The following is a 57,671-nucleotide window of genomic DNA, read 5'->3' on the forward strand; positions in this document are numbered from 1 at the left end:
GATTAATTTCTATGAGACTTTTTTTGTTTATATCCACTTAAGATTCAAGATTCAAAATTCAAAGTTTAAAATTCAAAGTTTAAGGTTCAGAGTTTAAGGTTCAAAGTTCAAAGTTCAAAATTCAAAGTTTAAAGAGTTTATTTAAATAGAATATCCTGGGTTTTACCCATACTTTATTACGCATTACCAATTATTCATTATTCATTACCGATTGATTGCTTATTGCTCATACTATAATATGACTACTGGTTCTCGTGACGACATCTGCCCTAGCCTCGATAGTAACGGTTACCCCGCAGTAAGGATGGGGATGTGTGGGCATAAGTAAGGCACGTACCGGAACGAGGAGTAAAAGTGGATAGCGAGATCAAGCTTCTGAAAAATATTTAGAGTTTTTGTAAATATTAAAATGACCCGAAAATGTTATTTTGAAGGCTTATATTTGAAGTTTGTATGGTTTGTAAGAGCTTTGCGTTTATTATGTAAGCTTAATGCAATAAAAAACCTCCGGCAGAAGACCGGAGGCTGTAAGTTTTTTTAATTAGAATATCCTATCAATTCTTCTTTTTTTGAATTGTAAATTCTGTATTCTAAGTATTTAAAAGAGTCTCTTGGAACTACGATTACCCATTTTTTGTATTTCATAAACCATTTCATCTGGATGCTGTTGAATCCTTTGGTAAGGTAAGCTTCCACAAAGGGATGTACGTGCAGGTAAAGCTTTCCTTTTTCCTTTTGCATAATGGTTCTGAGGGTTTCTCCCATTCTTTCCACGATAACGATAGGAGCAACGATTTCTCCGTCTTTATTCGGGTTCTCTTCTTTGGTATCAATCTGTTTTTCCGGACGGTTTCTTTGTCTGGTAATCTGGATCAGTCCGAATTTGCTTGGAGGAAGTATTTTGTGCCGTGCTTTATCACGTTTCATTTCTTCCTTGAGATGTTCATAAAGATCTCTTCTGTGTTCGGGATTAGTCATATCGATGAAATCGATTACGATAATTCCACCCATATCTCGGAGACGTAGCTGTCTTGCAATTTCGGTAGCAGCCATTTTATTGACTCTCAACGCGTGTTCTTTGTTTACGGCTGCCCCGGTAGTAATGTTGTTTCCGGAGTTTACGTCTACCACATGCAGGGCTTCTGTGTGTTCAATGACAAGATAAGCGCCTTTTGAGCTTGGAATGTTCACATGTTTTCCAAAGCTTTGCTTGAGCTGTTTTTCCACATTATAATATTCCAGAAGAGGAATATGGGCGTCGTAGAAATGGACAATGTTTTTTCTTTCCGGAGCGATTACTTCCAGATAGTTTTTCATTTCACTAACCATTTGTTCGTCATCACAAGTGATGCTTACAAAATCCTGGTTGAAATTGTCCCTCAAAATAGCTGAAGCTTTATCATCTTCGCTTAAGACTCTGGACGGAACTTTGTTTTTCTGGATATTTTTAAAGGCGGTTTCCCATTTTTGGATCAGCTGATTCATGTCGTTGTGCAGATCGGCAACTTTTTTCCCTTCTGCTACAGTTCTGATGATCACGCCAAAACCTTCCGGCTTAATGCTTTCGATAAGGGTTCTCAGCCTTTCTTTTTCTTCGGAGCTTTTTACTTTTTTAGAAATTGACACTTTATTGTCGAAAGGGATAAGAACCAGAAAACGGCCTGTGAGCGAAATCTGGGTAGAAATTCGGGGGCCTTTTGTAGAAATAGGCTCTTTGGTAATCTGCAGCAAAACAACGTCATCTTTGGCTATTACTTTGTCTACAGTTCCATTTTTATCTATTTCGGGTTGTATCTCGAAATTTTTTAAGCTTGAAATGTTTTGTTTTTTGGAAACCGTATCCCTCAGAAATTTTCTGTATGTAAGATATTGGGGTCCCAGATCCTGGTAATGAAGGAAAGCATCCTTTTCGTAGCCGATATTTACAAAGGCTGCATTCAGGTTGGGGGCCAGCTTTTTTACTTTCCCGATAAACAAATCTCCAACTATAAAGTCACTTTTGTCCTCTTGCTCATGAAGTTCACATAGTCTTCCGTCTTCCAGCAGTGCAATCTTTGTAAGATCATCTTCATGCGAAACTATTAGTTCTTTCTTCATTTTATTGTAAGATAAAAATTATTAAGAAGGTAGAAAACAGATGTATATTTCATCGTATAAATTTATCCTTAAGTTAAGAATTAGTATTGAATGATCGATAATTTTTTTAACAAAATATAAAACCTTTTTCCAGTGGCCTCTTAATAGTTGCAAAAACAAAATATAGTCGGTGAACCTTTAAAAATTTAAAATCACCAACTATATTATATATTATAAATCTCAGGAAATGAGATTATTTTTTCTTATGTCTGTTTGCTCTTCTTCTCTTTTTTCTTTTGTGAGTTGCAACCTTGTGTCTTTTTCTTTTCTTTCCGCTTGGCATAATTATAATTTTTTAGTAACTAGTTAATATTCAGTTAATTTTCTATTTTACGGTAACTTTCGTTTTTACTTTCTCCACAAAAGATTTTGATGGCTTGAAAGCAGGAATGTTATGAGCAGGGATTTCAATTGCAGTGTTCTTGGAGATGTTTCTTCCCGTCTTTGCTGCCCTTGTTTTAATGATAAAAGATCCAAAACCTCTCAAATAAACATTATCTCCATTATACATAGAAGTTCTGATTTCTTGCATAAAAGCTTCTACAACTTTCTGTGTTTCATTCTTTTCGGTTCCCAACTTATTTGAGATGGTGTTTACCAATTCTGCCTTTGTCATTTCCTTATTTTAATTTTAAATTTTAGGTGTGCAAATTTAGTTAAAAAAATTGAATATTAGCAAATTAGTGGCAAAATATTTTTCGGTAAGCGATTGAAAACTGACTGTTTACTTACCGTTAAGTTATTATTAAATCACCATTACATACTGGAATTATAGTAGCCATTCTCTACACAGAAGCGGATAAGGTGGAGTTTTGTCTTCAGTCCCAGTTTTTCCGTGAGACGGTTGATATAGGTATCTATGGTTCTGGTACTGAGATTAAGTTTTTCGCCAATTTCCTTGTTGCTGAAGCCTTCATAGCAGAACTTCATAAGCTGGATTTCCGTAGGCGAAAGCTCTTCCTGGCTCTTTTTCTGTCTTTCCATATAATCCATTACGGCCAGCGGCTGCTGTTCCCATAAATGGGTGTATGCCTCATAATCGAAGCTATCGCCCGTTATTTTTCCTTTGATAATATCTTTAATGACACTGCTTTTTTTCTGGCAGTAATATAAGTTGGGAATTTTGGAAAGAATTTCCGCCATATCTTCCTGATAGGTTCCGGAATATGTAATGATAGGCGTTTCGGTATTGCTTTTTCGGATGTATTTTATGGCTTCAAGTCCGCTTAGCACGGGCATAAAAAGTTCCACAATAAATACATCCTCCTGTCTTCTGTAATTTCTGCTGATCAGCTCGTGACCATTGTTACAGTCATTTAGAAGAATATAGAAAGGATTTTCGGTAAGCATCTTGATCAGGATTTTTTTAAAATAAAAATCACTGTCTGCTATGGAAAACCGCACAGTATTGGTCAATAATTTGCTCACGTTAATATCGATTTGGTGAATGGTGATTTAATCAGATCACTAAATTAGGAAAATTAGCTGAAAGTGAAAATTAAAGTTAATTTAATTGAAAGAATAATATTATTTCATAAAAATTCGTAAATTTTGTGAATAAATTATTTTTTTATAATTTCACCAAACCAAACAAATCACAAACATATGTCTTCGAACCGGGAGAAAAAACTAAACAAAGCAGACGTCAGGATAGGCATTTGGAAATTTGTTCTATCATTTATCGTTTTATCAGGTGTTTCCTTCATCTGTTTATTTTTCTTTTTTAAAAGCTACGACATCCAAAGACAGGGAATCAGAAAAGAGGCCGATGATTATCGTTATCTCCTCACCAGAAGCGATCTTCTGAGAACCCATGTAGACAGCATCCTTTACCGTATGGATCAGCTCGATATCAATAAGGTGGAAAATGATATCTTCCTCAGAAATTCCATTATGGATGATGTAAGGAATGCCAAAGAAGTGATGGGTAAAGACAGCGCAGATAATTTTAAACATTATTCCATTCTCATGAAACAGATAGAGCCGATGCTAGCTCTGAAAAAGCAGATCATCGATGTTTCTTACAAAGAGCAGGTTGCATTGAGAAATCTCAGCGAATGTAAGGGGAAAATCGGGGTGATTAATAACGAGCTCAGGGTAGATCCTACCAGAAAGTTTTCAGGAATAAGACGAAGAAGATAAAAACATAACAGTATGCAAGGACAAATTACACTATCCAAAAAAGAAAGGCATTACCAGTTTTTATATCTGATTGTAATGCTTTTTGCCGCCCTTATTTTTCTTGGAATTATTTTTCTGAAAGGGTATGATTCTCCTTTTTCCGACGAAGACATCGTTTCTGTACAAAGTCTTGAAGAGAAAGCGAAATTCGATCAGAAGCAGAAACAGTCTTTCAAAGTCTTAGACAGCACTTTTTCCATGATCAATAGACTTACCGATGAAGCGCCGCAGCCTTTTGAGGAAAATAATATTGTTTATGGTATCAATGACGTAGTCAGCTTTTTTCAGAACGGAGAAAACATCAATGATATCAGAAAAGACGCTTATCCTCAGATTGCAAAGTTTTACAAAATGTATTTCAATGATAAAAAAGTTGTTTCCAGCAAAACTGAAAACATTAAAAGCTTTGAAAAACAGTTTGATGAATGCTCTATCGGTTTTAAAGAAAAGAAAAGTCAGCTCTTCCAGCGTGAAACCGCTTTAAAATCAAGATCACAGTAAATTCTCCATTACACCAAAAATAGTACACTAGCACAATACACATCACACAATCATTAACTATGAATTACTTTCAGAAAAACAAGAAGAACATTATTATCGGTGTTATTGCAACATTGCTGATTGCCGCATTGGTTGCATTATGGCTGCAGAAGAAAGTGATACACTCTTCCGACGATATTGTCGGGGTTGTATATCCGTCTACCCTGAAAGTGGGCGATACGCTTTCATTTGAAGATAAAACGCAGTTTGCCAAAACCAAAAGGTGGAATTTCGGAGACGGCACCAGCAGTGATAAAAGTAACGGAATTCACTTCTACAATAAGCCGGGATATTATCAGGTAACATTGATTATCGATAATAAATATTCTAAATCTTTTCCTATTATGGTTTCCTCCAGAAACGTTCCGAAGCCGAAAGATTCTGTAAAAACAATGACGCTTATTGATGCTCCATCGCAAGCCATGCAGTTTGAAAACGTACAATTCCGGGCCATTTCAGACGGCAGACAATTTACCTGGAAATTCGGTGAAACCGGAAATATTGATTCCAAAGACAAAATGGCTATCTATTCCTACAAAAAGCCGGGCGATTACGTAGTAACACTCTATACCGACGAAAGTGTGGAACCTGTTCTCCATCAGATCAAAATTTTGCCGGCATATGATGCGCTTGAAGAAGAAGTGAGTGTAGAAGACAGCTATGCTAAAATTGATAATGATTTTAAATATCATCTCCAGCAGATCGCCAACGGAAACAGTTTCAATATGCATTACAACTATCTCCTGAGAACTTATCTGTGTAACAACGAAAATACGGTTGTAAAAGTAAATGACAGCAAAGCCAATAACTTTTACATGTATTGCGCAGGACTTCAGTTCGATAAAAACAATGTCATCCAGACTGTAAAAGTAAATTTTGATGATGCACAGAACTGTGTTACCAAAGTAGAGATCAACCAAAGCAAATAACCACGTCCTTTCAGGACATCACACCAATCATAAAAGATAAAAAAGGATGAAAAATAAACTTCCTCTCGCAGCATATTACATCGGAATATCGGTATTGCTGACAGCCTGTCAGGTAAAACTACCGTCAAAACGAACACCGGAGCCGTCACAATACGGGCAGGTAGACAATTCTCCTGTAGTTAACGGTTTTCCTAACAAAGCAGTTCCGTGGATAGCTATTTCAGACCGTTCAAGAAATACCGCCTACCTTGATAAAAGCGACGAAAAGTCGTATAAAGAAGTTAAATTCCTGGAGCCGCTTATGGTTCTCAAGCACAGGGATGGTATGGTAAAAGTCGCGGAGTATATTCCGGATGCGTTAATGAAAAAAGTCTCATCCAAACAGGTGAAAACATATGGATGGATTCCGGAATCTGACCTCCTTTTATGGAGCAACTCGCTGAAGAGCGAAAAAACAGGTTTTCCGGTAAGGGTTGCAGTAGTTCCTAGCAACAGTGAGGTCATCAGGAACTCTGAACGCTATTATAAAAATGATTCCATCATGGTGTTTAATTCACCGAGTCTTATAGAGCAGGCGAATGTTAAAATTCCGAACGGGCAGATGGTGTATGTCTACAAACAGGCTGAAAACAATAAAAGATTTCTGGTAGGAAAAAAACCAAGTATTGATATCGACAGCATAGGTACCAGTCTTTACGGATGGGTAAGTTCAAACGTTATTTCGAGCTGGGGGGAACGTTCTGCCGTGAAAATGAAAAACACAACAGGAATTACGGAGACTACTTTAGGAATCCATGAAGGAGCTCCGGGAGGAAATGATGCTGAAAACCGAACTGCCGTTCTTCTCACCGATGTCAATAAAAGAACGCCTCTTGAAAATATTTTCCCGGTTACTCTGCCCTTGAATGAGCCCCCGATGCCGGACTCTAAAACCAAATATTTCACCAATATTCTGGATTACAGTAAAAATTACGTATTCAATGTGTTAGGAGAACCGATTTACTTTGATCGGTACCGTGAAATCACCGAGAAAAATAAAAAAATCAATATTGTATTCACTCTCGATATCAGTGCTCCCAATGCACCGTATGCACCGATTGTGAAATCTTTGCTGCAGGATTTACAGTTAAGATTCGAAAAGCCTTCGTATTTTAATCAGATAAGATATGGTGTGGTTTTATATAAAAATAATCCTTGCGGTGACAATGTGGCGGTTTCTCCTCTGAATACAGATTACAGTAAAATTACAACCTTCATCGATCAGAAAACAAATGAGATGAATTGTGCCAGCAACAGCGGATATCAGCCCGTAAACGAAGGATTGATGGCAGCAGGAAATCTTCTGTCGAATTTCCCTGATGAAACCAATATCGTAGTGACTGTAGGAACTTCAGCCAGTCAGGGCGGAAATATGTATGGCGTAATCAATTCGCTTACACAGGCCCAGGCAAGATTAATTATGTTCCAGACGAGTGCGCGATCTTCAGATACCTACAATGATTTTGTGCTCATGTCAGAAAATGTGGTAACGAATACAGCGAAAAATATTGCCGAACTGAAAAAGCAGAAGATCATCAATCAGAATGATGTTTTAACGAAAAATAACTTTAATCTGGTTGAGGGAGACGAAGGTTTCTTCTCTTTAGATTACCCTAAACAAAGCATGGCTCAGGGATTTGTGATCTTTCCAAAAAAAGGAGATATTGCCACTCCGGGATATCTTAAAAAATCTGTAGACAGTCTTATTGCTCAGGTTACCTTGGACAATACAACGTTGGATAAATCTTTAAATGATTACTTCCATTCATCGGTAGGAGCAGGAAGAACAGATGTGGATCTGAAGTATAAATACCTCTATCCGGGACTTACAAATCCTGTTCCTGCAGGTATTGCCGCACAGCTTATCAATTACGGAAATCCATTTCTCGTAAAAGGATACATTCCTAAAGAGCTTAAAGACTACAAGCCTGGACTTGAAAAAGGGATTCTTATTTCTGAAACCGAATATGATAATTTAAAATCATTCTACACCGAAGTGTATCAGAAAACCGGTGCGGAAAGAGCCGATTTCAGCCAGGCAAGAGCCATAAGAGAATACATAAAATTGCTTAAGAAATACAATCCTACCCTAAAATTCCTGGATAAAGGCGATCTATACAAACAGCCGATGTCTTATGCTGTAGGTATAGCTACAGGATTTGATAATTCAGAAGAAGAACTCATGTCAAAATACATGCTGAAGGGCTGGAAAAAATCTAAAATTGTTACCAGCGAAACCGCAAGGAACTATTTCCGCCACTACAAAGATCTTGCAGAAAGAATGCTTTCGCACAGAAACGATCCGGCAGTAAAGATCGAGCAGAACGGACAGACTTTCTATTGGCTCAATGAGTATTTTATGCCGACCATGCAGCCTACGGAACAACCCGAGTATACTAAACATTAATCATTTATAATATCAAAAAGCGGAATTAAATTCCGCTTTTTTTAATTTTTTAATGTAAATTTTTCTATCTTTGATCTTACCCAAATCAGAAATATTATGTCACAGCAATCATCTCCTCATGACGGCAAGCATTTCGTCATTCAGAAAGGTAAAGCCCAGTGCAATCAGGGTGATCAGTTTCCCCAGTATAAAGTAACTTCCCATCAGAAACATTTTTGGAATGACTCGGATGGCAATAATGATTTTCTGGCGGTTACGGAAGATGATCTTCAATTCAATCCTCCGGGTCCCAGCTTCGGAAAATGCAAACTGAAACCAAGCTCGGGAGGAAATCTTCCCTGTTCTTATGCTCCAGCCGGAAAATGGCAGAAAACCTATGATAAAGTAAAGATCATGGATAAAAAAATCGTGACGGAAGTATCGGAACTGCAATGTGTAATAGGAGGAAAAATTACGATTAAGGATCATGGCCAAAGAGGGCAGATGAGCAAAAAGAATGTAAAAAGTGCCGACAATAAAACGGTACAGCATATTAATCCGCTGGTGAAAATGCAGGACTATAAAGAAACGGTTCTTGAAAGTGAAATTGACGCTTATTAATTCTTTTAAAACACTTTCTATGTCTAAACAAGGAGTTTCAAAAATTTCCGGAAATTCAACACCGGCAATCGGCGAAAAAACCACCTATGTCGTAGCCGACTGGTATCCTGCGACACCCGCCGCAGAAAGAAATCCTGCAGCGGTTACTTGGGAACTTTTTAAAAAGCGTACCGACGGAAGTTTTACCACAACCAATATCAGAAAAAAAGGGGATGGAAGCTTCACATTCGGTGAAGTCGCTGCCAAAAATACATACCGCCTGGAAGCTTATCTTCATGAACCTGAAGGAAATGGCCCCACAACCCTTGAAATTACCCCGCAGCCGGCCGGAATTCCCAAAATCAATAAAGTGGATCTTCTATATGTAGATGATTCTCCGGGAACAGTATTCAGCTATACCGAAAAGCTGGTTGCCAAAGCTCAGTGTGTAAATCTTACAGGAAAAAAACTGGTATTTACACTTTGGGAAGATGATACGGCAGGAGACGGCCATAGTGCTAAAAATCAATTTATTGACAGCAGGGAAGGGATTGTTGACCGAACAGGAACGGCAACAGCCGAATTTATATTGACCAAAGCTTTAATGCAGAAAGCTTCCCAGGGAGAAAGAGATCCTAAGGAACTTGAATTCTACGTTACGGTAGAATATTACAAAGATAAAAAACATGCTACCGGAAACCGCGAAGTAAAAAATCCGGGTTATAAACCATCGGTACAGCAGCCAAGACCTGCTACGCCGACAAAGACTTCTGCACCTGCTGCCACAAAAACACCCCCTAAAGCATCCGGATCACCGGCAGCTCAAAAACCTCAGTCTAAAAAAGAAGAAAAAGGGGTTATGGATAAAGCCAGAGAATGGTGGGATGAACTTTGGGACTGGGCAGAATCGAAAGGAACGGTAAAACCTGATAAAAAACCTACACCACAAAAACCGGAAGGTAAAACAACGAGTGTGGTAGAAGGAAAAACACAGGCAATGAAAGGCTGTATCTGTAAAGAACTGTATAAAGATCTTATCTGGGGAAGCAAAGTAACCTGTGAATTCAGAAAAAAAGTAATAAAGATTTCTCAGAATCTGGGATTGCCGCAACAGAATTTTGAAGGCGCAAACTGGTTGATGGCTGTTATGGCACTGGAAACCGGAAGAAGTTTTGATCCTACCGTGGGAACGTTCAAATCAAATCAGGACGACAGCCGGAAAGGAGGGTATGTCGGACTTATCCAGTTCGGGCAGGTGGCTTCCATAGACCTTGGAATTAAACGGAGCGAACTCATTAAGATGACTGCTGAGAAACAGCTTGACTACGTAGAAAAACATTTTTTACAGAAAAGATTTCAGGGAAAGCTGAAAACAAAGACAGATCTCTATCTTGCGGTTAATTACCCCAAAGCATGCGGCCACGGAACAGAAAAAGACTACGTGGTTTATGACAGTACAAAAGCTGCATATGATGATAATCCCATGTTTAAAAGGGAGTCTCACGAATTTTGGATTGATAAAAAAGGAAAAAAACGATATTACGAAGGAAAAGAAGGGAAGTCGTATGTATGGGAATTCGAAGAGGCCATTAATGATTTTTACAACGACGGAAAAGCATTTAAAACTACTGATTTCACCTGTCAGGACGTTAAAGCGACAACGTCGTCTTCCACCAGTCTTATCACCTACCATATCTACAGTGACGGAAGAATTGAAAAGAGAATTCCGAGAATAGTAAAAGAAGAAAATAAGAAAAAGTACAAGTATATTTATCATGATAAAGAAGGCACCTTACATGAACTGGGAACCTACGACATCATCCCGACCCAGATGGTAAATGGTAAAAAAGGAGTGATGGTAAATCTTATTAATTTTGATAAGGTTACCAAAACTTACAGTAAGGGAAGCTATCAATATACTTTTAATGTAGATTCCCCGAGAAAATATGTGAATGAAAAAACGCTGGCAAGTCTTTTTGGTGCAATGCTTGAAGTAAGCTATAATGACATCAGCTGTAACGGTTTCAGTCATTCAGACGGTTCCTCACGACCAAGTGTAAGCCATATCAATGGCAATAACGGAGATTTTAAATATTTAAGGAAAGATAAAAAGCTGATGTTTGGCGATGGAACAAGTCTCGATATCAGTGCACATCCGGATATGCTGGATGATGTAAGACAGAATAAATGGAATGACGCGCTGTACAGATTCGGATGGAAAAGCATGTTGGGATGGAGTTACAAAAGAAACGGCAAAATAAACTATCTTCACCATTTGCCAAAGAATACCAAAAACCACCACCATCATCTGCATCTGCAGGGATACAGTCCAAATTTTAAAGAAATTAGAGAATGAAAATTTTAAAACTGATCACAATTCATCTTTTTGTTTTACTGTGTTTTTCTTGCACAAAGAATGCAAGCAAAAACGGAATTACGCAAAGCAACAGATTATCAACAGACAGTACATCTACAGAAATGACAAATAATTTACCCTACACTTCAGACCGTGTGCAGCCTTACTATAAACCCGATACAGATTCTACAGGCTATGTTGTAAATACTTCCTATAAAGGGTTGCAGTCCGATACATTTAACGAAAAAGACGCGTCAGTACCCATCAAAGAAAATGACTTTGAGATCACACCCGGTCCGAAAACGAAATATTATACCCTGGAAACATTTAAATTTTCTGACCAGAATACAGCAAAGCTCATTATTTACAATACTTTTGGGGAGAATGATTCTAAAATTCTCAATGTTCAGCTGAACAGCTATTTCAATAATGTTTTAACCGATAAGCTTTTATTAGACTGCCGGTTTACTTTCGAGACAGAATATTTCAGAACATTTTCTATCAACAAAGATAGATCCATCACTATAGTAAAGCACTCCGTAGACAAGCTGGAATACAATGAGGCAGGAGATATTGTGGGAGAAAAAAAACAGGGAGATTCCGCGAAAGTAAGTGTAGAATACAGCATTGATCCTACCGGGAAATTTATTAAAAAATAAGCAGAATATGAAGTCACTACTTTGCTTTTTCATATTATTCATCAATATGGTTTGTCAGCCTTCCGGAACCGGCAGGTTATCTGGGGAGAAAGACTGGATCGGAACTTATCACTTTTCTGCAAAAAACCGCGACGGCATGAAAACAAGTTTTGATATACAGATTATCAGACTCGATAATATTACGGTAAAATATATGAGCGATGAAGATCGGCCGGAAATTTATAAAAATATCAGGAGTAAATTTGTTACGAAAGACAAGATCAGTATTCCGTTCAGTCCGAAAGATAAAGATATGGGAATCATCTATGTAGAAAAGGTTGATAACGAATTTTATATCTCGGGAAGTCCCATCTACTTTATCAATCCCGGAAACGATGATCTTCCGTTAAAGAAAGTGAAATAATAAACTTTACAATACCATTTGGAGGTTGTGTTTTTCACAATCTCCATTTTGTTTCTCTGTTTTAATAAAACTTCTGAATCTTTTTCAATTTATTTAAAACAAAAAATATTGTCGGATTAAAATTTATGGTATTTTTGATCTAATCAATACGTCAAAAGTATACCTTATGATCACAAAAAAAATCATTGGAATTTGTTTACTGGCAGGGCTGTTTACCATTTCCTGTTCGAAAAATGAAACAAAGGACAAAACAATAAAAACAGACTCAATTTCCGTTTCTCAGCCTGCTGAAAAAACGGCGCTTCCTGTAGAGAAAAAAGAATCTTCAGGATTTGATGAACAAACAGAAAGTCCGGAAGAAAAGGACGTAAAAAAGACGATTTCCAAAACCTCTGTCGACGGCAAATTTGTTGCAACAACCTGTGAAGGCGGAAGATTTTCGATTGAATTTAAAAATACAGACGGGCAGTCTACATTCAAAATATTTGATAAAAATAAAGTTATTGCAGCAGGAAATGTATCTGCTGAAACCGATCAGAAAACAGGAGAAATAACCAACCTGGAAATCGGTGAAATCGGAGGGCTGTATCAGGGTGATAAAATCATTATCCAGAATTACGGCAATTCTATGAACGAATTTGATCATTTTACGCAATGCGGCGACAAATATCTTGAATTCACGAGGCAGAAATAATTCAGTAAAAATTGACGGGCTAACTATTTTGTAAACTGAATTTTTTACGCTAAATTAGGTAAAGCCAAAAACAGAATATATGACCGTTCATTTTATACTTTCCGGAGAAACGCTGGAAAGCATATCTGAAGAAATTAATCTCGAAAACCCAAAATACCTTAAAGAATTTCACAATAAGCATTGTGCAAAGGAAGATATTATACATCGCGACCTTATCCCCGGAAGAAAGCTGCTCGTTCCGCATATCAATATAATACGCGAATACAACAGCCGCAATGACGCACCTTTTAAACACCCCAAACTTAATCCCGATATTCCTTTCGTTCCGGAAAATTTCAGCAGAATATACACTGTCACAAATAAAGAAACCTACGAAAACAGTCTCGAAAACCATGAAAATACCCTGTCATATACCGTATCGGTAAAATGGATCAGAAGTGAAAATAACTATCATATTTTTCATTTGTTTAAAAACAATTTCTCTGAAGAACTCGGAAGCATGATGGCAGATCTCGCTTCAGAATCTATACGATCAATCAATCCTGTACAAGTAAAAACCGACCTTAAAGGTAATATTCTCAACGTAGGAATTACACAGCAGACAAAGGATAATTTCAGAAAAATAAAGGAACGCCTGCACGATCGTTTTCCGGATCAGTATGCAAAAATATATCTTGATGAATTTGAAATGACTGTTCTCAATGAAGAGCTTTTTAATATCAGAATGAGGGAAGATATTTTTGTTAAAAACTATTTTGCATCGGTAAGAAATCCCTTCAAAAATGGGAAAGCACTCCTTCATCAGCTCGTCGGCGAAGAAAGTATAAAAATTAACCTTCAGCAGAAAGTACAGAATTCCGGCTACGACACCGAAATGGTGATTCTCCAGACACTTGAAAAGCCGGAAGATGATTTCAGCTTTGCCGGTAAGTATACATTGCAAACCGATACAGGAATGGCCAAAGAGATCATTATTGACTATGCTATTTCTCAATTTGATGCTAAAAATTACAGTTCTTTTATCATGAAAGAGCTATCCTGAGGCCTGGCAGTGCAGTATTGCCAAAAATATATTAAATCATTTGTAGTAGAATTACTACATCAAGTCGTAGTATTACTACAAAATATCAGATAGTGGTGAAAAAACTTTTATAAGAAACAACATGCCCCTACCTTTGTTACACAATCACCGAATCACAAAATATTATTAACGATTAAAATTTACCATCATGGCAGCAAATTCAAGAGGAATTCTTAAATTCAATGGAGGAGAAGGTCAGAAACTGTTAAAGCTGAACTACAGCGTGTCAAGATCCACAGACGTATCGGGCAGAGTAGCTTCAGATCCTTCCAACGCAATCATCAAAGTAACCGTAGAAGCAACTGAAAAATCAGATATTCTTGAAAGTTTACTTAACGGAAAATACAAACCTACAACAGGTGAAATCACATTCAACAAATCTCACGAAGAAGGTACATTAATTACCTTAAACTGGGAAAACGGATACGTGATTCAGCACGAAGTAGACTTTGACGCCGTAGACGAAAACAGCATGCTGATAAGCTTCATCATCAGTGCAGAAACAATTGATTACGGAAACTCTAAGTATGAAGGACTTTGGCCTTCAAGCTAAAACTCAACGTAATTTAATATTCATAAGGTAAAGACCGTCATCACGAGACGGTCTTTTTTACCGTTAACACCAGCGGTTTATTATGTTTTAAATAATATTTGCCCAAGCTAGGGCACATATTTTTTCCTCTCAAAAAAAACTGATATATTAGTAAAAAGGTAAAAGATTCAGCAGGTTATGGATTAATTTTTGCTGCTGTTAGCAAAAACATAACCGATGAAAAATTACTGCACCACAACAAAATATTAATTGAGAAAAACAATGGGAGTACTAGTAACCAACGAGACCGTAAAACAGCTGTTTCATATTGCACAGTCTATCGCGAAAGAAAATTATAACGGAACCTATGGCGGGCCTCATATTCTGCAGGCGTTAATGCACAAAGATATCGGTATTTCCGATTTTCTGAAAAGCATTGATAAAGATCCGGGATATTTTTACGAATGGGCAGATGTACGGATCGAAGATTATCCCAAAACAACTCATCTTCCCGATGAGGTTAAAGAGGACGAATCGGTAGATACCATCGTGGAAGAAGCAGATGACATTCGTCTGAAACTTGGTTTGGACGAAATAACACCAATTTGCTTACTGACAGCTATTGTAAAACCGCAGGTGGCATTTTCACTTCAGCAGCTGAAATCGCTGCCATTGAGAGAACATGAAATTTTCAACCTCTACAGAAAAGATACATCCTATGAAAACTCCGGAAATCAGGAGTTCTCTTCTCTTTTTTCAAACGGATCAGATTATTCGGATCATTCTTTTCCTTCCATTAAAAATTATTGTGTAGACCGCACGGCACAGGCCAGAAAAGGAGAGCTTGAAAATATTATCGGAAGAGATAAAGAACTCAGAATGCTGGTAGAAATACTCTGCAGGAGAAGCAAACCGAACGTCATCATCATCGGAGAACCGGGCGTAGGTAAGACTGCTCTGGTCGAAGGTTTTGCCATTGAAATTACCAGGGGTAATGTTCCCGAAATGCTTAAAAACGGCACATTGCTTGAGCTGGATACCGGTGCTCTATTAGCCGGAACCTCTTACAAAGGCGAAATTGAAGATCGTTTGAAAAAAGTAATCAACGAATGCAAAAAAATAGAAAAAGCAATTCTTTTCATTGATGAAATCCATACCCTTCTTGACCCTAAAGGCAGCATCGGAAATGTAGCCAATTTACTGAAGCCTGAACTGGCTAGAGGCGAAATCACTGTAATCGGGGCGACTACCCAGGAAGAATACAGGAAAATTATAGAGCCGGAACAAGCGTTTAACAGACGATTTGAAGTACTCACCGTACATGAACCGGACGAGAAAACCTGCGTTAAAATGATCGACGTTCTTCTCGATGGCTACAAAAAACACCACGGAATAGAAGTTGAAAAGACAGCGCTTCCCGAATGTGTACGCCTTGCCAAAAGATATGCAAAAGGTAAAAAGTTACCCGATGCAGCGATTGATTTGTTAGACAGAACAATGGCAGCCATCAAAATGCTTGATGAACTTTCCGAAAAAGAACTCGAAAGCTGGAAAACAAAATATGACGAAATTCTCAAAGAAGAATATTTCGATGAAAAAGATAAAGCAGATGAACTGATCTGGACGTATAATTTACTGAGGGATAAAATAAGCCCGATTTTATGGGGATCGCTCAGTGAGCAACCGCAGATCGACAATTCCATGCCCGTGGATCAGATACAGAAAACCATTGAAGATTCCTATGCGGAACTCTTGCAGCATGCCGCGAAAAAGAGGGAAAAAGTTGACCGGCTTGAGCTTGCAGCAGTAATGGCTGCGAAAACAAACATTCCGATAGGGAAAATACAGGCACAGGAAAAAGAAAAGCTTCTCAATATGGAATCGTTGCTCATGAACAGGGTTGTAGGGCAGGATCATGCACTGAAAATCCTTTCTGATGCTATTGTGGAAAACCGAAGCGGACTAAACAAACCGGGACAGCCAATCGGTTCTTTCTTCCTTCTCGGACCTACAGGAACAGGAAAAACAGAGCTGGCAAAATCAATGGCAGAGCTGCTTTTTAATGATGAAAAAGCAATGGTACGTTTTGATATGTCGGAATTTAAAGAAGAACATTCTGCAGCGCTTCTGTATGGTGCGCCTCCGGGATACGTGGGATATGAAGAGGGCGGTATGCTCGTTAATAAAATCCGTCAGCAGCCTTACACCGTGGTTTTATTTGATGAAATAGAAAAAGCGCATCATTCGGTATTTGATGTTTTTTTACAGATCATGGATGAAGGAAAGGTACATGATAAATTAGGGAAAGAAGGAGATTTCAGCAATGCATTAATATTATTTACCTCAAATATCGGAAGCGAAGAAATTGTAAAGCAGTTTGAAGAAGGCAAAGTTCCGGAATCATCTTCTTTGATGCAGATTATGTCGAATTCAGGTCGTTTCAGACCGGAGTTTTTGGCAAGAATTACGGAGATTATTCCTTTTGCACCAATTACCGAATCTATTGCTGAAAGAATTTTCAATATTCAGTTGAAATCCCTTCACACATCATTGACGAGATTAGGAATTGCCCTTAAAATTTCAGATGAAGCCGTGAAAAACCTTGCACTGGGTGGGTTCAGCAGTAAATATGGAGCAAGGCAGATTTCAGGAGTCATCAGATCACAGCTCGCAAGGCCGATCTCCAAAATGATTGTTCGGGAAGAAGTAAAAGCGGGGCAGACGATTCACGTAGACTGGAATACAGAAGAGGAAAAATTAAGCTGGAAAGTAGAATAAATAAAACGATATACGTTAAATTTCTTATTTACGTTTAATAAGTATATGAAACCAAATCTCAAAAATATCATCCTGACAGGAATATTACTGTTGTGCCCACACATTGTGGATGCACAGTTTCTTGCCGCCTCAGATACTTCGGAGAGTAGTGTGAGGAGATATAAGAGCATTATAAATTCCAACAAAGAAATCGTTGAATTTATAGAATATTCCCTTGCACAGAAAGGGCTTCCGAAACATCTCAGAAATTTGGCTTTAATTGAATCACATTTTAACAGAAATATCACTTCCGGAGCCGGAGCAGTGGGTGTCTGGCAATTTATGACTTCTCATGCCAATCAGTACGGCCTTACTCAGCAGAATAGAAATGACCTGTATAAAAGTACAAAGACTGCCGTCATTTCACTTAGCAATCTATACAAAAAGTACAACAATTGGATCACGGTAGTTGCTGCATACAATTGTGGTGAAGGAAATATTGCCAAGGCCATGGCCGCGGCCAACTCAGCTCAATATCATGTTTTTTATAAATTTTTGCCGGAAGAAACCATCAATCATGTTAAAAAATATCTGAACGCCTGCTACGCCACCGGAGAGCTGCAAAGCGTTTTGAGCAATTACAATTCTTCCAGAATGAATACCGTATTTTTTGTGAACGGTGGCAGCGGAAAAAATCTTGAATCACTCGCAGAAACAGACATCAATGCGGGATTTAATCTAAATATCATAGCCGATGAGCTTGATATGGATGTCAGTAAACTTCTTTCCTGGAACCCTGGGATTTCTGAAGAACTTCAGAACAAAGGCGAAGGGACGTTGTATCTCCCGAAAGATATTATGCCCGATTTTTTATTAAAGAAAACCAAAATTCTCTCAAGATCAATACGGGAACCTCATACACCAACCGTCAAACAGTAAGAACACCAAGCGATCATGTTTAACCTTCCAAATTACAGGTAATATGAAAACAGAATCTCAAAATATACCCAAAAGTCCTTCATTCCGTCCATCTCAGAATGCCGACGGAATTTCGGAGAATCACCACGCAGGAATCAACAGACTGGTGAAACTTTCTCTTGTTATTGAAGGAAAAGTTATTAAATATTATAAACATTTTAAGCTTACTCAAAGTACAAAAAGGCATCACGAATTCAGTCTTACGCTGGCACATGACGCGTTAGGAGATCGGCAGACCCACACTCTTGAAGAAGCCAATAAATTTCTTGGAAAAAGGCTTACTGTTGTCATTTCCTATAAAGATATTGATAGCAGCCCGGAAAGAACATTCGTAGGAGTTATTACCGGAGTGGGCTTCAGCCAGGAAAGAATGAGTCTCGGAAATATTGTTTTAACAGGCTACAGTCCGACAATTCTATTGGATGGTGCACCGCATATTCAGAGCTTTGGAGGAGAATCACCCGTGAATATGGGCATTATCGCCAATGAAGTTATCAAGCAGGGTATTGATACCGGACGTTTTGATGTGCGGGTAGATACCAATGATTATTCGCAGATTATTTACAGCAGCCAGTACGACGAAACCCATTATAATTATCTGGCGAGAATGGCCGAAGCATACGGCGAACAGTTCTACTATGATGGAGAAGTGCTTCACTTCGGAAAATTGCCTCCTCAGAATAAGCCTATTAAATTAACCTACGGAAGCAGTGCCAATGATATCAGAGTAGAATTAAAAGCGGTTCATACAAAACCACAGTTTTATGGTTACAACAGCAGTAAAAATGAAAAGCTGACCTCCGGAGATACGCCGATTCAGCATGTGGGGGATCTCGCCAAGACCGCCTATTCCCACAACGAAAAAATTTATAAAACACCTGCGCTTCAGGTTGCTCCTATTAAAGCATCAACACATCTCGATGTAGAATATTCACAGAAAAGCACTTCAGGAAGCCAGGCGGTCAATGTCTTTTCTTTATCAGGGACTACAACAGTACCGTTCTTACACCCCGGTTGTGTAGTAGATGTTCAGATGCGTAAAATAGATACCAACGAATCTTCATATTTTACAAGAATCATGGTTACGGAAGTTTCTCATGAGGTAGATACGCGAGGGCACTACACCGGAAGTTTTGAAGGCATCGCCTCCGATACCGGATTTTTACCGAAACCGGAATTTACAGTTCCTAAAGCAGAGCCACAGATCGCGACAGTTATTTCAAATGCAGACCCCGAAGGGCAGGGAAGAGTACAGGTACGGTTTGACTGGCAAAATAATGATACCACCCATTTTATCAGAATGATGAGTCCCGATGCGGGAGGAACCGACAAAATTACTCAGAACAGAGGATATGTTGCGATTCCGGAAGTTGGAGATCAGGTTATGGTGAATTTTGTACACAGTCATCCCGACAGGCCTTTCGTTATGGGAGGAATGTTTCATGGCGAAGTCGGACTTGGCGGGGGTGCAGATAACAGAGTAAAATCAATCCAGACCAGAAGTGGCCACAGAATTGTTTTTACAGAAGATGAAAGCATTATTATTACCGATAAATCAGGAAACGAAATCCATCTCGATACCACAGGAAGCAATATTACCATCACTGCTCCCGAAACCATGACATTGAATTGCAAGAATATGAACATCAACGTCGGAATGAATATGACCACTAATGTCGGAATGAATAAATCTGACACTATTATGGTAAATCATACAGAAAGCATAGGATCTATGAAATATCTTTCTACAGGTGCAGATTTCATGACCAATGTAGTCGGGAAAATGAGTCATTACGTGAAAGGGGACATGGAAGTATATGGTGAGAAAGAACATAAACTTACCTCTATGAAAGGCGTTCAGATCAATAGTGAAGGTAAGGTGGAACATCATTCGGAAAAGGAAGTTCAGAATAATAGCGGAGAGAAATCTAAAAATTATTAGTCATGAGCATTGAATACTTTGTAGAAGGCAAAACGGTTACCCAGACACGCGGTGATTACAAAACCTATGCTAAAGAAAACATAAGTCATACCAGTGCAGTTTCTGTGGAACAGAAAGGAAATCAGGCAGGTGTGAGCTACAATCCTTCCCAAAAAATCAATCCTTACGACAAGCCTGTAAATACGATTGATGTGACGCTGAATCTTTTTTTTGACGGAACTTTAAACAATAAAACCAATACACAGGCCGGTGGAAAGCAAGCCAAACCGAAGGGCAGCTATGATAATGATTTCAGTAACGTGGCCAGAGGTTATGATTGTATTGACCCGAATGCACAAAATCAGGTTGCCTATTATATTGAAGGAATTGGTACAGTAGATAATAAATCCGATAACGATACTTTATGGCTGTTCCCGGCTAAAGGCGCAGGAATGGGTATCAGTGCACGAGGAGTAAAAGCCAAGGCGACAAAAGGCTGCGTAAAAGGCGCAGAGGCGGTTCAAAAAAAATTTCAGGGTAAAAAAATTGATGTCCTCACGGTGAATGTTTACGGATTCAGCAGGGGCGCTGCAGCGGCCCGCCATTTTTTGCATATTGCCAACACAACTGCCAACACACAGATAATTTCAGATAAGCAAATCCTCGTACATCCTCCGGAAGCTTACGAAAAATCGGATTCCGAACAGAACCCTAATCAATACATTATCGTTAACGAGCCGGATTTCCCATTACTCAGATACGGGTATTTTGGTGCGTGTCTTATTCAGCAGAAGCTTCAGGTTAAAACGGTACGGTTTAATTTTGTCGGCTTGTACGATACGGTGGCATCATTTGGAGTTAATCATAAAGGTGCTTCATTATTTGGTTTCAGCATTATTGATGATGATTCCAAGCAACTTGGGTTAAATGCAGTAAGAAACGCATCATTCGTGCTGCAGCTTGCTTCGTCGGATGAGTATCGCGATAATTTCAGTCTTACCAATATAGACAGCGCAGGAATTAGGGGATTACAGCTTACCTTGCCTGGAGTACACTCAGATATCGGCGGCGGTTACGTAAATAACCGTGACGAAGATGTTTTACTGCATGAGGAAATTAATTCCAGCAAAGAATGTGAAAAGTTCAGGAATATACTGATTGAGGAAGGTTGGTATGACCCGAAAGAAATTACCATTGAATCGAGTGTTATTCCATCCCGTACCGCCACTATAAAATATAAGCTTTGGGGAAAAAGAAAAGTATCAAATGAATATGATAAAGTATCACTGCACAATATGTTTTATTATTCAGAACAATTTGAAGTAAAATATGATGCAGGCTTAGTGGCAGATCATAAGATTAATGACAGTTTTATCTTCAAGGTCGGCGAAATGCTCAAAGCAAATTATATTGCTGCATGTAATAATTTGAGAAATGAATATGTAAAAGAATATAATGCAGGAAACCATCCTTCCGCAGGAGAATACATAAGCAGGGCAGGAAGTTATTCTTACATGGATTCCGGAATTGATATTAAAGAATTGCGGAAAAAGTATTTACACTGGTCTTCCAATCTCAATTCATTTGGTATGGGACCTAGATTTTCCGGGCCGAAAACGGCAGCAGAACGCAAAAGATATATATTAAATGGATAAATGGAAAACGCTTATTATTGCTCTGGGAATGCTCCAGTTGATGGACTGTCAGGATATGAAGAAAAAAGATATGCCTATGCCAACGTATGACGTACAGATTTCACACCCGTGGAACAATTATCTTATCACACCCGTTGAAGACAAGATTATTACACTGGAAGGTGTTCCGGCCGGCTTGCCGTACGGAAGTTCGTCAGGGACTTGGGGAGATTCGGGGAAAGGCTTTACAGAACAGTCCGGAACGCCAATTGGTGCAGATATTGTCTACTTCTCCAGATACGAAGACACCTTTTATCATCTTAAAGCAGATTTTCCAAAGGATAAAGTAAAAGAATTGGTTGAACGGGCTTATGCCAATAATGAATCCGATTCTTCAGATGAACCGTTAAAAGAGTTTATCAATATCAAAAAAGAACCCGACTATAATGAAAAGTATAATAAAGCAGGGATGTCTTATTATAAATTCGGAACACTGGTATTTGGGTTTGCCCCAAAGGGAATGGTGGTAGTGTGGTTTAAATTCGGATATGTTTCTGTACAACTTGGGGAGTTTCAGGCTGAGATTGTAAAAGACGATACGAAATATGCAGATAAGCTATTCTCAAAAATTTCGCAGACACGGGAAGAGATTAAAAAAAATATGTTCATCTCTGATGCGTCACCCCAGGAGTGGAAAAATTATCAGAAAAGATACTCATGGGCTCCCTATATTACTTCAGGCAACAAAGAATTCCGTTTATTTAAAACACAATCGGAATATTATAATGGAGAAAGGGAAATTATGCTCCGTCCGTGGGGAATAAAACCGCCGGTAAAAGAGAGGTCTGTTCCCAAAGAGATCACTTTTTTCTGGGAAACAGGAAAAGGACAGTCTTACGAAGGACGCGCTTTTTTTAAGTGGCAAAACGTTAATGAACTTTTTGAAAAAGCCGGAAAAGATTTTAAACTCAATATTAAATTATCCCCTGATAACGGCAGCATGGAGATCATGATTAATGATCAGAAGGTTCCTGTAGACAGTACGAGAATTTATCCGAGCGATCTTAGATTTAAAGAATCATTCTAATGAAATTCTTTCTTCAAAAATCTGGAAGTTAAAAGAATTACATATAATCCGGCAGTGAATATCTTACTGCCGGAATTTTTTTTAGGTGTGTGTTAATACAGCTTTAAAAACATCTTAAATAAATCCTAATATTTCCCTTCGGGGTGTAATTGTTTATTCGTTTTAAGTTAATAATTAAAGGTTTAAGTTTTTGATTAATAGTTAATTATTGGGTTATTTATTTCTTTTGTAGTAGAATTACGACATCAAATCGTAGAATTACGACAAAAAATAAAATTAATATTACAAAACTTTCAGAATAAAAATTTCTACTCTATCTTTGAATCAACAAATCACAGAAACCAACCAAATCACAAAATATTATTAACGATTAAAATTTACAAATCATGGCAACAAATTCAAGAGGAATTCTTAAATTCAACGGAGGCGAAGGTCAAAAATTATTAAAGCTGAACTACAGCGTTTCAAGATCAACGGACGTATCTGGTAGAGTAGCTTCAGACCCATCAAACGCATTGATTAAAGTTACAGTGGAAGCCACTGAAAAATCAGACATCCTTGAAAGTTTACTCAACGGAAAATACAAGCCTACAACAGGTGAAATCACATTCAATAAATCTCACGAAGAAGGTACATTAATTACCTTAAACTGGGAAAACGGATACGTGATTCAGCACGAAGTAGACTTTGATGCCGTAGATGAAAACAGCATGCTGATAAGTTTTGTTGTAAGTGCCGAAACAATTGATTACGGAAACTCCAAATACGAGGGTCTTTGGCCAAGCAGCGGTAACTAATCCCTACAATCATCTTAGTAAAAATAAAATTGGTTACAGAATAGCTCAGCTCGTTGGAGTAGCTATTCTATTTTTTCTTTTCTGAAAACTAAATTATTTCAAAACTTTAGCATGGCATATCCGAACAAAAAGAGATATGAAGAATTTATTTGATGATCATCAGGTAAATTTTAGCATGTAAAATAAAACACACCAATCAATCAAAATTTTAAGGCTATGTTTCAAGATGATAACACCCCGAAAATACCTTCATCCGGCAGAATATCTCCTGCTATGCAGTCTCCGCAGAATATCAAAAAAATGGCTGAAGACCAGGCAGTAAATCAGGCAGCTGAAAAAATACAGGAGAAAACAAAAGGTCCTGTTGGTAACACCATACAGAAAATGTCTCAGGTTCAGGCTTACAATGGAGTTGTACAGGGCACTTCCGGAATGCTCCTCAATCAGAAGCTGCAGCCCAATGCCCCTACTCTGGTAGAAGATAAAGTATGGTCTCAACAGCCGACTTCAAAAATACACAATGCCAAAGCCATTCCTGCCAGTCAGATCCAGGGAATAAACCGCGTTGTGAAACTGGATATTGTAGTCGAAGGAAAACCGGTAAAACATTTCAAACATTTCAGCCTTACACAAAGCGCATCCAGACATCATGATTTCAGTTTAATGCTTGCTCATGATACACTGGGAAATGCCGAAAATCATAATCTTGAGGAAGCGCAGAGCTTTTTAGGAAAAAGAATTACCGTTACTTTCAAATATAAAGACGTAGAAGATGGTCCTGAAAGAAGTTTTGTAGGCGTTATTACGGAAGTTGGCTTCAGCCAGGAAAAAGGAAGTCTTGGAAATATCGTTCTTACAGGCAGCAGCCCTACTGTTCTTCTGGATGCCGCACCACATATCCAGAGTTTTGGAGGTGCTCAGGAAATAAGTCTCAACAGTATTGCAGATCAGGTCATGAAAGAAGGACTCGGCAGCGGGAAATTTGATTTCAGGGTAGATGCGCAACATGGCAATCTTCCTTATAGCTCGCAATATGAAGAAACGCATTACAATTATCTGGCAAGAATTGCAGAAGCATACGGCGAGCAGTTTTACTATGACGGCGAAGTACTCCATTTCGGGAAACTTCCGCCACAGGAACAGCCGGTAAAACTCACCTACGGAAGCAGTGTTAATGATGTTAAGATCAGAATGAAAGCGCAGCACGTTAACCCAAGCTTCTATGGATATAACAGCAGCAAAAACGAAAAATTAACCACCGGAAGCTCAAAAATCACCCATACTTCAGACATCGCAAAACGGGCCTACGAAATCTCAGAGAAAACATTTACCACACCTTCATTGAGGGTAGCACCCATAAAAGCAGTTTCTTTTATGGATGTGGAAACTTCCCAGAAAGGAACTGCAGGAAGTAAGGCTTCAGATGTTTTTATTACCTCCGGTACAACAACAGTTCCGTTTCTTTATCCGGGCTGTATTGCAGATATTGAAATGCGGAAAACCGACAGCAATGAAACCTCATATTTTACCAAATTGATGATTACCGAAGTATATCATGAGGTCGACGGCAGAGGATATTATACAGGGAAATTCGATGCAATTGCTTCAGATACAGGTTTTATACCCCGTCCGGAATTCCAGTCCCCGAAAGCAGATGCGCAGTTTGCCAAGGTAATTTCCAACACAGATCCTCTTAACCAGGGAAGAGTTCAGGTACAGTTTGACTGGCAGAACGGAGCTGCCACAACAGAATTTATCAGGGTAATGACTCCCGATGGTGGTGGCAGCGAAAAAGTTAGCAAAAACCGGGGATTTATGGCTGTCCCTGAAGTTGGAGATCAGGTAGTGGTAAACTTTGCGCACCAGCATCCGGACAGACCTTTCGTAATGGGAGGGATGTTCCACGGCGGAGTAGGCGGTGGTGGCGGCGCAGGAAATAATGTCAAAAGTTTAAGCAGCAAAAGCGGACATATCATCAGCCTCGACGATGGTGGCGGTATGACCGTAAGAGATAAAGATCAGAATACCGTTTTCCTTGACGGCGCAGGAAATATCAGCATCGACAGCAAGATTTCTATCGCTCTTACCTGCGGAAGCAGCTCGATTGTTATGGATAAAGACGGAAATATCATGATTAAAGGCAAGGAAATTATGGTTCAGGGAGATAATATAGGGATCGCAGGAACGGCGAGTATTGGAATAGGAGTAGGCCAGGAAGGCGGAAATCCCACTTCAGGAATTGGTATTGAACCTACAACTCTGGATGTAGGAACAACTACGCTCTCTATGGGTGCCAAAACAGAAGCCAACCTCAGCAGCGCAAAAATCAACATCGGTGGCGGAAGCGAAACCAATATCGTAAGCGGAACGGTAAAACTGAACTAATGTAAATACGATGAACCCGGTAGATTTAGAATTGGTTAAACTAAAAAGAAAGTGGCAGCAGGTCGTTAAAAGCAACCCGGAAAAACCTATGCTCATAGCCTTAGGTGAAAAACATGAAACTGATCTTTTCGATGGGTTTATCAAGTCACGATTATCAGAAGATTATGACGGTGAAGATATTTTTCTTGTTCACTATCAGGAATTTAACGGGATGAATTCTTTTGGGCAGGCTTTATGGGAAGAGTGGAAAGAATATTATGAAATGCTTGAGAAAAGTGAAGAAGACATTCCGCATTGGGAATTGAATTTTACCGATCATCAATTTAAGACCGATGCATATAAAGCTTTTTTTCCGTTGCTAGACCTAAAGAAAAACTTTTCCAATATTAAAAATTCGCAGATCTTTTTGTACATCGCTCCGGTAATAATCAGTGACATTACAGAACTATCTATCTGGATCAAAGAATGGTGCAGCCTTTCTGAAAACTCAGGAGTTCAGGATATTAAGATTGTATGGGCAGAACATCATACATATAAAACTTTACCCGAAAATTCTTCAGCGCATAGTTTCAGGGTTGAGGTAGATATCCATCAGCTGATGCAGAATACGGCAGCCCACACCAACAGGAAAAAAAACAGCGCCGATACTGATTTTCAGCAACAGATTCTGATTGCTAGTAATCACTTAAGCAAAGGAAGATTCCGGGAAGCTGAATTCGCTCTTAACAAAGCTGTAAAACTGGCTGGAGAACAAAAGAATAAGCAAGGTGAAATTTCCGCCTATTTTATGTTAACACAGGCTTATATCGCCAATAAGAAAAAAGAAAAAACAGAAGATACGTTCCGGAAAATATTGGAAGAAGTAGAACCCGATTCACCATTGGAAATACAGATGTATATGAATTACGGAAGTTATTGCCTGGGAAATTCTAAAAAAGCAAAAGCAGAAAAAGCATTTGAAAAAGCCGCCGAAGTAGCGTTGAAAATCGGGGAATATGCCATGGCTATCGAGTGTTACAGAATTATCGGAACATTGAATGACAGTCTTCTAAGCAAAGATAAAATGATCGAATATTTCGAAAAATGTATAGAAATAGCAAGATCTATGGAACCGTCATCAAGAGCATCAAGCAGTCTGAAGTTCGTTGCTTCCATGTTGTTGATCAAATACGAAGGGGATACAGAAAAGAAAACAGCACTGGATCATGAAATGAAAAATTACTTTGGTGAAGGCTGGATAGTAAATGTCGAAAAACCAAAATATGATTAATTCTTAGAAATTTTACTTAACATCTTGAGTAGTTCTTAACAGTTTAAATAAAATCTGCGATTAATTTAATACCAAATCACAAATATCATGGCAGATCAGAATAAAATAAAAAAAATAAAGGTTGCGAAGCCAGATATGAATCCTGACCGATCCGTGAGGGTGAATGCGGATGTAACATCATTCAGCACAGAAAAAACGACACAGGGCTGGAAAAACGGAATGAAAAATAATTTCGAATCTCTGAATCCTGTATCAATGGCCAAATCGGTAGCAGGCCAAGAAGGCGAACAGCCGCAATCAGGCGGAAGTGGCGGAGGAGGAGAAACTTCGGTAACAGCAAAAAATGCAGCACCACAAAGTAAAGTGAAATTGATTAAAGTTAATACTCCGGCAATTACACCCACTGCAGTTCAGCACACCAGTAAACATTTTGATATCGTTCTCGCCATTGATATCCACTGGACACTGATCCCGCCACCACCTTCATTCATGCTCATTCCGCTGCCATTGCCGCATCCTTTCATTGGGATCGTTTTCGATGTGATGGATTATATTAAGTTTACCATCCCGATACCGCAGTTTATCAGAAATTTAAAGCCCGATCTTCCGGAGGGAATTCCGATGGGAGGTTCCATATACGTTCACGGCAGACATAAAGCAACCACTACTACCAGCGTCATGGGAGTAGTGATCCCATTCCGGCATGTTACTTCTCTTATCCCGGTATATATGATTCCTTTTCCCCAGGAAGCACCACACGAAGGGGAAGTATATTATGGAGCACAAACGGTCTTGGGGCAGGGAAGTAAAATGAGCGGAAACCAGCCACAGCAGGTTCTTACCTGTATGGGATTGCCCTTCGGGATGACCATGCTTCCTGCTATGCCCGATAAACCTAAAAAAAATCCATTGGCCTATTTTGCGTTTTATAATAATTTTTCAAGTTTGTATATTCAGATCAATACAGGAGGGCCCGTTCTTGTGGGGGGAGCGTTTGTTCCGCATGTATATACGCCCGGCGAAATGCTCATGCGTTTTGCAGGAATGGCTCTAATGAGAGGCCTTACCAAAAGCCTGGGAAAAGGAGTTACGAAATTCAACCATTTTCTGCAGGGAAAATTCGGTAAAAACAACCCTGTTTCAAAAGCATTATGTAAAGTTGGCCTGGAACCGGTAAATTTTGCTTCCGGAGCCATGCTGTTCGAATGGGATGATTTTAAAATTGATGCAGGAACACCTTTGGAATGGACAAATGTCTGGTACAGCGACAGACCTTATACAGAAGGAATTTTAGGAAACGGAATTTTTAATTCTCATGATCTTTATATTGTTCCGGACGAAGAAGATGAGGTTGCAGCATGGATTCATCCTGAAGAATTGCAGCCGATGCCGGTACCTGTTCCGCAAATCGGGGAAAAATTAACTTACTACAGAAGTCAGAAAATCTGGCAGTACCGCCCGAGTGACAGCATTTGGATTATCAGAAAAGGAACGGATATATATACTTACAGACGTTTTCATCATCACACGGAAGGAAGCATTTTTAAATTGATTAAAATCGAATACGGCGACGGAACGGTCCGGGAATATGATTATGAAAGCAATCATGTTGTTCTGAAAAATATCAAAGATGCTAAAAGCGGTTTTTCAATTGAAACCATTATTCATCCTGAGCTTAAAAAGATTACGGAAGTTTATTATTGCTATAAAAACCGGAAAGATCTTCAGGTCCGTTATCAATATGATGAAAGAGGAAATCTTACCCATGTATGGGATATGCACAATAAAGCGATCATTTTCGAATATGATGAGCAAAACAGGGTGATCCGGAGAACCAACAGAAATGGAATGAGCTATCACTGGGAATATGATAATAAGGACAGGGTCGTTCACACGAAAGGTTCAGACGGTTTTATGGAGGGATTTGTACAATACAATGATGAAGAAAGCTTTACCGAAGTTATATATCCAAGACAAAATAACAAAACAGAAAGATATTATTACGATGAAGACCTTTTGGTTTACAAGCAGGTAGATGGAGAAGGCGGTGAAACCTGGTACGATTATACTTCCCACAGCGAATTAAAAATGATAGGAACTCCTGAAGGGAGAGTTCAGGGATATACCTACGATGAATGGGGAAATATTAAAACGTTTCATAAAGCGGACGGGGAAGAATACCACTATCAGTATGACGAATTTGGACAGATAAATGCCCGTTTTTCGCCTTCAGGTACCTCAGAAATATGGAATTATGATGAAGAAGGAAGATTATTAAACTATACGGATACTGCTGAAGAAACTGTTTTTTATGAATATTTTCAGGATGAAAAACTTCCGATAAAAATTACGAAACACGAGCTGGAAACCAATCTGGAATATAATCAGAGAGCTCAGCTGGTAAGGCTTACTGATACTCTCGGAAACGAACAGTTCTGGAAATATGATGATTACGGAAGACTGTTGCTGTTCAGTCCGAGGCCTTTACACAAAACCTCATGGAAAAGAGATAAAATGGGAAGGGTAATTGAGGTCAATGAACAGGGAGAATTGCCTTTACAACTTCGTTATGATGCTTATGATCTTCCCGTCTATGCCACAGACGGAAAAGCAGAATGGCTGATGAGTTATACACCGATGGGAAGCTTAAAAAGGCAGGTTCGCAGAAATGCTTTAACCTTTAAAAAAGAAGAAACTCTCTTTTTCGGCTATAATGCTTATGAAAACCTCATGAGTATTACTAATGAGAAAGGCGAAGTATATCATTTTGAAAGAAATAACAAAAACGAAATAATCGGTGAAACCGGTTTCGACGGACAACGGAAATTCTTTATCAGAGACAAGGACGGCCTCATTACCCAAAGCCGAAAACCGGACGGTAAAAATATTTTTTACGAATATGATTTAGGCGGAAGATTAACCCAGATCCATTATCCCGACGGAACCTGGGAAGCCTATCAGTACGATACCTCAGGAATGTTGATAAAAGCTGATAATGAAAACAGCAGCGTAAGTTTTCAAAGAAACAAATTAGGTCTGGTTACTGTTGAAAAACAGGGACAACATTCTATAAACTATGAGTATGACGATAAAGGAAATCTCATCAGATTAAACAGCAGTTTGGGCGCAGAAATAGACTACTCATATAATGATTTCGGACAGCTCAAAACTGTTCAAGCCATTACCAAAGATATTTATCAGCCTTGGAAGATGGATTTGAATGTCAGCAGTGATGCCAAAATATTTTCCCGTAAAATGACCGGAGGTATTGAAAGTATATTTGAGTTTGATCATGTTGGTATGCCAATAAATCAGAAAGTTACGGTCAATAAAAAAAACACAACTTTCCATAAAGAATATCATTGGGCACCCGGAAGCCGGTTGTTACAGATTTTAGATCGGGTTACAGGCGGAAAAACAAGATTCGATTATGATGCCTTCGGAAGCCTTGTTGCAGCAGAATATTCAAATGGTGATATCCAATACAAAAGCCCCGATGAAACCGGCTGTATCTACGAAAGTCCCAAAAGAACCGACCGTATTTATGATAAAGGCGGAAAGTTAATGCGCGATAAAAACTGGTTTTATCATTACGATGAAGAAGGAAATCTGTTATTGAAAAGTAAAAGGCCAATCAATGACGTAAGAACAGATCATGAAAAAGAAGAAAACGCTCACCCTTACTATAAAACGATCGCAGAAGACTGGCTGCAAATGCACAAACGGCGCGATGAAAATGACTTACCGGATGTTAATAAAAATTCTCCTGACCCTATTCAAAATCCCGAATGGCAATCCGGTGACTGGGCCTATTGCTGGAACGCCAACGGGATGCTGGGTAAAGTAAAACGACCGGACGGAAAAGAAATCAGTTTTGAATATGATGCTCTGGGAAGAAGAACTTCAAAAATTGGAAACAAAAAAATAACGCGGTATATTTGGGATGGTAACATTCTCTTACATGAATGGAGTTATGACCGTAATGATGAACCGAAAACCCTTGTAGATGATGACGGAAACAGAATTGTGGAAAAAGAAAAGGCTGAAAATGTTGTAACGTGGATATACGAAGCAGATTCATTCATTCCTAGAGCCAAAATAATGAATGGCAGAATGTTTACGATCATATCAGATTATATAGGAAATCCCATGCAGTGCTTTGATGAAGAAGGAGTAATGATATGGGAAAGAGAACTGAATATTTACGGCGATATCAAAACTGAAAAAGGTGGAGATAATTTTATCCCGTTTCGTTATCAGGGACAATATTATGATGAAGAAATTGAGCTTTGTTATAATAGATTTCGTTATTACGATACAAAAAGCGGTCATTATATAAGTCAAGACCCAATTGGTTTAAGAGGAGGATTACCCAACTTTTATGGTTATGTGGTAGATCCAAACAAATTTATCGATGTCTTTGGGTTGGAACACGGCTTGGGAGCTGAATTAGTGCGCGGCGGAAAAACAATTTTTTCTGATGATTATACCAGTGGCGGTGAAAAAGGTGGCGGAAGACTCAATCAGCAGGAAGCTTTATTAACACATACGGAAAGAAAATTTCTCAATGATATAGACGGAATGGTGAAACCGGGAGATCACTTAAAAATGACGGGAGAACTAAACCCTTGTCGTCCGGGATGTCAACCGGCCATTCGTGATTTTGTACATGCAAAAGGAGTAACTGCCGAGTACACAGCTTCTTCCACCGGGAAGGTCTACAAATGGCAAAGGCTCGATAACAGATTTGTATTACAAACCGAAATTGATGTCAATGGAAAAGCAACAACCTATAAATATAATATTCTTAAAAGAAAGAGAACTAAATATAAGTAATGAGCACATTTAAAAATTTAAAATTAGAAGACGAGATAGTAACAGGAATCTATGATTTTCAGGGAAAAGATATTGCTGTGGAATTTGATTTGGAAGAAGATGATCTCACAATGGAAGATTTTTCAGAATTAATAAAAGATTCCGAAAATTGGATAGAAAGCTTCTCCAATGAAAATCTGAATACATTGAAATCTGAGATCGCAAAAGAATTAACCGATTCAGCCTACGCGGGTTTATCTCATAAAGTTTCGGAAGAAGATTACAAAAATTTGGAAGCGGAATTAATGCTTAAAGAAATACATTTCTTTCCCGAAGAAGTAATCTCACTGATTCTTGAGGCCAAAAAAGAATATCCCGATATGGATATTTACTGTCAGATTAATAAGCAATTTGAAATAGAAGACCTGATGGTTGAATAGCCGGCAAAATCCAAAAAGTTAATAAATGTTATAAATTATCATCCATGCGCAAAATTTATTACCTTTAATATCATTTAAAAATAATAAAGTATGGAAGCGTACAATTTTGAAACGGCAATCAAACCCTTTTTTTGGGTAGCCTCAGAAAAGACTTTTTCAGTATGTTTAAATGCAGGAACCTACAAACCCGAAATTTTCGAATGGCGAAAAGATGAAGGCTTCGAAGGCAACGGATACGATTGGGCCTCACTGGCGAAAGTTTTCGTAGAAGAAAAAAGACCCGATCTTGCAGATGAAATCAAATTTGATCCAGAAGCCGACATGTTTTGTGCCTATTCCAACAACCCGGAACGCTTAAAAGAATTTGTAACGGACTTTAAAAAAACCTGTGAAGATGAAATACAGATTCAGGACCTCTTCCTGAAAGCAGAAATAGATTAAAATGAAAGGCCTCTGTGAGGTCTTTTTTTATGTAATACAAGATTTGTAAAATCAGATATATTCATTATTTATTAAATCTTAGAGCCTGTAAATGCTACGCAGTAATTTTTATAGCTTTTTTTAAATTTTCTAAATTAAATAAAACTTTATTGTTTTTAAACTTAAACCAAATATATATTACAGAAGTGAAATACCTTGATAAACGAAGTGGCTTTAAAATATTTTGTCAACATCCCGAATAAATTCAATAAGTTTGCAACAGCTTTCCCAAAAATACCGCCATGTCCGGAAACATTCTCATCATTGATGACGAGATCAAGCTCCTCAAATTATTAGGAATGATTCTCTCCCAGGAAAATTTTACCGTAAAAGAAGCTTCTACCGCACGATCTGCCATGACAATGCTTGAACAGTACGAATTTGATGTCGTATTAAGTGATGTTCGGCTTCCCGATGCATTCGGATTAGATCTCGTAAAATCAGTCAAAACAAAATATCCTCATCTGGAAATCATTCTGATGACAGCCTTCGGAAATATTACCGATGCAGTTCAGGCCATGAAAAACGGCGCATACGATTATCTGGTAAAAGGTGATGATAACGAAAAAATCATTCCGCTGGTATACAAAGCTTTAGAGAAGGCCAAAGACAACACCTTGCGAAAGGCACAGAAAAACAATTCTCAAAAGGGGTTTGAATCCATTATCGGGAAATCGCCGCTTATCCTTCAGGCAAGAAAGCTGGCAGAAAAAGTAGCTATTACCGATGCCACTGTTCTGCTCACCGGGGAAACAGGAACGGGGAAAGAAGTATTTGCCAATGCCATTCATCACGAAAGTGAAAGAAAGAAAAATAATTTTGTAGCCATTAATTGCTCTGCTTTCAGCCGCGAAATTCTGGAAAGCGAGCTCTTCGGACATAAAGCCGGATCATTCACGGGAGCAGTAAAAGATAAAAAAGGTCTGGTAGAAGAAGCCAATGGCGGAACTTTATTCCTGGATGAAATCGGTGAAATGCCCATTGAGCTGCAGGCTAAATTACTGCGTGTTCTCGAAACCGGGGAATTTATTAAAATGGGTGAAACCAAAGTTTCAAAATCTGACTTTAGGTTAATTGCCGCAACAAACCGTAACCTTGAAGAAGAGATAAAACAGGGAAATTTCCGTGAAGATTTGTATTTCCGGCTCAATATTTTTGAAATCAGGCTTCCGTCACTTCGTGAAAGAAAAGAGGATTTAAAAGCGTTGGCTAAAAATTTTGTAGATGTTTTTTCTCACAAACTCCACTTATCCAATATTCAGATTACTCCCGAATATTACAAAACATTGGAAAAGAACAACTGGAAAGGAAATATCCGAGAATTGAGGAATACGATTGAAAGAAGCTTAATCCTGATGAACGAAGATACTCTTGATACGGATAGTCTTCCACATTATTCCGAAGATGTTTCTTCTGAAAACGATTCTTTCAGCATAAAATCTCTCGAGAAGGAACATATCCAAAAAGTCCTTCAATACACAAAAGGAAATAAAGCCGAAGCTGCCAGATTGCTGGAAATCGGCATCGCAACACTGTACCGCAAACTGGAAGAGTATCATTTGAGATAAATGTTAATTAAAATCAACGCTGTAGATACCAGAATTCTTGTATTTCTAAAATAAGTGAAACGCCTTTGTTTATCTTATTTTCAGGTTGTTAAAATTAATTTTTGTCTTTCTTTGCGTTTCAATTATCACTACGTTGTACAAAGTTTTTATAAAAAATGGTCTTTAGTATAGAGAATGAAGAGCATTTTATTAAAAATAATAAACAATTGATTATCATTTAATTATAAATAATTTTAAAATACATTGAAAATTAAACCATTAAGTTTTAGTTTAGAAGTTAAGAATATATAAGAGAAGCTTTGCTTTAAACTAAAAAATGCCTTAAAAATACAGGAACATAATTTTAGTCTTTTTTTTTAAGAAAGAACATATTAGTTAAAAAATAAAACCTATCATTTTAATAATGAGTCTATCATTTTGATAGGCTTTTCTGCTTTTTGGCACATGAATAAAATTGATTAAAATATTCATTTACAATCAATTAAATCAATCCAAACAACAATGGACTTTCTTTTGGCATTGTCAGTCTGAATAAAATATTTATAAAATGACAATTTCAAGAAAAACGTTCAGAGAACGGGAATGTTCAAAGCTGAGACTGCTTATGGTAGCTTATGTACTATTTACTTTATTAACCCTAATTGTTGCCGTATGATGCTGCTGATTTTAATTGTTCTGAGCGCCGTATTATTCTGGATCTCTTACAAATCTGTTGAATTTTTTGATAAAATATAAAAATTATGTGGAGTTTATTTTTCCTATCCGTCATTGCTTTTGTGTACATCTGCTATGTATTAATAAAACCTGAAAAATTTTAACCCAAAATGATGAACACAGAAATTTTAGGCATTATTGCCATGTTCACGGTTACCTTAGTCATCGGGATTTTTCTCGGGAAATATATTGCTGATGTTTACGGCTACAAAAAAACCTTTTTAGACAAAATTTTTCAGCCTGCTGAAAATCTGATCTATAGAATTTCGGGTATCAATCCGAACAGGCAAATGACCTGGAAACAGAATATGTTTGCGATGTTAACCATCAATTTTGTATGGTTTATTCTTGCCTTTTTTATCTTGCTGAATCAATCCTGGCTTCCTTTGAATCCGGACGGAAATCCGGATATGTCGCCGGATTTAGCCTTCAATACCGCTATCTCTTTTTTAGTCAACTGTAATTTGCAGCATTATTCAGGTGAAACGGGAGTCAGCTATTTCAGTCAGTTGTATTTAATGTTCTTACAATTTGTCTCTGCTGCGACAGGAATGGCTGCAATGGCTGTTCTATTCAAAGCTTTCAGAGATAAAACGACAACAGAACTGGGGAATTTTTACGATTTCTTCACCAAATCTGTGATCCGTATTTTATTGCCTCTAAGCATTGTGGTTGCTTTCATCCTTTCCTCAAACGGAAGTCCGATGACTTTCGAAGGAAAAGACCATATTACTGCTATGGAAGGCGATAAAATGGAGGTTTCACGAGGTCCGGTTGCTGCTTTTGTTGCGATTAAACATTTAGGAACAAACGGAGGCGGATTTTTCGGAGCCAATTCAGCGCATCCATTGGAAAACCCGAACTACACGACCAATATGACGGAAATGATTGTTCAGATGATTATTCCTTTTGCACTGGTTTTTGCCTTAGGATTTTATCTTAAGAAAAGAAAACTTTCCTGGACGATTTTTGCTGTCATGACGATTGGTTTTCTGGCCTTAACTGTTCCAAATGTTATTAACGAAACCAACGGAAATCCTCTCATTACTCAAATGGGAACAGATTCTCATCTCGGAGCCATGGAAGGCAAAGAGATCCGGTTCGGAAGTGCCGCTTCAGCATATTGGAGCATAGCCACAACGGTAATTTCCACAGGATCGGTTAATTCAATGCACGACAGTACGATGCCGCTTTCAGGAATGAATGAGCTTCTTGCCATGATGATCAACTGTTTCTACGGCGGATGCGGTGTCGGAATTCTCAACTATTTCATTTTCATTATTCTTGCCGTATTCATTAGTGGATTAATGGTGGGAAGAACACCTGAATTTTTAGGCAAAAAAATTGAAGCTAAAGAAATGAAGATCGCCATGATTGTGGCCTTATTTCATCCTTTTCTGATTCTGGTGGGAACGGCTTTAACGGCTTATCTGCCTGAATTCGGAGCAAAAACGCTAAACAATCCCGGTTTCCACGGCTTTAGTGAAATGCTGTATGAGTTTACTTCATCATCTGCTAACAATGGTTCCGGTTTTGAAGGCTTGGGCGACAATACTCCATGGTGGAACATCTCCACAGGAATTGTGCTTTTATTATCCAGATTTATCCCGATCATCGGTCCGGTAGCCATTGCAGGATTATTAGCTCAGAAAAAATACATCCCGGAAAGCTCAGGAACGCTGAAAACAGATACTGCCACTTTCGGATTTATGACGTTAGCCGTAATTCTCCTGATTGCAGCGCTGTCCTTCTTTCCTGCTGTTACTTTAGGGCCGATTGCGGAACAGCTTCAGTATTTTTCAAAATAAAATTTTCACAAAATTAAAATCAATAGTCAACCATTAAGCGAATTGGATTTTGAAAAAACATCACTTTTCATACTTTAATAATATTATCCATTTTAAGTTTTCAAGATTTGGTTTGTCTTAATGGTCATATTGGTTTCCAATGATAACACTTTCAAAATAAAATGAAAAATCAATCTCAGACATTGTTTCAAAAAGATTTGGTAAACGAAGCCATAAAACAGTCTTTCGTTAAGCTGAATCCGAAAATTATGTTTAAAAATCCGGTCATGTTTCTCGTAGAAATAGGAACCGTTGTGATGCTTATGGTAAGCATATTCAGCTTAGCCGGGGATAAGTCTCAAGGCAGTTTCAGCTATAATTTTTTAGTATTCATTATCTTATTTTTTACGGTTTTATTCGCCAATTTTGCCGAAGCCATTGCCGAAGCAAGAGGGAAAGCACAGGCGGATACTTTACGAAAAACCCGTGAGGAAACTCCCGCAAAAGTTGTTATCAACAACAAGCAGGGATTTCAGGTGGAAACTGTCATGAAAAAATCTGCCGAAATGAAACTGGGCGATGTTTTCCTCTGTGAAACCGGAGACCAAATCCCGATGGACGGAGAAATTATAGAAGGTCTTGCAACCATTGACGAATCTGCCATCACCGGAGAAAGCGCACCTGTTATCCGTGAAGCCGGAGGTGATAAAAGTTCCGTAACAGGCGGTACAAAAGTCCTTTCGGACAGAATAAAAGTAAAAGTAACCACAAAACCGGGAGAATCTTTTTTGGATAAAATGATTGCTCTTGTGGAAGGCGCTTCCAGACAGAAAACACCCAACGAAATCGCACTCACTATATTATTAGCAGGTTTTACGCTGACTTTTATTATCGTTACCGTTACCCTGAAACCTTTTGCAGATTATGCGCAGACGCCGATTACCATTGCGGCATTTATCTCACTTTTCGTTTGTTTGATTCCCACAACGATTGGCGGTCTGCTTTCTGCAATTGGAATCGCGGGAATGGACAGAGCTTTGAGAGCGAACGTGATCACCAAAAGCGGTAAAGCCGTTGAAACCGCTGGAGATATTGATGTTTTGCTTCTGGATAAAACAGGAACCATTACCATCGGAAACCGTAAAGCAACCCAATTTCATCCTTCAAATGGAATTCAGCTTGATGAATTCATCAAAGCTTCGGCACTGAGTTCTGTTGCGGATGAAACGCCCGAAGGAAAATCGATCATCGAATTAAGCCAGTTAAAATCTGAAGAACTGCTTGTTCCCAATCCGGTTTACATTGATTTTACGGCTGAAACCCGAACTTCAGGAATCGATTTTGAAAACACAAGAATCCGAAAAGGAGCGTATGATACGATTAAAAAACTGACAGAAAAAGCCGGAAATATTTTCCCTTCTGAAACACAGGAAGCCGTTACCCGAATTTCCGAAAACGGAGGAACTCCTTTGGTGGTTTCTGTTAATGAAAAAGTATGGGGCGTTATTGAGCTTCAGGATATCATCAAGACCGGAATTCAGGAGCGTTTCCAGAGATTAAGAAAAATGGGCGTGAAAACGGTAATGGTAACCGGTGATAATCCTTTAACGGCAAAGTTTATCGCTGAAAAAGCCGGAGTGGACGATTTCATCGCTGAAGCAAAGCCGGAAGACAAGATGAATTACATCAAAAAAGAACAGCAGGAAGGAAAACTGGTTGCCATGATGGGAGACGGAACCAACGATGCTCCCGCACTTGCACAGGCCGATGTAGGGGTAGCCATGAACAGCGGAACCCAGGCTGCCAAAGAAGCAGGAAACATGGTGGATTTAGACAATGACCCTACGAAACTGATTGAAATTGTGGAAATCGGAAAACAGCTGCTGATGACCCGTGGAACGTTAACGACTTTCAGTATCGCGAATGATGTTGCTAAGTATTTTGCCATAATTCCGGCATTGTTCATCACCTTTATTCCGGCGCTTCAGAAGCTGAATATTATGAATCTTCACAGCCCTGAATCTGCGATTTTGTCTGCGATTATTTTTAACGCCATCATCATCCCGATCCTGATTCCGTTAGCGTTAAAAGGCGTTGCCTACAAACCGATCGGAGCCAGCGCATTATTGAGAAGAAATCTCTTAATCTATGGACTGGGCGGAATTATTGCCCCATTCATCGGAATAAAACTTATTGATTTAGTTATAAGTCTTTTTTATTAGGCTAAAAGTTTGAAGATGGAAATGAAACGTAATATTTTAACTTCCGTCATCCTTCTTCCATCTTCCATCCATTCAACTCAAAAATTTAATTCAAATGAAAAATCATATTATATCAGCATCCAGACTTACATTGGTAATGCTTGTCATTGTCGGAATGTATTTAGGAATTGTTTATGCAGGTTCCAAAGTTTTACCGACTCATGGAAATGCAGAAATCATCAATTTTAAAGGACAGAAATTTTACGCCAATATCGGACAGAATTTTACATCTCCGAAATATTTTCACGGTCGTCCTTCTGCGGTAGATTATAATGCGGCAGGAAGTGCGGGGAGCAATAAAGGCCCAAGCAACGAAGAGTATCTTCAGACCGTACAGAAAAGAATTGATACTTTAAAAATGATGAATCCTGAAATGCAAAACTTAAAAGTGCCTGTAGAACTCGTAACAGCAAGCGGAAGCGGCCTCGATCCTGATATTTCTCCGGAAGGTGCTGTGTGCCAGGTTAAAAGAGTGGCAAAAAACAGAAATATCAGTTCAGAAAAACTGGAACAACTTATCAAAAATCAAACAGAAACCTCTTTTTTCGGTCCGTCAAAAGTAAATGTATTACAACTAAACATTGCTCTGGACCAGCTTAAATAAAATCTTTATGAAAAAATATATTGCGGCATTCATCCTTTCAGGACTTTTTTTACCGAAGGCACAGAATACAGACTCTGCAAAAACCGATGCCAAGCTGAAAATTTCCGCTTACGCTGAAGTTTTTTATAGCTATGATTTCAATGAACCTTCAGGAGGCGACCGCCAGAACTTTTTGTACAGCTACAACAGACACAAGGAAGTTAACCTTAATTTAGGATTCATCAAAGCAAACTATGAAAACGAAAGAATGCGCGCCAATCTCGCTCTGATGGCAGGAACGTATGCACAGGATAATCTGGCTGCGGAACAGGACGCTCTGAAATATGTAAATGAAGCGAATATCGGGATTAAAATTTCCAAAACAAAAAATCTGTGGATCGATGCGGGAATTATGCCGTCACACATTGGCTGGGAAAGCGCAATCGGGAAAGATAACGTTAATCTTACCAGAAGTCTCGCCGCGGAAAATTCTCCCTATTTCGAAACCGGAGCCAAAGTTTCTTACACTTCGGATAACGGAAAATGGTTTCTGAGCGGTCTTGTTTTAAACGGATGGCAGAGAATTGCAAAAGCTGAAGGAAATAAAAGTTTTTCTTTCGGGCACCAGATTACTTTTAAACCCAATGATAAGATTACGCTGAACAGCAGCTCGTTTATAGGAAATGATAAACCGCAGGATGATAAAAGAATGCGTTACTTCCATGATCTTTACGGAAATTTTCAGTTAACGGATCATTTGTCCACGACTTTGGGTTTTGATATCGGAGCTGAACAGAAAGACAAAGGAAGTGAAAGCTATAATATTTGGTATTCTCCGAACCTGCTGATGAAATATCAGTTTGACAATCAATGGAGCCTTGCAGGACGTGTGGAATATTTCAGCGACAAAAACGGAGTGATCATCGCTACGGAAACGCCCAATGGATTTCAGACTTTCGGATATTCTCTGAATGTTGATTATCAGATCCTGAAAAATGTGGTTTTCCGTACGGAAGCAAGGGGATTTACTTCTAAAGATGCTATTTTTATGAGGAATGATAATTTCAGACAGGGAAATTTTTTCATCACCACCAGTTTAGCAGCTTGGTTCTGAGAGAAGTATTAAGTCTAAGGCCGGAAACCTCACAGGTTTCAAAAACCTGTGAGGTTTGTAATGACTTTGATAACTATGATAATTCTTCAAAAAATAAAATTAAAACAATAAAAGCCATGTCTTCTTCAGCAAAAGATTTTTTAGAACTCATCCAGAAATCCCGAAAAGGGAAATTTAAAATCTACATCGGAATGAGCGCAGGAGTAGGAAAAACCTTCCGTATGCTTCAGGAAGCTCATGCTCTTTTGCGAAACGGAATTGACGTGAAAATCGGCTACATTGAAACCCACGGAAGAGAAGAAACTGTTGCTTTAACAGAAAGAATCCCCGAAATACCGAGAAGATCTTCTTTTTACAAAGGCAAAAACCTGGAGGAAATGGATCTTCAGACCATTATTAATATGCATCCCGAAGTTGTTTTGGTAGACGAATTGGCGCATACCAACATCGAAGGTTCCAAAAATAACAAACGTTGGCAGGATGTTCTGGAAATTCTCGATAACGGAATTAACGTCATCAGCGCGATGAATATTCAGCATATTGAAAGCCTGAATGAAGAGGTAAAAAAGATCACCGGAATAGAAGTCTCGGAACGTGTACCCGATAAAATTCTGGCTCTGGCGGATGAAGTAGTAAATATTGATTTAACGGCCGATGAACTTCTTACACGTCTGAAAGAAGGAAAAATCTACAAAAAAGAGAAAATCCAAACAGCTTTAAGCAATTTTTTCCAAAGCGGACATATTCTACAGCTTCGTGAGCTGGCTTTAAAAGAAGTGGCCACCCATGTTGAAAGAAAGGTAGAAACAGAGATTAAAACGGAAAACTTCAAGCCGGTAAAATTTCTGGCATGCATCAGCAGCAACGGGAAAATTGCAAAGAATATCATCCGCAAAACTGCAAGACTGGCAAGCTATTACAACAGTCCGTGGACAGTTCTTTACATCCAGAAACCATCCGAAAGCCTTGAAAAAATCGCACTGGATAAGCAGCGTTATTTGATTAATAATTTTAATTTAGCAGAGGAATTGGGCGCTAAAGTAATTCGCCTGAAAAACAACAGTGTACACAAAGGAATCCTGGATTATGTGGTTGAGCACAATATTACCACGGTGTGTATGGGAAAGCCGCATGCAAAATTATGGCAGAGAATTTTCGGGTACAGCTGGATCTACACCTTAATGAACCGCCTTAATGAACGGCAGACCGATATTATTATTTTATCCTGAAATCGATGAAACTAAAAACAAAACTTACCTTAGGTGTTGGTCTTCTTTTTCTGCTGATTGTCCTGCTTTCAGTAATGGGATCGGTCTACATTAATAAATTAAAATCCGATACCGAGAAAATTCTGAACGCCAATTACAACAGTATCGAATTTTCAAAAAATATGCTTCTCGCTCTGGACCGCATCAGTACCGATAGTGCCGTAGCCGTGCAGGCGTTTAAGAAAAACAACCAGCTTCAGGAAGAAAACCTTACGGAATTCGGGGAGAAAGAAGCGACCCAAAGTCTCAATATTCATTTCAACAGTTATCTTAACAGTCCGGATGCCGAAAAAGAAAAACTTATCCGGGAAGACCTTGTAAAGATCATGACCCTCAATATGAAAGGTATTGAACGGAAAAGCGATTTAGCAATTATCACTGCAGAAAATGCAACCTTCTGGATCGTAAGTTTGGGAACGGTATGTTTCCTGATCGCTTTTGTGTTGTTGTTTAATCTTCCGCAAACCATCGCGGAGCCGATTAGCCAGCTCACTTTCAGTATCAGGCAGATTGCCAATAAAAATTACAGCGAAAGAGTGTACTTTAAGGGCAGTGAAGAATTCAGTGATCTTGCCGAGTCATTTAACATAATGGCTGAAAAGCTTCAGGAATATGAAAGCAGCACCCTTTCTAAACAGCTGATGGATAAGAAACGTATTGAAACCCTGGTCAACAATATGCATGATGCCGTAATCGGTCTGGATGAAAATCATTTCATCTACATGATCAATGATGAAGCTTTAAAAATCACCAATTTAAATAAAAATGAAATTATCGGGAAAACCGTTCATGAAGTGGCGGTGAATAATGATCTGATAAGGGAACTGCTGAAAAATATGGATCATCCTCAGAAAGATCCTATCAAAATTGTTTCCGACCGTAAAGAAAATTATTTTGAGCAGGAGGTTATTCCGATTAATATTGTAAAAACGGGTGAAAAAGAAAAGAAATACATCGGAAGAGTGATTCTCCTGAGAAATATTACGCCTTTCAAGGAGCTTGATTTTGCCAAAACCAATTTTATCGCCACGATTTCTCATGAACTTAAAACTCCGATTTCTGCTATTAAAATGGGGGTTCAGCTGCTGGAAAACCAAAAATTCGGATCACTGAATGAACAGCAGAGAGAATTGGTAAAAGGCATCAGCGAAGACGGCCAGCGCCTTTTGGATATTACAGGGGAACTGCTGAATTTATCGCAGGTGGAAACCGGAAATATCCGCCTGAATATTGAGCGTTGTTCACCGAAAGATATGGTTCAGGCAGCGATAAAAAATGTGGAAAAACTCGCGGAACAAAAAAATATTTCTCTCGTAACGGATTATGAGCTTGAGGATACGGCTCTTGTAGCTGCCGATTTTGATAAAACGGTCTGGGTTATTAATAATTTTCTGAGCAATGCGATTAAATATTCTTTTCAGGATGAAAGTATTTCTGTATATGTTGAAAGAAAGGAGTCATCAATACAGTTCAGCATTACAGATACCGGGAAAGGAATTGATGAAAAATACCACCGCCAGATTTTCGACCGTTATTTTCAGGTTCCGGGCGAACATCAGAATGGAACCGGTCTGGGACTCGCCATTTCCAAGAATTTCATTGAAAAACAACATGGGGAAATTGGAGTAAAAAGCGCACCGAACCAGGGAAGTACTTTTTGTTTTACACTGCCGATGGTTTAGAGATTTTTTTCTACATTTGGTATAAATTCAAATAGATGAATACATCAGATTTAAAAATTGATTTAATAAAGAGAATCACTCAACTGAAAGAGCCCAGAATTATTGAAGAACTTCAGAATCTTTTGGATTTTGAATTGAGTACCAATGAGTATATTCTTACTGATTCTCAAAAAGAAAGGATTGCAGAAGCTCAGCAGGAATATAGAAAATCTGAGGTTATTACCGATGAACAAGCTAGTCAGGATATTGAGCAATGGCTAAAAGAAAAATAGTTTGGACTCAGAAAGCCCAAGCTGAAAGAAAAGATATTCTCCAATATTGGATTATCAGAAATAAGTCAAAGATATTTAGTGTAAAGCTCAATAATTTGATTTTGAATACTCTTCAGTTATTAGCAGAACATCCTACCATAGGAAGAAAAACAGAGCTTCTTGATGTAAGGGTTAAAATTGTTCGTGATTATTTAATTTTGTATGAATTCTCCGATACTGAGCTAATTGTTCTTTCAATTTGGGATGGAAGAAGGCTGGAACAGGTCAAAACACTTTAATTTAATGTTTCACCTAAGCTAATGGTATTATAATTAAGATATCTGGTTTCGGGCGGGAGCAAAGCTCCCGCCCGAAACTTTTCACTATAACTCAGATATCAGGAAAATAAGTAATTTAGAGCAAACTAAAAAAATGAAACCTATCTTTTTTCCCACCCCTCAGGAATTCAGAAAATGGCTTGAAGAACACCATCAGGCTGAAAAGGAACTGTTGGTTGGATTTTACAAAGTCGGAGCCGGGAAACCGTCCATAACGTGGCCGGAATCGGTGGATCAGGCTTTATGTTTCGGATGGATTGATGGCGTGAGGAGATCGATTGATGAAGAAAGCTACAGCATCCGTTTTACACCGAGAAAGCCGACAAGCATCTGGAGTGCCGTCAATATCAGAAAAATGGAGGAGCTTACAAAAGCGGGCCTTATGACAGAAGCCGGAGAAAAAGCTTTTCAACTCAGAAAGAGCATAAATCGGCGGTCTATTCGCATGAAAATGAAACGGCTACACTGAGTCCGGAATTTGAAAAACAGTTTAAAGCCAACAAAAAAGCATGGGAATTTTTCAACAATCAGGCGCTGTCTTATAAAAAGGTCATGTTGCACTGGATCATGAGGGCAAAACAGGAGAAAACGAGATTATCAAGGTTAGAAAAGACAATTAAGGAAAGTGAAGCGGGAAAAAGAATTTCATTTTATGGTTGAATTGATTTGACGATCTGTTTTAAAAATCTACAAATATTATCCTAACTTTGAAGTCTTAAACAAGAAAAGATTAACAATGCATACAGACACATTAGATTTTTGGGTAGGAAATTTCAACAGTGAAGAAGATTTTTATGATTTTGTGGAAGAAGACGAAAGCTATTATCTCCTTGAAGAATCTGATGATACCCATATTTCAAAGTTTGCCGCTTCTCAGGATGTAGTGTGGCTCAACCACGATTTTGTAGAATATGGTTTTGAAGGCGGAAACAGAACGATTTATGAAAAATTTGCTGAATATTCTTTTGCCGAACAATGGCTTCCGATACTCGTGAATAGACTTAACGAAATCAATCTGAAATTTGAAGTCAATGCCATTATCTTCCTCAATCAGGGCCAGGTTCCGAAGCCTGTTTCCGTGGAAAACGACTTTTTCTCATTGACGTATGTCGGGGGTATTGAATTTAGTGCGTAAGCTCTTTTAATCTGTGCTTTTTTACCTTAGCTTTATCATAAATTAAAATCATGGTTTCAAAAAAGCTGATCATTATCAGTGTGGTTGTTGTATTGTTGCTTATTACAGCGCATACTTTAGGCGGATATCTTATTATGTATCCCGTAAAACCTGACTTTTGGACGGTTGTGTCGGAAAGCAGTCCACAATACCTTTTAATCGCTTTAGCTTTGTTTACCTTGATTGCCTGGTTAATTAGTCATCTGAGAATTAAAAATGTAAAGGTTAAAAATAGATTTCTTTTAGTATTTACCGTACTCTGTGGTATATTGTTAAGCTATGTTATATATTTTGATGCAGCTACTTATATGTCAACCCGAAAAGCCGTCAAAGAATCTGAAAATGAATATATTCAGCAGGCAAAAGAAGACATCAAAAAAGACAAAATTATGTACCGGTTTGCAAATGGACTTGCTATTCCGGAATACGATGCAAAAACGCAGAATAAAATAGACAGTATCCGGAAAAAATTCGGGATAAGTTATTTCAATACAGGCTGTATTGTTGATGTAATTGATGTTGAAGGACAACAAAAATATGAAGAAATGGTAAAACCTTACCTTGAAAAAAGAAACGGTAAGGCTGGGAAGAAAAGATGAATAAGGAAAGTGAAAATTTAAAAAAAGTAAAGCTGCCGCATTCTTACAACAGATAATGAAAAATGCTTCGACTGGCTCAATATGACATTACTAAAATTCACCGTTTAAACAGTTAGTTAGTATTAGCATTGTCATGCTGAGCCTGTCGAAGCATCTATACTTTAAAAAATCAATGCGCTTCCAGCCAGTTATTCCCGACACCCACTTCTACCAATAACGGAACCTGCGTTTCAATAGCATTTTCCATTTCCATTTTAATGATGTTGGTAGCTACTTCAATTTCATCAGCCGGAGCTTCAAAAACCAATTCGTCGTGCACCTGCAGCAGCATTTTTGTTTTTAATTTTTCTTTTTCCAGTTCTTTTTGAATTTTTATCATCGCTACTTTTACCACATCGGCAGCACTTCCCTGGATAGGAGCGTTGACGGCATTTCTTTCAGCATGTCCGCGAACCACAAAATTATTGGAATTGATATCTTTCAAATGACGCTTTCTTCCCAGAATGGTTTCCACATAACCGATTTCACGGGCTCTTTTTACTTGTTCTGCCATATATTCCTTCAATTTCGGATAGGAGGCATAATAGGCATCGATCATCTGTTTGGCTTCACTTCTGGACAATCCGGTCTGCTCTGCAAGAGCGAAAGCGCCCTGCCCGTATAAAATCCCGAAGTTTACGGTCTTCGCCTGGCTTCTCTGAATTTTTGAAACCTCTTCCAGCGGAATATTAAATAACCTCGCCGCTGTTGAGGCGTGGATATCTTCTCCGTCCTGGAAAGCCTTGATCATATTATCTTCTCCCGAAATTTCAGCAATAAGACGAAGCTCAATCTGTGAATAATCGGCAGAAATAATCTTTTTACCTTCTCCCGCCACAAAAGCACCACGGATCTGCTGACCTCTCAACGTTCTGATCGGAATGTTTTGAAGATTCGGATTAACACTCGCCAGACGGCCCGTTGCGGCAGTAGTCTGTGAGAAATTTGTATGAACGCGGTTATCCGATTTATCAATCTGCGATGGAAGTGCATCCACGTATGTTGATTTTAATTTCTGATACGTCCTGTATTCAAGAATATGCTTAATAATCTCATGTTTAGACGCAAGCTTCTGCAGAATATCTTCCGAAGTCGCATATTGTCCGGTTTTCGTTTTCTTGGCCTTCGGGTCCAGCTGAAGCTTTTCAAAAAGAATATCTCCCAGCTGTTTCGGGGAATTGACATTGAATTCTTCCCCGGAAAGTTCAAAAATTTTCGCTTCCAGCTGTCTCAGGTCGTTTTCCAGATCTATGCTTTCCTGGGCAAGCCATTTCTCATCGAGTGAAATTCCGGCCAGTTCCATTTTAGCCAAAACTTCCATCAGAGGCATTTCTATATTGAAGAACAGATCTTCTAAATTTTCTTTTTTAAGCTGCGGGGCAAAAAGCTCATACAGCTGAAAAGTTACATCGGCATCTTCGGCTGCGTAATCGGTCTGTGTCCTGAGATCCGCATCCCGGAAATTTCCCTGTTTCTTTCCCTTTTTACCGATAATGGTTTCAATGGAAACCGGTTTATAACCCAGGTACATTTCGGAAAGATAGTCCATTCCGTGTCTTCCGTCAGGATTCAGGAGATAATGTGCGATCATCGTGTCGAACATCGCGCCTTTCACCGTGATATTATATCTTCTGAGGATTTTATAATCAAACTTTAAATTGTGCGCTACTTTGATGACATCTTCCTTTTCGAAAAAAGGCCTGAAAATTTCCAGCGTCTGCAATACTTCACCCTGATCTTCCGAAAGGGGAATATAATACGCCAATCCTTTTTTGTAGCTGAAACTCATTCCTACAAGCTCGGCTTCGAGTTCATTAAGAGAAGTGGTTTCAGTGTCGAAGCAGACTACACGCTGTTTTAATAAATTGTCAACAAGAATTTTCTGGGCTTTGGGATTACTGATAAACTGATACAGGTGATCATTCTGCTCAATCGTAGCCTTCGTTGAGGTAGCCTGATCCAGCTCTTCATAAGTGGCAAAAAGATCGAGCTGTCCCACTGCCTGCGCTACTTTTTGCTGTGGTGTTTCAGCAACGGTAATATCAATCTCTGCAACGACAACAGTTCCTGTTGAGGAAGGAGCAAATGCACGGTAAAGATTTTCGTACAGTCTTCTGAATTCTATTTCGTCGAAAACTTCTTTTACTTTTTCAAAATCCGGAGTCTCCAGATCATATTGTTCCTGATGGAATTCAATAGGCGCATCACAGATAATGGTGGCCAGCTTTTTAGATAAAATTCCTCTTTCTGCTGAAGCTTCCACTTTTTCTTTTAATTTACCCTTTAGCTTATCGGTGTTGGCCAGCAGGGTTTCAATATTTCCAAATTCTTTCAGGAATTTCATGGCTGTTTTTTCACCCACGCCCTCAAGGCCGGGAATATTATCCACAGAATCTCCCATCATCGCCAGGAAATCGATCATCTGTTTAGGATCTTCAATTTCGTATTTGGCTTTAACTTCTTCTACACCTAAAATCTCAATATCGCCGCCTTTAAGTCCCGGCTTGTAAATTTTTATTTTATCTGTGACAAGCTGTGCAAAATCTTTGTCGGGAGTTACCATAAACGTGGTATAGCCTTCTTCTTCTGCTTTACAGGCAATGGTTCCGATCACATCATCTGCTTCATATCCCGGAACGCCCAAAATAGGAATATGCATGGCTTGCAGAATTCTGTGTATATACGGGATAGCATTTTGTATGGCTTCCGGCGTTTCGCTTCTGTTGGCTTTATATTCAGAAAAATCCCCCGTTCTTATGCTGGCTTCACCCACATCAAAAACCACTGCAAGATGAGTAGGCCGTTCCCTTCTGATTAATTCGATCAGGGAATTGGTAAATCCGAAAATAGCTGAAGTATCCAGACCTTTGCTGGTGAGTCTCGGATTTCTGATCAGAGCATAATATCCTCTGAAAATCATTGCATAAGCATCGATCAGGAATAATCTTTTATCTTGTGTTGCGTCCATATTGTCCATAAAAAACAAATATAAGAAAAAGAGTTCTTTTAATAGGGAAATGTACAAAGGATTAACCGGAGATATTCTTTGTTATTTTTTTAACAATACACTTTCAAAAACCACTCTTTTTGCTTCAATGTTGAACCTTTCAGGTTGGCTTTTGAGTCTCTGAGTCTCGTCGTTGAATCTTTTTGCCTCGTTATCGAGTCTTTTAGGCTGGTTTTTCATTCTTTTAGACTCGTCCGAGAGTGTTTTTGATTCATCATTGAGTCTTTTAGACTGGTTTTTCAGTCTTTCTGATTCATGGTCGCGTCTTTTTTGCTCAACATTGAGCTTGTTAGAGTCGACAGAATCAAATCTTCAAATTCAGACTTAATCTATTTTTATATCAAGAGTCTTGTACATTAATGTTTATGTCTTTAATAATGTACGTTAATCTGGTAAAACATAGAGAGTTCATTTTCTATTCCTTACATTTGTATAGCATTCTGATTTGAGAATGAAAATGATTGATATGACAGATAAAAAATACAATGAGACGATTCATAAAGATAAAAATTACGAATACATTACCATTTCCAACGACGAAAACAACGTAAGAATCTATACTTTGAAAAACGGCCTAAAGGTTTTTCTTGCCCAAAATTTTGATGCCCCCAGAATCCAGACCTATATTCCGGTACGTACAGGAAGCAATAATGACCCTGCCGATAATACCGGACTGGCACATTACCTCGAACATATGATGTTCAAAGGTACTTCAAAACTCGGGACTCAGGATTGGAAAAAAGAAAGTGAATTGCTGAACCAAATTTCAGATTTGTATGAAGAGCACAAAACAACCTCTGATCCTGAAAAAAAGAAAGAAATTTACCGCAAAATAGATGAGCTGTCCCAGGAGGCAAGCCAATATGCTATTGCCAATGAATATGACAAGGCAATTTCTTCATTAGGCGCTACGGGAACAAATGCCCACACCTGGTTTGATGAAACGGTCTATAAAAATAATATTCCCAATAATGAACTTGAAAAATGGCTGAAGATTGAAAAAGAAAGATTTTCAGAATTGGTGTTAAGACTTTTTCATACCGAACTGGAATCGGTGTACGAGGAGTTCAACAGGGCACAGGATAACGATTCCAGGTTGGTTCAGTACGAGCTCATGGATGCTCTGTTTCCAACCCATCCGAACGGACAGCAAACGACCCTTGGAAAGGCCGAACACCTGAAAAATCCTTCGATGAGGGCTATTCATAAATATTTTGATGAATACTACGTCCCGAATAATTATGCAATGGTTTTGGTGGGAGATCTTGATTTTGATGAGACTATTAAACTTATCGATCAATATTTCGGCACGATTCCTTACCGCGAATTACTTGAGAAATATCCGATTGTCGAACAACCGATTACAGGAATAGTGGAAAGAACCGTGAAGAGTCCTACTACGCCGAGAGTTCAGCTCGCCTGGAGGACCGAAAGTTACGGAACAAGGGAAGCGATGCTTGCCGATATCGTCGCCAATATTTTAAGCAACAGGGGAGAAGCGGGATTGATAGACCTGAACATTAATCAGACCCAGAAACTGCTTTGGGGACAGGCGTATTCAGTGGGATTAAAACAATACGGGTATTTCTCCATTGTTGCCGTTCCGAAAGAAACACAGACCCTGGATGAAGCAAAAAATCTCGTGATGGAACAGCTCGAATTGGTGAAAAAAGGAGATTTCCCGGACTGGATGCTTACCGCAATCATCAATGATTTCAAAGTTCAGAGGATGAAAGCGCTGGAAACCGCAGACGGGCTTGCCACCAATCTCTATGATAGCTACATCAAAGGCAGAACCTGGGAACAGGAACTGAATGAAATGGATGAATATGCCGCTATTACAAAAGAAGATGTGGTAGCTTTCGCCAATGAATTCTTCAAAGATAATTATGTAATTGTTAATAAAGAAAAAGGAACTAACGATAAGCTGATTCGTGTAGAAAATCCTGGAATTACCCCGGTAAAAATCAACCGTGAAGCACAATCTGAGTTTCTCAAGCAGATTTTAGCGGAAAAAACAGAGGATATCCAGCCTGAATTTATCGACTATCAGAAAGAAATCCTTACCGACACGATTAAAGATAAAAAACTGAGCTTTGTGAAAAATAAAAGCAATGATATTGCCCAGGTACATTTTATTTTTCCTTTCGGAAGCGATCATGATCGTGATCTTGGTATTTCAACACAGGTTCTTCAGTATCTGGGAACAGAAAAATTTTCGCCGGATGACCTTAAAAAGGAGTTTTTCAAAATCGGGATTACCAATGATTTTAAAACCACCAACGACCAGCTTACCATTTCACTACACGGTCTTGAAGAAAATATCCCGAAAGGAATTGAGCTCCTGCAACACTGGTTGAAAAAAGTACAGCCTGATCAGGAAATTTATAACCAGTTTGTGGAAACGGTGTTAGAAAACCGCGCAGCCATAAAAAAGGACAAAGCCCGCATCATGACGGCTTTAACGAATTATACCAAGCTCGGGTCTTTTTCCCGATTTACGGATATTATTTCAAAAGAAGAGCTTGAGAGCAGCAATGTTGAGGTGTTTACGGAAAGAATGCAGAATTTATTCAGGTTTCCATATCAGATTTTCTTTTACGGACGGAATTTTGAAGATTTTAAAGATTATATCGGGAAATATATCGAGCCGGAAAGCCTTGCTATTCCTGAGCCTAAAAAATATCCTGAACCTGAAACGCTGGGGAATGTTTATTTTACCAACTATGACATGGTGCAGATGGAAATGAGCAGGATCGGAAGAGGTCAAATGGTTAATACAGGAAATTTCGGGAAGATCAATGTATTCAACGAATATTTCGGGAGAGGGCTCTCTTCTATTGTTTTTCAGGAAATCCGTGAGAGCAAAAGTCTTGCATATTCTGCCTACGTTTCCTATGCTGCCAATTCCGAGTTGAACCATCCGGATTATATCACCACGTATATCGGGACACAGCCGGATAAGCTACAGATTGCCATCGATACACTGGCTGAACTGATGGCCGAGCTTCCTGAAGTCCCGGCACAGTTTGAAAATGCCAGAAATGCGGCACTGAAACAGATTGCCTCCGCAAGGATTACCAGAACCAATATTTTCTTTAATACCCTAAGACTTAAAAAGCTGAATATTTTCCACGACTTCAGGAAAGACATTTATCAGCAGATTGAAAGCTTAACCTTTGAAGACGTGAAGATGTTTTATAACAATTATATTAAAACGGTTCAGTTTAATACGGCCCTTATCGGAAAAAGAGAAAACCTGAATATGAAAGCTGTTTCTCAAATGGGAGCTTTTAAAGAAGTGACTTTAAAGGATATTTTTGGACATTAAAAATTTAATAAAATAATCATAAGCTGCCGCGCGATTCCATCGCGTGGCTTTTTGTTTTTATTTATCTTTTATAAATTTTTATCTTTATCAAAACATACATTGATGAGTAGAAATTACAAATTCCATAATCCCGAAGGGCTGTATTTCGTAAGTTTTGCTGTTGTCGGCTGGCTGAATGTCTTTATAAAAGATGAATATATAGAGCTGCTGTTGAAAAGTTTAAGATTCTGTCAGAAAAATAAAGGAATGGAAATACATGCCTGGTGTATTATGCCCAATCATGTACATTTGGTTTTCCGAAGTGTGAATGGCCAAAAACCGGAGCTTTTATTAGGCGATTTCAAAAGGTTTACCAGCAAGGCCGTTGTTTCAGCAATAAAAGAAAACGCAAAAGAACCCAGAAACAAATTCTTATTAAACTTTTTCCTGAAAGAAGGTTTAAAAACATCTAACGTCAATAAGTATCAATTTTGGAGACATGATAATCATCCAATTGAGTTATGGAGCAACAGAGTAATCTGGCAAAAGATTAATTATACCCATAAAAATCCTGTAAAAGCAGGACTTGTAACAAATGCGGAAGAGTACCGATACAGTAGTGCTATAGATTATGCCGACGAGAAAGGGCTTCTGGAGGATATAGTTGTTTTCAGAATGTTTAATATTTAGGTTTATTTATTTCGCGCGATACAATCGCGCGGCAGCGGTGTGTTATTTGACTAAACTGCAGGTTTGTAATGTTTTACGCTTTTTGATTTATATAAAATTCTTGATATATGTTTATAATTTATTTCAAACAAAAAATCCCGAAAAAACTTTCGGGACTTTGATATTATTTTATTAAAAACTATTTCACAACTTTCATTTCATTAATCAGCCATTTGGAATCGGCAAATTTATCAATGATGAAAAGAATATATTTCGTGTCGACCATGATATTTCTGCTGAATCGCGGATCATAGTTGATGTCACTCATTGTTCCTTCCCACTGTCGGTCGAAGTTTAATCCTACAAGATTTCCGTAAGCGTCAAGCGCCGGGCTTCCTGAGTTTCCTCCTGTTGTGTGGTTGGTTGCAGTAAATCCTACGGGAACATCTCCTGTTTTATCTTTATACTGTCCAAAATCTTTTTTATCATAAAGATCGATCAGTTTTTTAGGCACATCAAATTCATAATCTCCCGGAACATATTTTTCCATTACCCCGGCCAAGTGAGTCTGATAATTATAAGAAACGGCATCTCTTGGCGAAGAACCTTTTACTTTTCCATACGTTACACGAAGAGTAGAGTTGGCATCCGGGAAGAATTTTCGGTCTTTATCCGTTGCCATCTGTTGAGCCATATAGGTTTTCTGCAGCGCATCAATCTTTGTCTGAAGAGACATAAACTGAGGATCTGCTTTGGTCATGTACGTGTCTCTCATCGACAGATAAATCTGGAAAACAGGATCTTTTTTCAGGGTTTTGATTAATTTATCCTGATTGGAAAAAGCTTTTTCTATATCCTTGCTTAAAGAAGCACCATTCACCTCATTTCTTCCTGTGATGATAGAATTTTTAGAGGCATCCTCAATAACCTGAATATTTTGCGCTTCATTTTTGTACTTTTCAAACCCTGCAGGTAAGAACTGCGCATCTGTTTTGTTGGCATACAAAGCCAGCAGTTTTGCTGTTACTTTAGCATCAAGTTCTGCGTTATAGTCTTTATAGAAAGAAGACAATCTGTTTTTTAGTGCTGCAGTCCCTTTTTCATCCATTCTTCCTGCTTCGACGGCAGCAATATAATTGTAATAAAGGTTAGCAAGCATTAAAGTCTCTGCATTTCTGATGGTTTCAGAATAGTAAGCATTGTTTAAAGCGTAAGGAGCCTGATCGTTATACAGTCTGGTGAGTTGATCCAGAGTTGTTTTAATTTCAGGATTTTTAGCAGCCAGTGAAGCCTCATACTTCATTTTTTTCTCTACGGCATTCGATTTTTTCAAACCTTCCACTTCGCCGATCCATTTTTTCCAGTAATTGGCTACGGATGCGTATTTTGAAGCATACTGAATACGCGTAGCGTCATCGGCGCGCATTTTTTCATCCAATGTCTTTAGTGCCACATCTCTCACAGCAATTCTTGCCGGATCAATTTCCTTCATGATTTTTTCAACAGCAATACCTGGAAGATATTCTGTGGTTCTTCCCGGGAAACCGAAAACAAAGGTGAAATCATTTTCATTCTTATCTTTAATAGAAACAGGAAGATAATGCTTAGGAACGTAAGGAACGTTATCTTTTGAATATTCTGCCGGCTTGTTGTTTTTGTCAGCATAAATCCTGAACATGGAAAAATCTCCGGTATGTCTCGGCCAAACCCAGTTGTCGGTATCTGAACCGAATTTTCCGATGCTTTGCGGCGGTGCGCCTACCAAACGGATATCTTTGTACGTTTCAATAGTATAGGCATAAAATTTATTTCCGTAGTACATTGATTTTACAGAGATGGATTGATAAGGCTCAATTTTCTGTGAGTTCTTGTAGATCTCAATATTTTTAGCAATCTGCTTAGAAAGTTCAGGTTCTGTAAGATTGTCCGTTCCCTGTAAAATCTGACCGGTTACTTCTTTAATATCTACGATAAAATCAACCGTTACTCCGGGATTAGGAAGTTCGCCTTCCGTATTTTTAGCCCAAAAACCGTTTGATAAAAGGTCATTCTGAACGGTTGAATGCGCCTGGATCTGCCCGTAACCACAGTGATGGTTGGTAAGCAGAAGGCCTTTCGGAGAGATGATTTCTGCGGTGCATCCGCCGTTGAACTGTACCACTGCGTCTTTAATGCTTGCTTTCTGAGGGTTGAAGATGTCTTTTGCAGAGATTTTCATTCCCAGATCTTTCATTTCCTTTTCATTCAGCTCTGTCGGGATCCACATTCCTCCGTATTGCTGTGCAAATGTCATTACAGCCGGCAAAAGAAATACGGATAAGAGTATCTTTTTTGTCATAATCAAAATTTTGCTCAATTTACGAAGAAATTATGAGTTTGAAATTTTGTGATATGTTGTCTATTTTGTTGTTGAAAATGAACGATGTATGGATTCTTGCTAATAGCTATTGCGTGCCATGTTAATGATGTTGAACTAAAAATTTTCACTAAAAAATTTAAAATTGAGAAAAAAATACACCGTTTTTTTAGTAGTCTAAATTTAACCGCAAAAGAGTCAAAAGATACTATTAGATGTTACATAAAGTACTAAAAACTTTCAAAAGAAAAAAATCAAAGATTTTTAAGAACTAATGTGTTCTAAAATAATTGTGAGGCTTTATCTTTATCTAATGTGTCTCATGTGTCAAAATGCTTTTGTTTCTTTTGCGGTTAAATAAAAAAGTTTGAAACAGTTATTGCTAAAACTGGTAGGCAATAATGCGCTCATCTTCCATCAGGCTTTTCATCAGAGTTTCGTGGTTGACGTTTTTTCCTGTTACAATCCATGAGGTAGAAAGATTTCCCTGGGTGTACTGCTGTTTAGAAATCGCATACCTCAGGTTATGTTTCCTGAAAAGTTCTTCACAATAAGGCACATCATGATAATTGGTAACGGCAATCTTATATTCCCTGATTTTATGTTCTCGATCGATCAGTTTTTCGAAGCTGGTAAGCGAACTGAGTATCAACAGTACTAAAATGGTTCCCAAAACGGCAAGATAAACGTATCCCGACCCAACGGCCATCCCGAGAGATGCTGTTGCCCATATCGTTGTGGCTGTCGTAATCCCGTCGATTTTACTGTCTCCTTTAAAAATAACTCCGGCTCCCAGGAAGCCGATTCCTGTAATGATATTGGCGGCAATACGGTCAGGATCATCTACCCCGATTTTTATAGAGAGAATCGTAAACAGACATGAACCGAAACAGATCAGAATGAAAGTCCTCAGTCCGGCAGATTTATTACGGTATTCACGTTCCGCACCAATCAGGATTCCAAGAACCACTGAGATGAAAATCAAAAGCAGTTCATTCTGAATAGAGTGATCTTTTAAAAATTCCATGAGTAATTATTTTAATAGCCAGAATAAATTTAGATAAAATCTTTCTTACAAAATATGAATGAAATCACTTTTGATTAATAAAAAAGCTGTCCGAGGACAGCCTTAATAATTATTTTTTCTCAACCAAATCCAGAAACTGCTGTTCGTCCAGAATCTCAATGGTTCCAATATCCTGAGCTTTCTTCAGCTTGCTTCCTGCTTTTTCGCCTACGACGAGGTAATTCAGATTTTTGGAAACGGCAGAAATATTTTTTCCGCCATGTTTTTCCACCATTTCTTCCGCCGCTTCTCTGGTGAATAAGGATAATTTTCCGGTGAAAAGGAAGGTTTTTCCGTCCAAAACATTAGATAAAACTTCATTGGTGCTTTCGCCCTTTTCAAGCTGAACGCCGTACGATTTCAGCCTTTCAATCATCAGGATATTTTCCGGATTAGCGAAGAAATCTACAATACTTACTGCAATTTTAGTCCCGATATCTTCTACCTGGCAAAGCTCTTCTACCGTAGCATTTTTCAGTTCTTCGATGGAAGGGAAATTCTTAACCAGTTTCTTGGCAACGGTTTCTCCCACGTGCTTTATGCCGATTCCATACAATACTTTTTCAAAAGGAATTTCCTTAGATTTTTCAATTCCGGAGATGATATTCTGGGCAGATTTTTCAGCCATTCTTTCCAACGGAAGCAGCTGTTCTTTTTTCAACACATAAAAATCAGCAGGGTTTTCAATGAGTCTTTCCCTGTATAGCTGTTCAATGGTTTCGCTGCCGAGATTATCAATATTTAAAGCTTTTCTGGAAACATAATGAATCATTCTTCCTACTACC

Annotated in this window: 43 protein-coding genes and 1 pseudogene (1 of these 44 running past the window's edge); 36 read left to right on the top strand and 8 right to left on the bottom strand. The window is 38.5% G+C overall.

The window, feature by feature from the left end:
• Nucleotides 1-537 precede the first annotated feature (537 nt).
• The 3 genes from HHL20_RS17760 to HHL20_RS17770 form a co-directional block, all read right to left on the bottom strand.
• Entirely contained in the window at nucleotides 538-2,097 is a 1,560-nt protein-coding gene (locus HHL20_RS17760; protein WP_169232528.1) for an Rne/Rng family ribonuclease, read from the bottom strand.
• Nucleotides 2,098-2,461: 364 nt separating this feature from the next.
• A complete protein-coding gene (locus tag HHL20_RS17765) occupies nucleotides 2,462-2,752 on the bottom strand; it encodes an HU family DNA-binding protein (RefSeq protein WP_027388329.1) in 291 nt (96 codons plus the stop codon).
• 140 nt (nucleotides 2,753-2,892) lie between these two features.
• Nucleotides 2,893-3,564: a response regulator transcription factor gene (locus HHL20_RS17770; protein WP_169232529.1), complete on the bottom strand. Its 672-nt coding sequence runs from the start codon at nucleotides 3,562-3,564 to the stop codon at nucleotides 2,893-2,895.
• A gap of 177 nt (nucleotides 3,565-3,741) precedes the next feature.
• Between HHL20_RS17770 and tssO the strand changes: the two genes are divergently transcribed.
• The 34 genes and pseudogenes from tssO to HHL20_RS17945 all read left to right on the top strand — a co-directional run bounded on the left by tssO (nucleotide 3,742) and on the right by HHL20_RS17945 (nucleotide 46,439).
• Nucleotides 3,742-4,278: a type VI secretion system TssO gene (gene tssO / locus HHL20_RS17775; protein WP_169232530.1), complete on the top strand. Its 537-nt coding sequence runs from the start codon at nucleotides 3,742-3,744 to the stop codon at nucleotides 4,276-4,278.
• 12 nt (nucleotides 4,279-4,290) lie between these two features.
• On the top strand, nucleotides 4,291-4,818 hold the full coding sequence (locus tag HHL20_RS17780; protein WP_169232531.1) for a type VI secretion system transmembrane protein TssO: 528 nt from the start codon (nucleotides 4,291-4,293) through the stop codon (nucleotides 4,816-4,818).
• 59 nt (nucleotides 4,819-4,877) lie between these two features.
• Complete coding sequence (locus HHL20_RS17785) at nucleotides 4,878-5,786, top strand: PKD domain-containing protein (RefSeq protein WP_169232532.1); 909 nt, start codon at nucleotides 4,878-4,880, stop codon at nucleotides 5,784-5,786.
• A 46-nt stretch (nucleotides 5,787-5,832) separates the two neighbouring features.
• Nucleotides 5,833-8,232 carry a type VI secretion system protein TssR gene (tssR, locus tag HHL20_RS17790; RefSeq protein ID WP_169232533.1) on the top strand — a complete coding sequence of 800 codons (2,400 nt, stop codon included), beginning with the start codon at nucleotides 5,833-5,835 and terminating at the stop codon, nucleotides 8,230-8,232.
• Nucleotides 8,233-8,328: 96 nt separating this feature from the next.
• A complete protein-coding gene (locus tag HHL20_RS17795) occupies nucleotides 8,329-8,832 on the top strand; it encodes a DUF4280 domain-containing protein (protein WP_169232534.1) in 504 nt (167 codons plus the stop codon).
• Nucleotides 8,833-8,851: 19 nt separating this feature from the next.
• The gene (locus HHL20_RS19575; protein ID WP_228463221.1) at nucleotides 8,852-11,167 is read left to right on the top strand and encodes a hypothetical protein; all 2,316 of its coding nucleotides are present in this window, start codon (nucleotides 8,852-8,854) and stop codon (nucleotides 11,165-11,167) included.
• Complete coding sequence (locus HHL20_RS17805) at nucleotides 11,164-11,826, top strand: hypothetical protein (RefSeq protein ID WP_169232535.1); 663 nt, start codon at nucleotides 11,164-11,166, stop codon at nucleotides 11,824-11,826. Before HHL20_RS19575 ends, HHL20_RS17805 begins: the two co-directional genes overlap by 4 nt.
• A gap of 7 nt (nucleotides 11,827-11,833) precedes the next feature.
• Entirely contained in the window at nucleotides 11,834-12,229 is a 396-nt protein-coding gene (locus tag HHL20_RS17810) for a hypothetical protein (protein ID WP_169232536.1), read from the top strand.
• 166 nt (nucleotides 12,230-12,395) lie between these two features.
• Nucleotides 12,396-12,923, top strand: a complete 528-nt coding sequence (locus tag HHL20_RS17815) for a hypothetical protein (RefSeq protein ID WP_169232537.1) — start codon at nucleotides 12,396-12,398, stop codon at nucleotides 12,921-12,923.
• Nucleotides 12,924-13,002: 79 nt separating this feature from the next.
• A complete protein-coding gene (locus HHL20_RS17820) occupies nucleotides 13,003-13,965 on the top strand; it encodes a hypothetical protein (RefSeq protein WP_169232538.1) in 963 nt (320 codons plus the stop codon).
• Between the two features lie 187 nt (nucleotides 13,966-14,152).
• The gene (tssD, locus tag HHL20_RS17825; RefSeq protein WP_029296853.1) at nucleotides 14,153-14,557 is read left to right on the top strand and encodes a type VI secretion system tube protein TssD; all 405 of its coding nucleotides are present in this window, start codon (nucleotides 14,153-14,155) and stop codon (nucleotides 14,555-14,557) included.
• 261 nt (nucleotides 14,558-14,818) lie between these two features.
• Complete coding sequence (locus tag HHL20_RS17830) at nucleotides 14,819-17,314, top strand: ATP-dependent Clp protease ATP-binding subunit (protein ID WP_169232539.1); 2,496 nt, start codon at nucleotides 14,819-14,821, stop codon at nucleotides 17,312-17,314.
• Nucleotides 17,315-17,359: 45 nt separating this feature from the next.
• Nucleotides 17,360-18,232 carry a lytic transglycosylase domain-containing protein gene (locus HHL20_RS17835; protein ID WP_169232540.1) on the top strand — a complete coding sequence of 291 codons (873 nt, stop codon included), beginning with the start codon at nucleotides 17,360-17,362 and terminating at the stop codon, nucleotides 18,230-18,232.
• Nucleotides 18,233-18,275: 43 nt separating this feature from the next.
• Complete coding sequence (locus HHL20_RS17840; protein ID WP_169232541.1) at nucleotides 18,276-20,213, top strand: type VI secretion system Vgr family protein; 1,938 nt, start codon at nucleotides 18,276-18,278, stop codon at nucleotides 20,211-20,213.
• A 2-nt stretch (nucleotides 20,214-20,215) separates the two neighbouring features.
• Nucleotides 20,216-21,847, top strand: a complete 1,632-nt coding sequence (locus tag HHL20_RS17845) for a T6SS phospholipase effector Tle1-like catalytic domain-containing protein (RefSeq protein WP_169232542.1) — start codon at nucleotides 20,216-20,218, stop codon at nucleotides 21,845-21,847.
• On the top strand, nucleotides 21,840-22,913 hold the full coding sequence (locus tag HHL20_RS17850; protein WP_169232543.1) for a DUF2931 family protein: 1,074 nt from the start codon (nucleotides 21,840-21,842) through the stop codon (nucleotides 22,911-22,913). Before HHL20_RS17845 ends, HHL20_RS17850 begins: the two co-directional genes overlap by 8 nt.
• A gap of 386 nt (nucleotides 22,914-23,299) precedes the next feature.
• Nucleotides 23,300-23,710 (top strand): type VI secretion system tube protein TssD, encoded by a 411-nt coding sequence (gene tssD / locus HHL20_RS17855; protein WP_029296847.1) that lies wholly within the window; start codon nucleotides 23,300-23,302, stop codon nucleotides 23,708-23,710.
• A 216-nt stretch (nucleotides 23,711-23,926) separates the two neighbouring features.
• Nucleotides 23,927-26,095, top strand: a complete 2,169-nt coding sequence (locus HHL20_RS17860; RefSeq protein WP_169232544.1) for a type VI secretion system Vgr family protein — start codon at nucleotides 23,927-23,929, stop codon at nucleotides 26,093-26,095.
• Between the two features lie 10 nt (nucleotides 26,096-26,105).
• Nucleotides 26,106-27,365, top strand: coding sequence for a tetratricopeptide repeat protein (locus HHL20_RS17865; protein WP_169232545.1), 1,260 nt, complete (start codon nucleotides 26,106-26,108; stop codon nucleotides 27,363-27,365).
• Nucleotides 27,366-27,452: 87 nt separating this feature from the next.
• On the top strand, nucleotides 27,453-32,201 hold the full coding sequence (locus HHL20_RS17870; protein ID WP_169232546.1) for an RHS repeat-associated core domain-containing protein: 4,749 nt from the start codon (nucleotides 27,453-27,455) through the stop codon (nucleotides 32,199-32,201).
• Nucleotides 32,201-32,620 carry a hypothetical protein gene (locus HHL20_RS17875; RefSeq protein WP_169232547.1) on the top strand — a complete coding sequence of 140 codons (420 nt, stop codon included), beginning with the start codon at nucleotides 32,201-32,203 and terminating at the stop codon, nucleotides 32,618-32,620. The genes HHL20_RS17870 and HHL20_RS17875 overlap by 1 nt, the downstream gene beginning before the upstream one ends.
• Before the next feature lie 90 nt (nucleotides 32,621-32,710).
• Nucleotides 32,711-33,061 (top strand): immunity 51 family protein, encoded by a 351-nt coding sequence (locus HHL20_RS17880; protein ID WP_169232548.1) that lies wholly within the window; start codon nucleotides 32,711-32,713, stop codon nucleotides 33,059-33,061.
• A 281-nt stretch (nucleotides 33,062-33,342) separates the two neighbouring features.
• A complete protein-coding gene (locus HHL20_RS17885; protein ID WP_169232549.1) occupies nucleotides 33,343-34,668 on the top strand; it encodes a sigma-54-dependent transcriptional regulator in 1,326 nt (441 codons plus the stop codon).
• Between the two features lie 827 nt (nucleotides 34,669-35,495).
• Nucleotides 35,496-37,190 (top strand): potassium-transporting ATPase subunit KdpA, encoded by a 1,695-nt coding sequence (gene kdpA, locus HHL20_RS17895; protein WP_169232720.1) that lies wholly within the window; start codon nucleotides 35,496-35,498, stop codon nucleotides 37,188-37,190.
• 161 nt (nucleotides 37,191-37,351) lie between these two features.
• Nucleotides 37,352-39,391 (top strand): potassium-transporting ATPase subunit KdpB, encoded by a 2,040-nt coding sequence (kdpB, locus tag HHL20_RS17900; protein WP_169232550.1) that lies wholly within the window; start codon nucleotides 37,352-37,354, stop codon nucleotides 39,389-39,391.
• A gap of 94 nt (nucleotides 39,392-39,485) precedes the next feature.
• On the top strand, nucleotides 39,486-40,034 hold the full coding sequence (kdpC, locus tag HHL20_RS17905; RefSeq protein WP_169232551.1) for a K(+)-transporting ATPase subunit C: 549 nt from the start codon (nucleotides 39,486-39,488) through the stop codon (nucleotides 40,032-40,034).
• Nucleotides 40,035-40,041: 7 nt separating this feature from the next.
• Nucleotides 40,042-41,127, top strand: a complete 1,086-nt coding sequence (locus tag HHL20_RS17910; protein WP_169232552.1) for a porin — start codon at nucleotides 40,042-40,044, stop codon at nucleotides 41,125-41,127.
• A 116-nt stretch (nucleotides 41,128-41,243) separates the two neighbouring features.
• Nucleotides 41,244-42,356, top strand: a complete 1,113-nt coding sequence (locus HHL20_RS17915; protein ID WP_169232553.1) for a sensor protein KdpD — start codon at nucleotides 41,244-41,246, stop codon at nucleotides 42,354-42,356.
• A 5-nt stretch (nucleotides 42,357-42,361) separates the two neighbouring features.
• A complete protein-coding gene (locus HHL20_RS17920) occupies nucleotides 42,362-44,077 on the top strand; it encodes an ATP-binding protein (RefSeq protein WP_169232554.1) in 1,716 nt (571 codons plus the stop codon).
• Between the two features lie 35 nt (nucleotides 44,078-44,112).
• Nucleotides 44,113-44,349, top strand: a complete 237-nt coding sequence (locus tag HHL20_RS17925) for a hypothetical protein (RefSeq protein WP_169232555.1) — start codon at nucleotides 44,113-44,115, stop codon at nucleotides 44,347-44,349.
• Nucleotides 44,331-44,627: a type II toxin-antitoxin system RelE/ParE family toxin gene (locus HHL20_RS17930; RefSeq protein WP_169232556.1), complete on the top strand. Its 297-nt coding sequence runs from the start codon at nucleotides 44,331-44,333 to the stop codon at nucleotides 44,625-44,627. The genes HHL20_RS17925 and HHL20_RS17930 overlap by 19 nt, the downstream gene beginning before the upstream one ends.
• A 133-nt stretch (nucleotides 44,628-44,760) precedes the next feature.
• Nucleotides 44,761-45,326 (top strand): annotated as a pseudogene (locus HHL20_RS17935) (YdeI/OmpD-associated family protein).
• Between the two features lie 76 nt (nucleotides 45,327-45,402).
• Nucleotides 45,403-45,801 carry an immunity 22 family protein gene (locus HHL20_RS17940; RefSeq protein ID WP_169232557.1) on the top strand — a complete coding sequence of 133 codons (399 nt, stop codon included), beginning with the start codon at nucleotides 45,403-45,405 and terminating at the stop codon, nucleotides 45,799-45,801.
• Nucleotides 45,802-45,851: 50 nt separating this feature from the next.
• The gene (locus HHL20_RS17945; RefSeq protein ID WP_169232558.1) at nucleotides 45,852-46,439 is read left to right on the top strand and encodes an FEKKY domain-containing protein; all 588 of its coding nucleotides are present in this window, start codon (nucleotides 45,852-45,854) and stop codon (nucleotides 46,437-46,439) included.
• Nucleotides 46,440-46,608: 169 nt separating this feature from the next.
• On the opposite strand, the gene polA is transcribed toward HHL20_RS17945, so the two are convergent.
• Both polA and HHL20_RS17955 read right to left on the bottom strand, forming a co-directional pair.
• The gene (gene polA / locus HHL20_RS17950) at nucleotides 46,609-49,446 is read right to left on the bottom strand and encodes a DNA polymerase I (RefSeq protein ID WP_169232721.1); all 2,838 of its coding nucleotides are present in this window, start codon (nucleotides 49,444-49,446) and stop codon (nucleotides 46,609-46,611) included.
• Nucleotides 49,447-49,527: 81 nt separating this feature from the next.
• Nucleotides 49,528-49,665, bottom strand: a complete 138-nt coding sequence (locus HHL20_RS17955; protein ID WP_169232559.1) for a hypothetical protein — start codon at nucleotides 49,663-49,665, stop codon at nucleotides 49,528-49,530.
• Nucleotides 49,666-49,951: 286 nt separating this feature from the next.
• Here HHL20_RS17955 and HHL20_RS17960 point away from each other — a divergent pair, with 286 nt between their 5' ends.
• Both HHL20_RS17960 and HHL20_RS17965 read left to right on the top strand, forming a co-directional pair.
• Nucleotides 49,952-52,816: a M16 family metallopeptidase gene (locus tag HHL20_RS17960; protein ID WP_169232560.1), complete on the top strand. Its 2,865-nt coding sequence runs from the start codon at nucleotides 49,952-49,954 to the stop codon at nucleotides 52,814-52,816.
• A 102-nt stretch (nucleotides 52,817-52,918) separates the two neighbouring features.
• Complete coding sequence (locus tag HHL20_RS17965; protein WP_169232561.1) at nucleotides 52,919-53,485, top strand: REP-associated tyrosine transposase; 567 nt, start codon at nucleotides 52,919-52,921, stop codon at nucleotides 53,483-53,485.
• Nucleotides 53,486-53,663: 178 nt separating this feature from the next.
• Here the strand turns inward: HHL20_RS17965 and HHL20_RS17970 are convergent, their stop codons facing one another.
• The 3 genes from HHL20_RS17970 to ligA all read right to left on the bottom strand — a co-directional run.
• A complete protein-coding gene (locus HHL20_RS17970; RefSeq protein WP_169232562.1) occupies nucleotides 53,664-55,802 on the bottom strand; it encodes a S46 family peptidase in 2,139 nt (712 codons plus the stop codon).
• Between the two features lie 400 nt (nucleotides 55,803-56,202).
• On the bottom strand, nucleotides 56,203-56,847 hold the full coding sequence (locus HHL20_RS17975) for an MgtC/SapB family protein (RefSeq protein ID WP_169232563.1): 645 nt from the start codon (nucleotides 56,845-56,847) through the stop codon (nucleotides 56,203-56,205).
• A gap of 109 nt (nucleotides 56,848-56,956) precedes the next feature.
• Nucleotides 56,957-57,671 carry the 3' end of an NAD-dependent DNA ligase LigA gene (gene ligA / locus HHL20_RS17980; RefSeq protein WP_169232564.1) on the bottom strand. It continues 1,292 nt past the right edge of the window, so the window shows 715 of its 2,007 coding nt (coding positions 1,293-2,007); its start codon lies beyond the right edge, outside the window; the stop codon is at nucleotides 56,957-56,959.

The organism is Chryseobacterium cheonjiense, from assembly GCF_012927265.1.
Lineage (GTDB): Bacteria > Bacteroidota > Bacteroidia > Flavobacteriales > Weeksellaceae > Chryseobacterium > Chryseobacterium cheonjiense.

Bases quoted from the DNA above. Each gene is read 5' to 3' on its own strand.
- HHL20_RS17760 (WP_169232528.1), bottom strand. From the start codon at position 2,097: ATGAAGAAAGAACTAATAGTTTCGCATGAAGATGATCTTACAAAGATT.
- HHL20_RS17765 (WP_027388329.1), bottom strand. From the start codon at position 2,752: ATGACAAAGGCAGAATTGGTAAACACCATCTCAAATAAGTTGGGAACC.
- tssO (WP_169232530.1), top strand. From the start codon at position 3,742: ATGTCTTCGAACCGGGAGAAAAAACTAAACAAAGCAGACGTCAGGATA.
- HHL20_RS17780 (WP_169232531.1), top strand. From the start codon at position 4,291: ATGCAAGGACAAATTACACTATCCAAAAAAGAAAGGCATTACCAGTTT.
- HHL20_RS17785 (WP_169232532.1), top strand. From the start codon at position 4,878: ATGAATTACTTTCAGAAAAACAAGAAGAACATTATTATCGGTGTTATT.
- tssR (WP_169232533.1), top strand. From the start codon at position 5,833: ATGAAAAATAAACTTCCTCTCGCAGCATATTACATCGGAATATCGGTA.
- HHL20_RS17795 (WP_169232534.1), top strand. From the start codon at position 8,329: ATGTCACAGCAATCATCTCCTCATGACGGCAAGCATTTCGTCATTCAG.
- HHL20_RS19575 (WP_228463221.1), top strand. From the start codon at position 8,852: ATGTCTAAACAAGGAGTTTCAAAAATTTCCGGAAATTCAACACCGGCA.
- HHL20_RS17805 (WP_169232535.1), top strand. From the start codon at position 11,164: ATGAAAATTTTAAAACTGATCACAATTCATCTTTTTGTTTTACTGTGT.
- HHL20_RS17810 (WP_169232536.1), top strand. From the start codon at position 11,834: ATGAAGTCACTACTTTGCTTTTTCATATTATTCATCAATATGGTTTGT.
- HHL20_RS17815 (WP_169232537.1), top strand. From the start codon at position 12,396: ATGATCACAAAAAAAATCATTGGAATTTGTTTACTGGCAGGGCTGTTT.
- HHL20_RS17820 (WP_169232538.1), top strand. From the start codon at position 13,003: ATGACCGTTCATTTTATACTTTCCGGAGAAACGCTGGAAAGCATATCT.
- tssD (WP_029296853.1), top strand. From the start codon at position 14,153: ATGGCAGCAAATTCAAGAGGAATTCTTAAATTCAATGGAGGAGAAGGT.
- HHL20_RS17830 (WP_169232539.1), top strand. From the start codon at position 14,819: ATGGGAGTACTAGTAACCAACGAGACCGTAAAACAGCTGTTTCATATT.
- HHL20_RS17835 (WP_169232540.1), top strand. From the start codon at position 17,360: ATGAAACCAAATCTCAAAAATATCATCCTGACAGGAATATTACTGTTG.
- HHL20_RS17840 (WP_169232541.1), top strand. From the start codon at position 18,276: ATGAAAACAGAATCTCAAAATATACCCAAAAGTCCTTCATTCCGTCCA.
- HHL20_RS17845 (WP_169232542.1), top strand. From the start codon at position 20,216: ATGAGCATTGAATACTTTGTAGAAGGCAAAACGGTTACCCAGACACGC.
- HHL20_RS17850 (WP_169232543.1), top strand. From the start codon at position 21,840: ATGGATAAATGGAAAACGCTTATTATTGCTCTGGGAATGCTCCAGTTG.
- tssD (WP_029296847.1), top strand. From the start codon at position 23,300: ATGGCAACAAATTCAAGAGGAATTCTTAAATTCAACGGAGGCGAAGGT.
- HHL20_RS17860 (WP_169232544.1), top strand. From the start codon at position 23,927: ATGTTTCAAGATGATAACACCCCGAAAATACCTTCATCCGGCAGAATA.
- HHL20_RS17865 (WP_169232545.1), top strand. From the start codon at position 26,106: ATGAACCCGGTAGATTTAGAATTGGTTAAACTAAAAAGAAAGTGGCAG.
- HHL20_RS17870 (WP_169232546.1), top strand. From the start codon at position 27,453: ATGGCAGATCAGAATAAAATAAAAAAAATAAAGGTTGCGAAGCCAGAT.
- HHL20_RS17875 (WP_169232547.1), top strand. From the start codon at position 32,201: ATGAGCACATTTAAAAATTTAAAATTAGAAGACGAGATAGTAACAGGA.
- HHL20_RS17880 (WP_169232548.1), top strand. From the start codon at position 32,711: ATGGAAGCGTACAATTTTGAAACGGCAATCAAACCCTTTTTTTGGGTA.
- HHL20_RS17885 (WP_169232549.1), top strand. From the start codon at position 33,343: ATGTCCGGAAACATTCTCATCATTGATGACGAGATCAAGCTCCTCAAA.
- kdpA (WP_169232720.1), top strand. From the start codon at position 35,496: ATGAACACAGAAATTTTAGGCATTATTGCCATGTTCACGGTTACCTTA.
- kdpB (WP_169232550.1), top strand. From the start codon at position 37,352: ATGAAAAATCAATCTCAGACATTGTTTCAAAAAGATTTGGTAAACGAA.
- kdpC (WP_169232551.1), top strand. From the start codon at position 39,486: ATGAAAAATCATATTATATCAGCATCCAGACTTACATTGGTAATGCTT.
- HHL20_RS17910 (WP_169232552.1), top strand. From the start codon at position 40,042: ATGAAAAAATATATTGCGGCATTCATCCTTTCAGGACTTTTTTTACCG.
- HHL20_RS17915 (WP_169232553.1), top strand. From the start codon at position 41,244: ATGTCTTCTTCAGCAAAAGATTTTTTAGAACTCATCCAGAAATCCCGA.
- HHL20_RS17920 (WP_169232554.1), top strand. From the start codon at position 42,362: ATGAAACTAAAAACAAAACTTACCTTAGGTGTTGGTCTTCTTTTTCTG.
- HHL20_RS17925 (WP_169232555.1), top strand. From the start codon at position 44,113: ATGAATACATCAGATTTAAAAATTGATTTAATAAAGAGAATCACTCAA.
- HHL20_RS17930 (WP_169232556.1), top strand. From the start codon at position 44,331: ATGGCTAAAAGAAAAATAGTTTGGACTCAGAAAGCCCAAGCTGAAAGA.
- HHL20_RS17940 (WP_169232557.1), top strand. From the start codon at position 45,403: ATGCATACAGACACATTAGATTTTTGGGTAGGAAATTTCAACAGTGAA.
- HHL20_RS17945 (WP_169232558.1), top strand. From the start codon at position 45,852: ATGGTTTCAAAAAAGCTGATCATTATCAGTGTGGTTGTTGTATTGTTG.
- polA (WP_169232721.1), bottom strand. From the start codon at position 49,446: ATGGACGCAACACAAGATAAAAGATTATTCCTGATCGATGCTTATGCA.
- HHL20_RS17955 (WP_169232559.1), bottom strand. From the start codon at position 49,665: ATGAAAAACCAGCCTAAAAGACTCGATAACGAGGCAAAAAGATTCAAC.
- HHL20_RS17960 (WP_169232560.1), top strand. From the start codon at position 49,952: ATGACAGATAAAAAATACAATGAGACGATTCATAAAGATAAAAATTAC.
- HHL20_RS17965 (WP_169232561.1), top strand. From the start codon at position 52,919: ATGAGTAGAAATTACAAATTCCATAATCCCGAAGGGCTGTATTTCGTA.
- HHL20_RS17970 (WP_169232562.1), bottom strand. From the start codon at position 55,802: ATGACAAAAAAGATACTCTTATCCGTATTTCTTTTGCCGGCTGTAATG.
- HHL20_RS17975 (WP_169232563.1), bottom strand. From the start codon at position 56,847: ATGGAATTTTTAAAAGATCACTCTATTCAGAATGAACTGCTTTTGATT.